The sequence below is a fragment of the Maritimibacter sp. UBA3975 genome, assembly GCF_002384975.1.
Classification (GTDB): Bacteria; Pseudomonadota; Alphaproteobacteria; order Rhodobacterales; family Rhodobacteraceae; genus Maritimibacter.
Window position 1 is genome coordinate 1 of record NZ_DGCP01000005.1, and the last position, 53,662, is coordinate 53,662.

At 64.7% G+C, this 53,662-nt stretch carries 48 protein-coding genes and 1 tRNA gene; 31 read left to right on the top strand and 18 right to left on the bottom strand.

The features are described 5' to 3' along the window. Nucleotides 1–187: 187 nt before the first annotated feature. From B2585_RS04050 to B2585_RS04060, 3 genes are all read left to right on the top strand, one after another. Nucleotides 188–1,183 (top strand): zinc transporter ZntB, encoded by a 996-nt coding sequence (locus B2585_RS04050; RefSeq protein ID WP_292020272.1) that lies wholly within the window; start codon nucleotides 188–190, stop codon nucleotides 1,181–1,183. 115 nt (nucleotides 1,184–1,298) lie between these two features. Then, nucleotides 1,299–1,964 (top strand): CatB-related O-acetyltransferase, encoded by a 666-nt coding sequence (locus tag B2585_RS04055; RefSeq protein WP_292020274.1) that lies wholly within the window; start codon nucleotides 1,299–1,301, stop codon nucleotides 1,962–1,964. A 70-nt stretch (nucleotides 1,965–2,034) separates the two neighbouring features. Continuing rightward, nucleotides 2,035–2,403: an MAPEG family protein gene (locus tag B2585_RS04060; RefSeq protein WP_292020276.1), complete on the top strand. Its 369-nt coding sequence runs from the start codon at nucleotides 2,035–2,037 to the stop codon at nucleotides 2,401–2,403. Between the two features lie 3 nt (nucleotides 2,404–2,406). Here B2585_RS04060 and B2585_RS04065 read toward each other — a convergent pair whose 3' ends face one another. Then, on the bottom strand, nucleotides 2,407–3,243 hold the full coding sequence (locus B2585_RS04065) for a class I SAM-dependent methyltransferase (protein ID WP_292020278.1): 837 nt from the start codon (nucleotides 3,241–3,243) through the stop codon (nucleotides 2,407–2,409). A gap of 95 nt (nucleotides 3,244–3,338) precedes the next feature. Here B2585_RS04065 and B2585_RS04070 point away from each other — a divergent pair. From B2585_RS04070 to B2585_RS04090, 5 genes are all read left to right on the top strand, one after another. Continuing rightward, nucleotides 3,339–3,414: transfer RNA gene (locus tag B2585_RS04070), tRNA-Trp, on the top strand. A gap of 121 nt (nucleotides 3,415–3,535) precedes the next feature. After that, nucleotides 3,536–5,188, top strand: coding sequence for a hypothetical protein (locus tag B2585_RS04075; protein ID WP_292020280.1), 1,653 nt, complete (start codon nucleotides 3,536–3,538; stop codon nucleotides 5,186–5,188). Between the two features lie 93 nt (nucleotides 5,189–5,281). Further along, nucleotides 5,282–5,479, top strand: a complete 198-nt coding sequence (gene secE, locus B2585_RS04080; RefSeq protein WP_292020282.1) for a preprotein translocase subunit SecE — start codon at nucleotides 5,282–5,284, stop codon at nucleotides 5,477–5,479. Between the two features lie 196 nt (nucleotides 5,480–5,675). After that, nucleotides 5,676–6,209 (top strand): transcription termination/antitermination protein NusG, encoded by a 534-nt coding sequence (gene nusG, locus B2585_RS04085; RefSeq protein ID WP_292020284.1) that lies wholly within the window; start codon nucleotides 5,676–5,678, stop codon nucleotides 6,207–6,209. A gap of 89 nt (nucleotides 6,210–6,298) precedes the next feature. Next, the gene (locus B2585_RS04090) at nucleotides 6,299–7,228 is read left to right on the top strand and encodes a serine hydrolase domain-containing protein (protein ID WP_292020285.1); all 930 of its coding nucleotides are present in this window, start codon (nucleotides 6,299–6,301) and stop codon (nucleotides 7,226–7,228) included. Between the two features lies 1 nt (nucleotide 7,229). Here the strand turns inward: B2585_RS04090 and B2585_RS04095 are convergent, their stop codons facing one another. Further along, complete coding sequence (locus tag B2585_RS04095; RefSeq protein ID WP_292020287.1) at nucleotides 7,230–7,853, bottom strand: YdeI/OmpD-associated family protein; 624 nt, start codon at nucleotides 7,851–7,853, stop codon at nucleotides 7,230–7,232. A 227-nt stretch (nucleotides 7,854–8,080) separates the two neighbouring features. Between B2585_RS04095 and rplK the strand changes: the two genes are divergently transcribed. Then, entirely contained in the window at nucleotides 8,081–8,506 is a 426-nt protein-coding gene (rplK, locus tag B2585_RS04100) for a 50S ribosomal protein L11 (protein ID WP_292020289.1), read from the top strand. Nucleotide 8,507: 1 nt separating this feature from the next. After that, nucleotides 8,508–9,206, top strand: coding sequence for a 50S ribosomal protein L1 (gene rplA, locus B2585_RS04105; RefSeq protein WP_292020290.1), 699 nt, complete (start codon nucleotides 8,508–8,510; stop codon nucleotides 9,204–9,206). 62 nt (nucleotides 9,207–9,268) lie between these two features. On the opposite strand, the gene B2585_RS04110 is transcribed toward rplA, so the two are convergent. From B2585_RS04110 to B2585_RS04140, 7 genes are all read right to left on the bottom strand, one after another. Beyond that, on the bottom strand, nucleotides 9,269–11,080 hold the full coding sequence (locus tag B2585_RS04110) for an AMP-binding protein (protein WP_292020293.1): 1,812 nt from the start codon (nucleotides 11,078–11,080) through the stop codon (nucleotides 9,269–9,271). Next, nucleotides 11,077–11,565: a MarR family winged helix-turn-helix transcriptional regulator gene (locus tag B2585_RS04115; RefSeq protein WP_292020295.1), complete on the bottom strand. Its 489-nt coding sequence runs from the start codon at nucleotides 11,563–11,565 to the stop codon at nucleotides 11,077–11,079. The genes B2585_RS04110 and B2585_RS04115 overlap by 4 nt, the downstream gene beginning before the upstream one ends. Next, nucleotides 11,565–12,857: a TRAP transporter large permease gene (locus B2585_RS04120; RefSeq protein ID WP_292020296.1), complete on the bottom strand. Its 1,293-nt coding sequence runs from the start codon at nucleotides 12,855–12,857 to the stop codon at nucleotides 11,565–11,567. The genes B2585_RS04115 and B2585_RS04120 overlap by 1 nt, the downstream gene beginning before the upstream one ends. Further along, nucleotides 12,854–13,396, bottom strand: coding sequence for a TRAP transporter small permease (locus B2585_RS04125; protein WP_292020300.1), 543 nt, complete (start codon nucleotides 13,394–13,396; stop codon nucleotides 12,854–12,856). The genes B2585_RS04120 and B2585_RS04125 overlap by 4 nt, the downstream gene beginning before the upstream one ends. Nucleotides 13,397–13,458: 62 nt before the next feature. Further along, complete coding sequence (locus tag B2585_RS04130; RefSeq protein ID WP_292020302.1) at nucleotides 13,459–14,478, bottom strand: TRAP transporter substrate-binding protein; 1,020 nt, start codon at nucleotides 14,476–14,478, stop codon at nucleotides 13,459–13,461. Nucleotides 14,479–14,582: 104 nt separating this feature from the next. Further along, nucleotides 14,583–14,951, bottom strand: a complete 369-nt coding sequence (locus tag B2585_RS04135) for a hypothetical protein (RefSeq protein WP_292020304.1) — start codon at nucleotides 14,949–14,951, stop codon at nucleotides 14,583–14,585. Nucleotides 14,952–15,027: 76 nt separating this feature from the next. Beyond that, complete coding sequence (locus B2585_RS04140) at nucleotides 15,028–15,525, bottom strand: MarR family winged helix-turn-helix transcriptional regulator (protein ID WP_292020305.1); 498 nt, start codon at nucleotides 15,523–15,525, stop codon at nucleotides 15,028–15,030. A 430-nt stretch (nucleotides 15,526–15,955) separates the two neighbouring features. Between B2585_RS04140 and dctP the strand changes: the two genes are divergently transcribed. The 5 genes from dctP to B2585_RS04165 are packed head-to-tail and all read left to right on the top strand — an operon-like array spanning nucleotide 15,956 to nucleotide 21,185. Next, on the top strand, nucleotides 15,956–16,969 hold the full coding sequence (gene dctP, locus B2585_RS04145) for a TRAP transporter substrate-binding protein DctP (RefSeq protein ID WP_292020307.1): 1,014 nt from the start codon (nucleotides 15,956–15,958) through the stop codon (nucleotides 16,967–16,969). A 54-nt stretch (nucleotides 16,970–17,023) separates the two neighbouring features. Further along, nucleotides 17,024–17,539: a TRAP transporter small permease gene (locus B2585_RS04150; protein WP_292020308.1), complete on the top strand. Its 516-nt coding sequence runs from the start codon at nucleotides 17,024–17,026 to the stop codon at nucleotides 17,537–17,539. Between the two features lie 3 nt (nucleotides 17,540–17,542). Further along, nucleotides 17,543–18,820 (top strand): TRAP transporter large permease, encoded by a 1,278-nt coding sequence (locus B2585_RS04155; protein WP_292020310.1) that lies wholly within the window; start codon nucleotides 17,543–17,545, stop codon nucleotides 18,818–18,820. Further along, nucleotides 18,793–20,010: a cytochrome P450 gene (locus tag B2585_RS04160; RefSeq protein WP_292020312.1), complete on the top strand. Its 1,218-nt coding sequence runs from the start codon at nucleotides 18,793–18,795 to the stop codon at nucleotides 20,008–20,010. Before B2585_RS04155 ends, B2585_RS04160 begins: the two co-directional genes overlap by 28 nt. Then, nucleotides 20,007–21,185, top strand: a complete 1,179-nt coding sequence (locus tag B2585_RS04165) for a cytochrome P450 (RefSeq protein WP_292020315.1) — start codon at nucleotides 20,007–20,009, stop codon at nucleotides 21,183–21,185. The genes B2585_RS04160 and B2585_RS04165 overlap by 4 nt, the downstream gene beginning before the upstream one ends. Nucleotides 21,186–21,202: 17 nt before the next feature. Here B2585_RS04165 and B2585_RS04170 read toward each other — a convergent pair whose 3' ends face one another. Continuing rightward, nucleotides 21,203–22,222 (bottom strand): NADP-dependent oxidoreductase, encoded by a 1,020-nt coding sequence (locus tag B2585_RS04170; protein WP_292020317.1) that lies wholly within the window; start codon nucleotides 22,220–22,222, stop codon nucleotides 21,203–21,205. A 262-nt stretch (nucleotides 22,223–22,484) separates the two neighbouring features. On the opposite strand from B2585_RS04170, the gene B2585_RS04175 reads away from it, so the two are divergent. The 8 genes from B2585_RS04175 (at nucleotide 22,485) to B2585_RS04210 (ending at nucleotide 32,851) form a co-directional block, all read left to right on the top strand. After that, nucleotides 22,485–23,666, top strand: a complete 1,182-nt coding sequence (locus B2585_RS04175) for an efflux RND transporter periplasmic adaptor subunit (protein ID WP_292020319.1) — start codon at nucleotides 22,485–22,487, stop codon at nucleotides 23,664–23,666. 14 nt (nucleotides 23,667–23,680) lie between these two features. Then, nucleotides 23,681–26,815, top strand: a complete 3,135-nt coding sequence (locus B2585_RS04180; protein WP_292020321.1) for an efflux RND transporter permease subunit — start codon at nucleotides 23,681–23,683, stop codon at nucleotides 26,813–26,815. A 65-nt stretch (nucleotides 26,816–26,880) separates the two neighbouring features. Next, nucleotides 26,881–27,759, top strand: coding sequence for an alpha/beta fold hydrolase (locus B2585_RS04185; RefSeq protein WP_292020323.1), 879 nt, complete (start codon nucleotides 26,881–26,883; stop codon nucleotides 27,757–27,759). An 86-nt stretch (nucleotides 27,760–27,845) separates the two neighbouring features. Next, nucleotides 27,846–28,415 (top strand): methylenetetrahydrofolate reductase C-terminal domain-containing protein, encoded by a 570-nt coding sequence (locus tag B2585_RS04190; RefSeq protein WP_292020325.1) that lies wholly within the window; start codon nucleotides 27,846–27,848, stop codon nucleotides 28,413–28,415. Next, entirely contained in the window at nucleotides 28,412–29,395 is a 984-nt protein-coding gene (locus tag B2585_RS04195) for a methylenetetrahydrofolate reductase (protein WP_292020326.1), read from the top strand. The genes B2585_RS04190 and B2585_RS04195 overlap by 4 nt, the downstream gene beginning before the upstream one ends. A 117-nt stretch (nucleotides 29,396–29,512) precedes the next feature. Beyond that, nucleotides 29,513–30,967 carry an aminomethyl transferase family protein gene (locus B2585_RS04200; protein WP_292020328.1) on the top strand — a complete coding sequence of 485 codons (1,455 nt, stop codon included), beginning with the start codon at nucleotides 29,513–29,515 and terminating at the stop codon, nucleotides 30,965–30,967. A gap of 49 nt (nucleotides 30,968–31,016) precedes the next feature. Then, nucleotides 31,017–32,435, top strand: coding sequence for a phenylacetate--CoA ligase family protein (locus B2585_RS04205; RefSeq protein ID WP_292020330.1), 1,419 nt, complete (start codon nucleotides 31,017–31,019; stop codon nucleotides 32,433–32,435). Continuing rightward, nucleotides 32,435–32,851, top strand: coding sequence for an acyl-CoA thioesterase (locus B2585_RS04210; RefSeq protein WP_292020332.1), 417 nt, complete (start codon nucleotides 32,435–32,437; stop codon nucleotides 32,849–32,851). Before B2585_RS04205 ends, B2585_RS04210 begins: the two co-directional genes overlap by 1 nt. Nucleotides 32,852–32,939: 88 nt before the next feature. On the opposite strand, the gene B2585_RS04215 is transcribed toward B2585_RS04210, so the two are convergent. From B2585_RS04215 to B2585_RS04240, 6 genes are all read right to left on the bottom strand, one after another. Further along, entirely contained in the window at nucleotides 32,940–33,446 is a 507-nt protein-coding gene (locus B2585_RS04215) for a MarR family winged helix-turn-helix transcriptional regulator (RefSeq protein ID WP_292020334.1), read from the bottom strand. Nucleotides 33,447–33,524: 78 nt separating this feature from the next. Continuing rightward, entirely contained in the window at nucleotides 33,525–34,238 is a 714-nt protein-coding gene (locus B2585_RS04220) for an ABC transporter ATP-binding protein (RefSeq protein WP_292020336.1), read from the bottom strand. Then, nucleotides 34,231–34,980: an ABC transporter ATP-binding protein gene (locus B2585_RS04225; protein WP_292020338.1), complete on the bottom strand. Its 750-nt coding sequence runs from the start codon at nucleotides 34,978–34,980 to the stop codon at nucleotides 34,231–34,233. Before B2585_RS04225 ends, B2585_RS04220 begins: the two co-directional genes overlap by 8 nt. Continuing rightward, nucleotides 34,977–35,963, bottom strand: a complete 987-nt coding sequence (locus B2585_RS04230; RefSeq protein WP_292020345.1) for a branched-chain amino acid ABC transporter permease — start codon at nucleotides 35,961–35,963, stop codon at nucleotides 34,977–34,979. Before B2585_RS04230 ends, B2585_RS04225 begins: the two co-directional genes overlap by 4 nt. Further along, a complete protein-coding gene (locus B2585_RS04235; protein WP_292020347.1) occupies nucleotides 35,960–36,823 on the bottom strand; it encodes a branched-chain amino acid ABC transporter permease in 864 nt (287 codons plus the stop codon). The genes B2585_RS04230 and B2585_RS04235 overlap by 4 nt, the downstream gene beginning before the upstream one ends. A 58-nt stretch (nucleotides 36,824–36,881) precedes the next feature. After that, the gene (locus B2585_RS04240) at nucleotides 36,882–38,051 is read right to left on the bottom strand and encodes an ABC transporter substrate-binding protein (RefSeq protein ID WP_292020349.1); all 1,170 of its coding nucleotides are present in this window, start codon (nucleotides 38,049–38,051) and stop codon (nucleotides 36,882–36,884) included. 488 nt (nucleotides 38,052–38,539) lie between these two features. Here B2585_RS04240 and rplJ point away from each other — a divergent pair, with 488 nt between their 5' ends. The 4 genes from rplJ to rpoC all read left to right on the top strand — a co-directional run bounded on the left by rplJ (nucleotide 38,540) and on the right by rpoC (nucleotide 48,199). Beyond that, nucleotides 38,540–39,052 (top strand): 50S ribosomal protein L10, encoded by a 513-nt coding sequence (gene rplJ, locus B2585_RS04245; protein ID WP_292020350.1) that lies wholly within the window; start codon nucleotides 38,540–38,542, stop codon nucleotides 39,050–39,052. 72 nt (nucleotides 39,053–39,124) lie between these two features. Next, the gene (rplL, locus tag B2585_RS04250; RefSeq protein ID WP_292020352.1) at nucleotides 39,125–39,502 is read left to right on the top strand and encodes a 50S ribosomal protein L7/L12; all 378 of its coding nucleotides are present in this window, start codon (nucleotides 39,125–39,127) and stop codon (nucleotides 39,500–39,502) included. A gap of 256 nt (nucleotides 39,503–39,758) precedes the next feature. After that, on the top strand, nucleotides 39,759–43,901 hold the full coding sequence (gene rpoB / locus B2585_RS04255) for a DNA-directed RNA polymerase subunit beta (RefSeq protein ID WP_292020354.1): 4,143 nt from the start codon (nucleotides 39,759–39,761) through the stop codon (nucleotides 43,899–43,901). 53 nt (nucleotides 43,902–43,954) lie between these two features. Beyond that, nucleotides 43,955–48,199 carry a DNA-directed RNA polymerase subunit beta' gene (rpoC, locus tag B2585_RS04260; protein ID WP_292020356.1) on the top strand — a complete coding sequence of 1,415 codons (4,245 nt, stop codon included), beginning with the start codon at nucleotides 43,955–43,957 and terminating at the stop codon, nucleotides 48,197–48,199. Nucleotides 48,200–48,369: 170 nt separating this feature from the next. On the opposite strand, the gene B2585_RS04265 is transcribed toward rpoC, so the two are convergent. Together B2585_RS04265 and B2585_RS04270 are read right to left on the bottom strand one after the other, a co-directional pair. Beyond that, on the bottom strand, nucleotides 48,370–49,407 hold the full coding sequence (locus B2585_RS04265) for a glycosyltransferase family 2 protein (RefSeq protein WP_292020358.1): 1,038 nt from the start codon (nucleotides 49,405–49,407) through the stop codon (nucleotides 48,370–48,372). 15 nt (nucleotides 49,408–49,422) lie between these two features. After that, nucleotides 49,423–50,061, bottom strand: a complete 639-nt coding sequence (locus tag B2585_RS04270) for a hypothetical protein (RefSeq protein WP_292020360.1) — start codon at nucleotides 50,059–50,061, stop codon at nucleotides 49,423–49,425. Nucleotides 50,062–50,460: 399 nt separating this feature from the next. Between B2585_RS04270 and rpsL the strand changes: the two genes are divergently transcribed. The 4 genes from rpsL to B2585_RS04290 all read left to right on the top strand — a co-directional run. Continuing rightward, the gene (rpsL, locus tag B2585_RS04275; RefSeq protein ID WP_150446916.1) at nucleotides 50,461–50,832 is read left to right on the top strand and encodes a 30S ribosomal protein S12; all 372 of its coding nucleotides are present in this window, start codon (nucleotides 50,461–50,463) and stop codon (nucleotides 50,830–50,832) included. A 12-nt stretch (nucleotides 50,833–50,844) separates the two neighbouring features. After that, entirely contained in the window at nucleotides 50,845–51,315 is a 471-nt protein-coding gene (gene rpsG, locus B2585_RS04280) for a 30S ribosomal protein S7 (protein WP_292020367.1), read from the top strand. A gap of 27 nt (nucleotides 51,316–51,342) precedes the next feature. Then, the gene (gene fusA / locus B2585_RS04285) at nucleotides 51,343–53,466 is read left to right on the top strand and encodes an elongation factor G (protein ID WP_292020369.1); all 2,124 of its coding nucleotides are present in this window, start codon (nucleotides 51,343–51,345) and stop codon (nucleotides 53,464–53,466) included. 83 nt (nucleotides 53,467–53,549) lie between these two features. Beyond that, the coding region (locus B2585_RS04290; RefSeq protein ID WP_292019843.1) for a GTP-binding protein at nucleotides 53,550–53,662 on the top strand (113 nt) is incomplete at its 3' end.

The window sequence follows — 53,662 nt, forward strand, 5'->3', positions numbered from 1 at the left end:
AAATCGTCGAGTAATTACCGGGTCCGCTAAAGTGGACCAAACCGGTTGAAGACACTCAGAAGGGCCGCGCCAGTCGCGGCCCTTTTCCTTGTCCGCTCCAGTGGTCACGGGCACTCCTCGCCGCACCCGTTGCGGTCCAAGTCCGAGAACCCTTCCCTTTTCCCGGCGGCCCGACCATCCTGCGGCCATGACCGACACCCATATCCAGTATGCCCATGTTCTGAACGGCCCGAACCGCGGCCAGTCCATCGGTGAGGATGAGCTGCGCGCGGTGTTACGGGACGACACGTTGGGCTGGGTGCATATCGACGGCACACACGATGATGCCGAGACATGGATCGCGCAGCACCTCGACTATCTCGACCCGCAGGCGGTGGAGGCGCTGGTCGATCCGGCCTCGCGCCCGCGCCTGTCGCGGCTGGGCGACGGGCTGATGATCATCCTGCGCGCGATCAACTTCAACGAGGGCGAAGATCCCGAGGACATGATCTCGCTGCGCCTGTGGATCGACGCGCACCGGATCGTCACCGTGTCGCTGCGCCGCGTGCGTGCCATCGAGCGGCTGGATGCTGCGCTGTCGCAAGGGCAGGGGCCAGAGACGGCCGGCGCGTTTCTTGTTGCGCTTATCGAGGACATTACCGGCCGGATCGGTGAATTTCAGAGCGATCTCGACACGCAGGCGGAGGCGCTGGAGGAACAGATCGTCGCGGAGGTCGGCGATCACCTGCGCGGCGCGGTCGTGAACATGCGGCTTCAGGTCATTGCGGCCAAACGCTTCATCGCCCCGCAGCGCGACGTGATCCGCGCCGTGGCCGAGGCGGACGTGCCGTTCATCGACACCGAAACCCATCGCGAGATCGAAGAGGAGGCGGTCAAGATGACGCGGATCGTCGAAGACCTTGACGAGTTGCGCGACCAGGCGATGATCCTGCGCGAGGAGCTGTCGGGGCAGCTCTCGGACCGGCTGAACCGCAACATGTTCGTCATGTCGGTCGTCTCGGTCATCTTCCTGCCGCTCGGGTTCCTGACCGGGCTGTTCGGCGTGAACGTGGGCGGGATGCCGGGGGTGAACGATGGCGACGCGTTCTACTGGCTGGTGGGCTGGCTCACGGTCCTGGTCGCGGCGCTCGTGTTCTTTCTCTGGCGGGTGCGCTGGATCCGGATCGGGCGACGCCGCCGCTGACGCCAGGGTTTTCCGCGCGGGCGATACATGTTATTCACTGCCCACCACTGATGGAGGCGCAAATGGACAAGAGCTGATCTCACCCTTTCTTGCAACGCAATGACAGGAGATCAGCATGGCTGTCCCGTTTCTCGACGCGAACGCGCGTCACCCCATCACGCTGCCCGATGGCAGCACCTATGAAAATACCGTCTGGCTCAAATCCGTGATCGACCACCCGAATATCGAGGTGGGCGACTACAGCTATTACAACGATTTCGAGCCGGTCACGGACTACGCGGCCCGGATCGCGCCCTACCTGCATCCGGGCGCGCCCGAGCGGCTGGTGATCGGCAAGTTCTGCCAGTTCGCCAATGGCACCCGGTTCATCACATCCTCGGCGGATCATCCGAAGCGGTGGTTCACGAGCTTTCCCTTCGCGGTCTTCGACCATTCGCTCATGGACCTCTTCGCCGAGGAATTCGCCAAGGGCGGGGATACCGTGATCGGCAATGACGTCTGGATCGGTGACAGCGCCCGGATCATGCCGGGCGTGACGCTGGGCGACGGTGTGATCGTGGGCTCCGGCGCGGTGGTCACGCGGGACGTACCGTCGTGGTCCATCGTGGCGGGCAATCAGGGCCGGGTGATCCGGCGGCGCTTCCCTGACGCGGTCTGCGACCGGCTCGACCGGCTGGCGTGGTGGGACCGCGACCCGGACGACATCCGCACCCTCGTCCCAGTGCTGGCCTCGGCGGATGTCGGCGCACTGGACGACTGCCTTCGCTCACGCGGTCTTTAGAAAACAGCGTTAGGTGATGGGGGGTTACGCGGCTAGGGTCGGGTCAGTTCATTGAGGGAGGAGATACCTGATGCTGACCTGGATTCTGGCCGCGATCGTCCTGCACGTCGTCTATGTTCTGACGCCGACCATGCTTTATTTCCCGACCGAGGGGATCTCGACTCACATGGCCGGGCGCGACGATCTGCCCAAGCCCGGCCCGCTCGCCGGACGGGCCAGGCGGGCGCTGGCCAACTGGCAGGAGAGCCTGCCAGTGTTCATCGTGCTGGCGCTGCTGGCGGTGTTTCTGGAGGCGGATGCGACGACCGGGGCGATGATCTTCGTGCTCGCGCGCGTGGCCTATCTGCCGCTCTACCTCACCGGGATTCCCGGGGTGCGGACGCTGGCCTGGACCGTGGCGGTCATCGGGCTGGTGATGATGGCGCTGGCCGTTTTCTGAGGCTCAGGCGTCCGGCACCATCTTCCACGCCGTGCGGATACCCGGGGAGCGGGCGATCCCGGCGAGCGCCGTGTCCAGATGTTCGGTCAGGGCGAAGTCGTCATAGACGGGTCGGGCCGACTTCAGGATGGCTGTGAGCGCCGAATCCCTGAGGCCGGTCGTCAACCCTTCGCGCACAGCGAAATCGTCCATGGCACGGGTCACGCCATAAACAAGCGTGGTGTCGTGGGCATGAGCGACGGGCGTCACCCAGTCGCGCAGGAGCGTCATCTGCGCGACCACCCACGGTTCGCGCCAGTGGAGCGCCCCGCACTGGACGATGACCGCGCCGGGGCGCAGCGCCGGATAGAAACTCCGCGCAATGGCGTCGAGCGTCTGGGTGGACTTGGATGCGTCGATGACCAGCACTTCGATGGGGCCGCCGTCCCAGCCCTCCTCCCGCAGGTCGCCCTGGTGCAGCGTGACGCGGTCGGCCCAGGGGGCGAGGAACGCGGTCGCAGCGGGCAGGAGGTCTTGGCCCTCGAACGGTGCGACCCCTGCCGGGTAGAGCCAGCGGCGCTTGGTCGCCTCGTCCGCGCCGAACCTGTCCCAGGCGTGGATCGGGGCGGTGTGACCCGCCGTTTTTTGCCCCTCGGCCAGACGGGCGGTCGAGCCGCCCGCAAAACAGCCAAGGTCCACCACGGCACCGTCGCCGCGCGCCCATTCGGCGGTCAGCCAGTGGAGCAAAAGCTCCTCTTCATGGGCCAGCATCGTGGGCACGGCGCGCGCGTGTCCAAGCCGGTCGGGGCCGCCCGGGAACCACGGGCTGTCGTCGAAAATCGAAAAATCGCGCGCTGTCATGGACCGCGATTAGCACGCAGGGCGAAAGCCGCCAAGGACGGGGCATATTGCCCTTGAAACGAACCGGCGCATGGCGTATCTCCCGGGCCGGTCCTAGGGGTATAGCTCAGTTGGTAGAGCGACGGTCTCCAAAACCGTAGGTCGCGGGTTCGAGCCCTGCTGCCCCTGCCAGACCCGCCGGTTAGCCATACCGTGCCGCCCTCGTTCCCCGCATTTTACCCCGACAGCGCCCCAAAGCCGCCCGAATTGTCCTGTGAAATATGACCCTGCGATGTTTGCTCCGGGGTAGGTTGTGCAAAGGCTGATTATCCTCTTCTTCATGTTGCCGTGGTGGGCCTATGTGCCGATCGCGGGCGGCGTCGCGTACCTGGGCCAGGAAGTCTATTCTCACGAGATGGAGGCCGAGGCCGCGCGCGGCGTGGCGCTCGAACTGGGCGCGCCCGATCCGGTGGATCTCGCCCTGTTCGATGAGGAAGTGCATATCGGCCCGGCCCGCGAGGTGAATGTCGTCGGCTGGATCAACACCGACTACAATTACACCCTGACCAAGCGCACGAACGGCGTGAAGACCTCGGAACGCTATCTTTACATGGTGTTCGGTGTGGGCGACGACCCGGCTTCGCGCACCGTACGCGCGGCCATCGTGTTCACCGCGCGTGAGCGGGACCATTTCATCGACAATATCGACGACTTCATCGCCGCCTATCAGGGCGATGTCCCCGTGTTCCGCTTCGGCGGTTTTGCGAGCACCGGCGAGTCGATGTCGGCGATGGTGTCCGACGCCATCGCAGAGCAGGGGCTGCGCAAGGCCGACGATTTCTTCTACCTCGACCCTTTCCTCGAAGGGCGCGAGGTCGCGCTGGCAGCGCAGGGTGCGCCCGAGAGCGCGCGCAAGAATTTCTGGGCGGCGGCGTTGGCCATCGCGCTTCTGGGGCTGGCCAAGCGCATGTTCGGCTGGGGCCGCAAGCCGAGCGCGGCGTCGCGGGCCATCGATCCGCGCAAGGCCGTGCAGGTGCAGGCGCCCGCCGGCGCGAACAAGGCGATGGACTACGACTATACGTTCAAGGCCAGGTCGCGCGACGTGGAGCTGTCCAAGGATATCGCGCCAGACAGCCCGCTGGGCCGGATCGCGCTTCGCAATGCGCCGCCGCCCGTTGCCGCGCCAGAGGCCGCACCCACGCCCAAGGCGCAGCACACGCGTGCGGCCCGGCTCGCAGACGTGGCGCGCAAACGGTTTCGCAAGGCGGTTCGGCGCACGATCTTTGGCGGCGGGGGGCTTATGCTTGGCGCGGTGACGCTGGCGCTCGTGTTGGCGGGGCGCGGCAATTCCGACCTTGCCGCGCTGGTCACCGTTCTGCCGATCGCGGCGCTTTTCGTTGTCTTGCCTTTGTCGGTCCTCATCATCGCCGTGCGTTTCATGAAAATGCAGTCGGCCATCCGGGCAGCCGGCCGCATGGCACCTGATACGGCGCCCGAGGAGATCGAGCCTGTGCGGGCGCCCAAAAAACCTGCGCAGGTCGCCGCGAAGCGGGGGAGGCCTGTGCGCTTCCTGTTCGGTCTTGCCGCGATCCTGGCGGCCTGCGGATACCTCACCGGCCCCGGTGCGCAGATGGTAAGCCTGCCTGTCGAGGGGATCGTGCCCTTCGCCGAACCGATGGTGTTCTACACGCTGGCCGGTATCCTGATGGCGATGACGATCCTGTTGCGGCTGCGGGGCGGACGTCGTGTCGCTGAGGCGCAGGCCCGTCCTCATGGTGCGGAGCCGCCGCTCACCGCCGATCCGGCGGCCCGGATCGGGGCGCGCCTTTCCGGCAGCCGCGCCTGGGTGAAATCGGGAGGCCGGGGCAAGCCTGCAAGCCCGATGGCGGTCAACGTGGACATGTGCGACCGGATGAAAGCCGACCCATTCGACCGCTTCGCAGAACAGGCCCGCGCCCTGCGCTGATCCTGCCCGGCGCGCGCGTTGCGGTGAGACGCGGGTTGAAAACCCCCGCCGCGTGGCGTATCTGCCGCCTTGGTTACGCGAGAAGGGAAACTCATGGCCAGGACCAACCCGTTCCAGTTCATCCAGCAGGTTCGCTCGGAGGTGTCGAAGGTCACATGGCCCACGCGCCGCGAAGTCATGCTGACCTCCGGGATGGTCATCGCGCTTACCGCGCTGGTGGCCGTGTTCTTCTCGCTCGTCGATCTTGCGATCCGCAGCGGTCTGACCGGCATCCTCGGCGTCTTCGGCTGACAACGCCGAAGGCGGGCCGCAGTGCGGCCCCGACCGGGCCCGGTGCGGCGAGGCTTGAAAAACCCCGCGCACGGCGGTAGATGAGCGACCATTCCCCGCAGGCGTGCAATGATTCGAATTGCACGCCCGTTTTTTACCCCCGGGGCAAAAGTTGAAAAGGGCGGCGTCCGTCGCCCGCAGGAACAGGACAAGCACGATGGCGAAACGGTGGTATTCGGTGAGCGTTCTCTCGAACTTCGAGAAGAAGATCGCCGAGCAGATCAGGACTGCCGTGGTCGACGCCGATCTCGGTGAAGAGATCGACGAGGTTCTGGTTCCGACCGAAGAAGTGATCGAAGTGCGCCGGGGCAAGAAAGTCCCGACCGAGCGCCGCTTCATGCCGGGCTATGTGCTCGTCCACATGGAAATGTCCGACGAGGGCTATCACCTCATCAACTCGATCAACCGCGTCACCGGCTTCCTCGGTCCGCAGGGCCGCCCGATGCCGATGCGCGATGCGGAGGTCGAGGCGATCCTTGGCCGTGTCGAGGAAGGCGTGGAAGCGCCGCGCACCCTGATCACCTTCGAGATCGGCGAAAAGGTCAATGTCACCGACGGCCCGTTCGAGGGCTTCGACGGCATGGTCGAGGGCGTGGACGAGGACAACCAGCGCCTAAAGGTCTCGGTCTCCATCTTCGGCCGCGCCACGCCGGTCGAGCTGGAATACACGCAGGTCTCCAAGCAGAACTGAACAAGCTGCTCACGCGTCTTCGCGAAAACATGCTAACCCCTTCGGGACGTGGGTCCGGGAGGGGTTTTCTTTTGCGTGGTGCGTGGCTTTTGGCGTTGCTCCTGCTGCCGCAGGGTCTTTGGGCGCATGAGACGCCCTGGGTGCGGTATGCGCATATCGGCGGGGAGCCTGTGTTGGACGTATCGGGTGACGGAGTAGACGAGCGCACCCCTTTTGCCGTCGCATCGGTCGGGAAGACCATGACGGCGGTAGCGGTGCTGCGGCTGGTCGAACGGGGAGATCTGGATCTCGATGATCCCGTCACCACCATCGACCACGACTGGCCCGATCTCGACGGTCTGGACGGGGTGACGATCCGCCATCTTCTGACCATGACCAGCGGGCTGGGTGAGTATTACTGGCCCGATTACGTCGAGGATGCCCGCGACGATCCGGATCGGGTCCAGAAGCCCGAAGTGGCCCTCACCTATGCCCTGCCGGAAGCAGCGATTTTCGCGCCCGGCACCGATTTCGATTACTCGAACACCAATTACCTGATCCTCGGGATCGTGCTGGAGACCCTGAGCGGTGACAGTTACGCCGAGGTCATGGCGCGCGAGGTCTTTGCACCCGCAGGAATGCTCGACAGTTTCGTGGCCGGGTCACGCGCGCTGCCGGAGGGATTTCCCCGCGGCCATGCGGGACGGAGCCATGTCCGGGACTACTACGCACATCAAGGGTTCGGGGATGGCGGTGTGCTCGCCTCCGCGCGCGATCTCGTGGCCTTCTACGACGCGTTGTTCGGCTCCGAACGCCTCCTGTCGGACGCGATGCGCGCGCAGATGCTGATAGACCCGATCGGCGAAGACTATGGCATGGGTATCGTCGTCTCGGGTGACTGGGTGGGTCATTCCGGTGGCGACCTTGGCTTTTCCTCGGACGTTGTGATGGACCGGACTACGGGCGACATCGCGGTGGTTCTGGCCGGCGAGGAAGACGCGGATACCGACTGGGCCTTCAGCCTGCTGTCCGGACGTTGAGCTAGCGGTCCATCGCGCCCTTGCCTGCGAAGATCTTGTCGCGGAACTTCTCGATCCGCGCGAAGCGGGTCTCCGGCTTCTTGGCTTGGTTAAGGTTGAAGGTATAGCTTTTCTGGCGCCCCGGCGTGAGGGCGGCGAAGGCTTCGGCGAGCTCCGGGTCGGCGTCGAGCGCTTCGGTCAGTTCCTCGGGTATCTCGACCTCGCGCACGACCTTGGGGGGCTTCACGCCGCGTTCGGCGTACTCCATCAGCTCGGCGAGGTAGGCGCGGATGATCGGCTCCATCTGGGCGGGGTCGTCGTTGGAGGTGAAGAAGAGGACGTTCCGGACCTGCGAATTCGGCCCGGCGGGCTTCAGCACGCCCTCGGGGTCTTTGAGCAAAACACCGTTCATGAAGGTGAACCGGAAGTCGCCGCGAAAAGCGCCCATCAGAGCGATGTTGCGGCCAGCGTGCATGTAGACGGGATGCGCCCATTTCACATGCTCGGACAGGCCCATGTCGAGGCAGATCTCGCGCAGCGTGTTCTGGCCCCTCTTCCACTGCTGGATCGAGCAATCCGGCGTGTCGAACCGGTCGCAGCGCCCGCAGCCCCGGGTGAAGTAGTCCTCGATGTCGGTAATCATCATACCGTGGCCTCCGCGTTCGGTCGGCAGGATAGGGCGGCGGGCGCGGGCTGCAAACGAATCCCTTGCCATTGGCGGGACGAGGCGGTATTTCCGCCCCGTTCAGGGCAGCCTCGCGCGTGCCCTGTTCATCTTTTGTGGGAGGCGAGGGCGTCGCGACGTCCGGACCTGACCACGGCAACAAAGGCCTCGCGACGCGTCGGGAGGCTGTTGGAATAAGGAGAGGCCAGATGGCCAAGAAACTTGCTGGCAAGATGAAGCTGCAGATTCCTGCAGGTCAAGCCAACCCCTCGCCGCCGGTGGGTCCCGCCCTCGGTCAGCGTGGCATCAACATCATGGAATTCTGCAAGGCGTTCAACGCCAAGACGCAGGAGATGGAGCAGGGTGCGCCTTGCCCGACCGAGATCACCTACTACCAGGACAAGTCCTTCACGATGGACATCAAGACGCCCCCGGCGTCCTACTTCCTGAAGAAGGCCGCGAAGCTGAAGTCGGGCGCAAGCACGCCGGGCCGTGGCACCGTCGGCACCGTGTCGGTCGCACAGGTCAAGGAAATCGCGGAAGCGAAGATGAAAGACCTGAACGCCAACGACATCGAAGCAGCGATGAAAATCGTCCTGGGCTCCGCCCGCTCCATGGGCATCGAGGTGAAGTAAGATGGCAAAGCTTGGAAAACGCACCCGCGCCGCCCGTGAGCAGTTCGCCGACAAGATGAACGTCACCGTCGAGGACGCGGTCGCTCTGGTGAAGGCCAACGCCTCCGCCAAGTTCGACGAGTCGGTCGAGATCGCGATGAACCTCGGCGTCGATCCGCGCCACGCCGACCAGATGGTCCGTGGCAAGGTGTCGCTGCCGAACGGCACCGGTAAAGAGGTCCGCGTGGCCGTCTTCGCCCGTGGAGACAAGGCCGAGGAAGCCAAGGCAGCCGGCGCCGACATCGTGGGCGCCGAAGACCTGATGGAAACCGTTCAAGGCGGCAAGATCGACTTCGATCGCTGCATCGCCACACCCGACATGATGCCGGTCGTCGGCCGTCTGGGTAAGGTTCTCGGTCCCCGTAACCTGATGCCGAACCCCAAGGTCGGTACCGTGACGATGGACATCAAGGAAGCCGTGGAAGCCGCCAAGGGCGGTGAGGTCCAGTTCAAGGTCGAGAAGGCCGGGATCATCCACGCCGGGATCGGCAAAGCCTCGTTCGACGAAGGCAAGCTGGCCGAGAACGTGCGCGCGTTCGTGGACGCCGTGTCCAAGGCCAAGCCGGCCGGCGCGAAGGGCTCGTACCTGAAGAAGGTCTCGATCTCCTCGACGATGGGCCCGGGCGTGTCGATCGACATCGAGAACGCCACCGGCAACTAAGCCGCACACGATTTGAATTGAGAGGGGCGGGCCTGCGGGTCCGCCCTTTTTCGTCGCACCTGTCAGATCGCGACGACCGTGAGGGTGATCGGCATCCCCGCGAGTGCGTCGCGCATCTCACCAAACCTGTCCGCCGGCACCGCGACGGTCGTGGCGAGCTTGTCATCCACGCGCACGTCGGGGCTCACACCGAGCGTCTCGCCAGCCGCCGCAATGGCCCAGCGGATCGCTTCGGCGCGCAGGGTCGGCTTGAAGATCTTGCCGACTGGCGTGAGCGGCATGGCTTCGACCATCCCGACCCGTTTCGGCAGGGCCACCGGGTCTTCGATCCGGTCGCGCAGGAAGTCGATGAGCGCGGCTTCGGTCACTGTCGCGCCCGCCCGGGTTTCGGCGAAGGCGACGGGGAGTTCGCCGGCATAGGCATCTGGCATACCCACGGCAGCGGCGTTGAGAACGTCCGGGTGCGCCAACAGCGCGTCTTCGATCATTTGTGGGTCGATGTTGTGGGCGCCCCGGATGATCACGTCCTTCTTGCGCCCGACGATGAACAGCCGCCCCGCGTCGTCGACCCTCCCCAGATCGCCGGAGACGAGCCAACCACCATCGAGGAACGTGCCCGCATTGCGTGCGGGGTCGGAGTAGCCCGCAGCGACATTGGGGCCGCGCAAGGCGACGATGCCGGTTTCGCCCGGTGCAAGGGGCTTGGCCGGGTCCGCGTCCCCCTCGGTCTCGCCAAAGATCGCGATCTCGGAGAACGGCATGCGCAAGCCGCAGGACAGGGGCGTGCGCGAGCCCTGCACCGGCTCCACCGCGATGGCCCCCGCGCATTCCGTCATGCCGAGGATGTTGCGCACCGGGACGCCCGTGTGCGCCTCTGCCGCCTCGGCAAGCTCGGTCGGCAGGGGAGAGCCGCCGGTAAGGAGCCATTTCAGCGTCGAGATGTCCGCGTCGACGGGCGTGGCTTTCAACGTCGCGAGGATCGTCGGCACGACACCGAGAACGGTGATCCCAAGGCGCTCCACCTGTTGCCAGATCGACCCCATGAACGCCGCGTTGCGCATCCCGAGCCGACCGGGCACGACGAGCGTGCCGCCGGCGGAGATGGTGGACAGGCCATAAACGAAAGCCCCCGCGACGTGGAACAGCGGAAAGCCGTTCACCACCACGTCCTCGGGACCAAGGTCGTGCATGAGCGCGCAGGAACGGGCGACATGCGCTTCGTTCAGCCGCATGTGCTGCACGAGCTTCGGCGCGCCGGTGGTGCCGCCGGTATGATAGAAGGCGGCGAGCGCGGTCTGGTCGCCTTCCGGCACGATGTCTTCGCCGGGGCGGGCGATCCGCTCCTCGAAGACGCCATCGGCGCCGGGGCTGTCCGCGTCGGCGTCGCAAGCGAAAATCGGCAGGTCGATCCCTTCGGCCCGCAGGGCGGGCACGAGCGCCGACCAATAGTCCAGCTCGCCGTTCACCCCCATGATGACAACCGCTCCGGCATCCGCCGCGCGGATCAGCGATGCGATGTGATCTGGTTTGAGCATCGGGTTGATCGGACAGGCCCGCCCCGCCACCTGCGCGCCCCACAGGGCGGTCTGGGCGGATACGGTGTGCTGGGTGAGGATCGCCACGGATTTCTCCGCCGTCACGCCATTCGCGCGAAACAGCCGTGCGGCCCCCATGACACGGCTGGCGAAATCGGCATAGGTGACGGCTTCGTCACGGCTGGGGTCGGCGGCATCGTGGATATAGCGGATCGCGACCGCGTCGGGCCGGGTCGCGGCCTGATGGCGCAGGATGTCCCACGGGGTTTGATGTGGGAAGACAGTGTCGAAACCCCGCGCTTCGAGCGTGGCGATGTCCGATGCGGTCCTGATGGTCATGCCTGATCCTGGTGCAGTCGTCGCAGGTTCGTATCCAGCCGGTCGAGCAGGACGAGAAGCCGGTCCTTGTCCTCCTGGCTCAGCCCGTCGGTCAGCGCCGTTTCGTGCGCGCGCACTTCGACCTCGAGTGCCGAGAGCTTTTGCGCGCCGTCCGGGGTCAGGTGGACCCGGCGCACGCGCCGGTCCTCGGGGGCCTTGCGCCGCTCGATCCAGCCTTCGCGTGTCAGCGTGTCGAGGATCGGGACAAGCGAGGAACGGTCGAGAAAGATCGCCTCCGCCAGCCGGGTCTGTGTGATGCCGGGGTTGGCCTCGACAAGCTTCAGCATCCCGAAGTAGCGCGGGGCGGAGCCGTGGCCGGTCGCCTTCTGCTCGAACGCCTTGTAGGAGGCGATCTGAAGCAGCCGGATGCGGTAGGAGACCGCGTGTGCCAGCACGTCAGGTTCGGTGAGATCGGCCACGTCGCGGATGATCCCGGTATCGCCCATCAGTTCATGCTCGACGGCAGGAACAGCACGAGCGCGGGGAAGGCGATAAGCAGGATGAGGCGGAAGATGTCGATCACCACGAAGGGCGTGACGCCCTTGAAGATCGTGGTCAGGCTCACCCGGCTGGCAATCGAATTGATGACATAGACGTTCATGCCGACCGGCGGCGTGATGAGGCCGAGTTCGACCGTCATCACGATGATGACGCCGAACCACACCGGATCGAAGCCAAGCGCGGTCACGACCGGGAAGACGATGGGAACCATCAGGATGATCATCGCCATCGCGTCAAGGAAGCAGCCCATCACGAAGAACAACAGCAGGATGAGGGCCAGCGTGCCGTAGCGCCCGCCGCCGATCTCGGTCAGGAAACTGGTGATGTCCTGCGGGACCTGGGTGATGGCGAGGAAGTAGCCGAACAGGGTGGCCCCGATCAGGACAGTGTAGATCGCGACCGAGGTACGCAGCGCCTCGACCAAGCTGTCGAGCAGGCTGGACATGTTCAGCCGACCGCGCGCGATCCCGATGAGTGCGGTGAGGAGCGCGCCGACCGCGGCCGCCTCGGTCGCCGTGACGATGCCGAAATAGATCGACAGGATCACGGCGATGAACAGCAGGCCCACGGCCCAGACGCCGCGCAGCGCCGAGAGCCCTTCGCTCAGCCGAAAGGGCTCGGCGGCGGGGAGCTGACGACCGTACCAAATCCGCACGGTGAGCATGTAGAGAAGCAGCGCGAGGATGCCGGGCACGATGCCCGCGATGAACAGCGTGCCGATGTCGGTTTCGGTGATGAAGCCGTAGATCGCGAGGACGACCGAGGGTGGGATCAGGATGCCCAGCGTGCCGCCTGCCGCGATGATACCGGTGGCCGAGGCGTCGCTGTAGCCTGCCTTTTTCATCTCCGGATAGGCGATCTTGGTCATGGTCGCAGCCGTCGCGACCGAGGAGCCGCAGATTGCCGCGAAGCCGCCGCAGGCCCCGACGGAGGCAAGGCCGAGGCCGCCCTTGAAACCTCCCAGCCAGGCGCGTCCCGCGCGGAACAGCTCCGAGGACATGCCGGAATTGGTGGCCAGCACGCCCATCAGGATGAAGAACGGAATGAGGGTGAGGTTGAAATCGGTGATCGCCGCGATGGGCGAATTGGACAGCAGGTTCAGCGCGGGTTTGAGCCCCACGACGCTGGCGAACCCGCCCACGCCGACGATGCCCATGGCGATCCCGATGGGCACACGCACGGCCATGAGGGCGAAGAGGATGACGAAGCCGCCACCTGCGATAAGCTCGTTGCTCATTTCTTCTGGTCCTTGATGAGCTTTTCGTCGATCCCGTCGAACTCGCCCAGATCGCTGTTCGAGCGGGCGATGAGCCAGATGCGCACAGCGATGGCGAAGAGCGCCGCGATGAGCCCCGCCCATATGGCGAGGAAGAAGGGCCAATGCGGCAGGCGCAGGTCCATCGTGGAGTCGCCGCCGCCCATCGTGGACATGACCCGTCCGAAGATTTTCCACGTCATCACGGCGGTGAAGGCGAAGAGCACCGCCCAGGCGAAGAGGTTGAGCCATTTGCGCGCGGCGGGGCGCAGCGCCTGTGCCAACAGGTCCACCTTGATGTGGCTGCCGTGATAACCGACCGAGGCCATGCCCCAGGCGATGGCGATGCCGAGCATCAGGCGCGAGACGTCGAAAGCGTCCGGGATCGGACGGGCGAAGCCGTAACGCCCGATGGCCGAGGCCACGATGAGGATCGTGACGAGGCCAAGGATCACGCCGGCGATGCGTTCGATGAACCGGATCACCCGGCGCACGGGCCGGGGGGCGGGGCTGCTATCCATGATGTGTTCCCGGACGGAAAAGGTGGCGCGGGGACCACGAGCCCCCGCGCCGGGTTTCAGGCTCAGTAGTCGGCGTTACGCGCCTGAAGCGCTGCCATGTAAGCCTCGAGGATCGCGTCGGCATCGCCGCCCTTGTCGCTCACGGCAGCCTTCCACTCGTCGATCAGCGGGGCCGCGGCGTCACGCCATGCCTGGACCTCTTCTTCGGTGGGCGTGTTGAACGTCTGGCTGTCGTCGGCCATGAGCCGTTCCTTCGCGGCCATGTCGTCCTCGTACCAGCCCTGCGCGACCTTGCCGGTCCATTCGGGCGTGCAGTGATCGTCGATCACGGCCTTGTTCTCGTCCGAAAGGCCCTCGTAGCTGTCCTTGTTCATCACCATGACCTGTGCCGAGAGATAGAACGGCATGTCGAGGTGGACAGGCACTTCCTCGGTCAGTTTGAAGTCGTACATCGACCCCCAGGGGAAGGTGACGGCTTCGGCCGTGCCCTTGGACAGAGCTTCGCGCACTTCCGGGGCGGGCACCTGAACGGGGCCACCGCCGAGAAGCGAGACGAAGCGCGCCATGGTGGCGTGGGCCGGGCGCACGTTCTTGCCGGATATACCCTCGGGGCTCGTCACGGTTTCCTGCGTGTGCAGCGCGCCGGGGGCGTGGGGATGCACGAAGCAGACCTTCACGTCCGACATCTCCTGCTGCGCGCCGTATTCGGCATACCATTCATGGATCGCCATCGCGCCCTGAACGCTGTCGGAGACCATGAAGGGGATCTCAGTCGCGGCATAGATCGGGAAACGGCCTGCGGTATAGCCGGGGTTCACATAGGACAGGTCGACGATTCCGTCCTTGGCCATGTCATAGTGGTCGGGCGCACGGCCAAGCTGCTGGGCCGGGAAAATGTCGATCTGGATGCGGCCGTCCGAGGCCTCCATCACGGCTTCGGCCCAGGGCTGGATGCCCTTCGATGCGGGGGCGATGGTCGGCGGCACCCAATGCGACAGACGCAGGGTGACTTCCTGCGCGGCGAGGGTTGCGGGGACCATTGCGGTCAGGATCGCGCCAAGCGCGACGGTGGTCTTTTTCATGATATCCTCCCTGTGAGTCCGATTTGCCGGATCTCAATAATGATGGATATCAAACAAAATGCGCAAATCAAACGGATTCGTGAGATTTGCACCGGTGAAGCCCGTCAGAAGTGCGCCTTTGGCTCGTCCGGACGCCCGGCGGCGATGGCCAGCAGTCCGCCCACGAGGCAGAAGCCGATGGGGAACATTGTGAAGACCCCGAAGCCGAAGGCGTAATACATCATCGCACCCGCGAGCAGCAGGAGAATACCACCCCAGAGCGCGCGCACCTTGGCCATGGCGCCCCCGGCGATGGCCAGAAGCGGGGCCATGAAGCTCGCCATCCGGATGAATTCCTCGTTCTGGACGAATCCGAACGCCTCGCCGATCTCGACGTTGTTCCGGACGACCTCGGTGTAGCCGTAGTTGAAAAAACCCACGACCATGGCGATCAGTCCGCCGATGATGCCGAGCATGAGGGCCGCGTTGCGCATCTGTCCTGCCTCGATGTTTCGATGTCTGGGGTGTCAGATAGGGGTGCCCCATGTGCCCGATCAAGATGTCGGGGGGTCAGTCCGCCCCGGAAGATGGCTGGATCGACACGCGCGAAGACAGCGAGGCGTGGAGTTTTTCCAGCACGCGGAAGAACACCGCGAGGTCTTCGCGGGAGATTCCTTCGGTGACTTCCTGGTTCAGCGGCACCGACAACTCACGGATCGCGGCGACCAGTTTGTGGCCCTCGGAGGTCAGGGTGATCGCGTTCATGCGCCGGTCGCCCGCGACGCGCTGCCGTTCCAGATAACCCTGCGCTTCCAGGGATTTGACGAGCTTGGCGATGGCCGACTTCTTCATCGCAAGGTTTTCGGCCAGATCGTTCTGCGAGATGCCGGGATTGACCCAGATAAGGCAGAGGATGCCGATGGAGCCCGATTCGAGGTTCAGGGGCGCACGGATCGACACGCCGACCGAGCGCAGCATCGAATGGAGGTTGCGGATCATGAAAGGCAGGTCGGACGAAAGCGGACCGAGTATGATCCGGTTCTTGCCGGTTTGGCTGGTGTCGTTCACGAATGGTCCTCCAACTTCCCCACAGACTCCCCAATTCGGCTTCGTATTGCAAGCCGAGGAGGCGATAATATAGTTCATCGAGTGAACAAGATGGTCAGCGTGGCTCACAGTCTGGCCATGGGCTCGGCGTTGATGCGCCTTAAGGCGCGCTGGCGCCCGGGTTCGCTCAGGCCCCACATGCGCTGCGGCATTCTGTCATTGACAGGCCGAAAATAGTTCACAAAGATACATAAATAGGGAGGAGATGAGATGGCGCATGCGCTTGAAGGCATTTTTGCCGCCGGTTCCGGGCAAACGCCGGACGGGTCTCACGCGCCTCTTGTCCTCATCATACACGCGACAGGCACGGGATCCGTGGCCTGCGAGACGACCGAATAACCCAAGCCGGGATACAACCCCGGCGTTTTTTCAAACCTTCAGGGAGGAGACTATGAAGGACTTCATCAAGACGACGGTGCTTGGCGCCCTCATGGCCACGGCGGGCAGCGCCGTTATGGCCGAAACCGAGCTGCGCCTTTCGGTGGAAACCCCGCCGGGCCATGTGCGCAACCTCGCCGCCGAGCGCTGGGCCGAGGCCATCGAAGAGGCATCGGGCGGCGAAATGACCGTCGAGGTCTTCCCGGCCGCGCAGCTGTACAAGTCGGCTGACGCGATCCGCGCTCTCGCCTCGGGCGCGCTGGATATGTCGATCCAGGCCAACGTGACCATGAGCCAGTTCGAGCCGAACCTGTCGTTCTCGATCCTGCCGGTGTTCTTCGGGCGCACGGCGGAAGAAGCGCAGGCGGTTCTTGAAGGGCCGATCGCGGGTGAGGTCAGCGATATGCTCGCCGAGAAAGGCATCGCCGTGCCGGGCGCCGCCTTTCTCTTCGCGCCGCAGCATACCGCCTTCACCACCGAAACGGTCGTCGAAAGCTATGACGACCTGACCGGGCTCAAGCTCGCCACGCCGCCCTCGCCGGTCGTGGTCGGCGTTCTCAAGGAAATGGGCGGCGCCCCGCAGGCCGCGCGCCGGTCCGAGATCCCGCTTCTGCTCTCGCAAGGCCAGATCGACGGGATGGGCGGCGTGACCGAGCTGACCATCATCGGCGGCAAGCTGTGGGAATCCGGGATCAAGCACATCTTCGCGGACAATGCGGGATGGGGCTTTTACATGCCGGTCGTGTCGCAACGCACGATGGACAAGCTGACGGACGAGCAGCAGGCCATCATCCGTGACACTTGGACAGAGGTCGGCGAATGGGCCGCCGGCTACGCTGCGGACGAAATGGCCAAGGCGCGCGAGACGCTCGCCGCCAACGGTGTGACCGTGCTCGATGCCGATCTCGACATGGTTGCGGCGAAGCGACAGGAGCTTCTCGACCTTCAGGACTCGATCGTCTCTGACGGCGGTATGGATGCCGATTTCATCGCGCGCGTCACCGAAGCGCTCGACGGCAGCATGTAAGAAAAAACGCGTTGCCCTGCAGGGACGCGGGGCAACGCAACCGACAGGTCACCCATGATTACCCGTATTCTCACGATATGGTCTCGCATCGAGACCTTTCTCATCGGCTTGCTGCTGATCATCGCACTGGCGATCTTCCTGGGCGGCGGGCTGCTGCGCGTACTGTCGCCGGGCAACGCGGTCGACTGGGCGACCGAAGTGTCGATCTACTTCATCATCTGGGCGACCGTCCTCGCGGGCGCCGCCATCGTGCAGGAGGATCGCCACCTGCACACCGAGGTCTTCATCGCGGCTCTCAGCCCGCGCGCCCGCCGTGTGCTCGGCTGGGCCATGTCGATCTTCGCCATCGCCTTTATCGCCGTCATGCTGGTCTATGGCTGGCAGGCCTATGAATTCGCGAACCTGCTGGACGAACGCTCCGGCTCATCCCTGCGCACGCCTCAGGGGTTCGCGGTGTTCCTGCCGCTGCCTGTGGGCATGGCCCTGATCCTCGTGCGCTGTGCGCTCATGCTGATGAACGGTCAGCGTCCGTTCGGACATCTGTCCGACGTGCCGGAACGGGGGGAGTAACCGATGGACGCCTTTATCGGTCTCGGAGGAATGCTCCTCCTCATGGCGCTCGGCGCGCCGATCTTCGTGGCGCTGGGCGCAACCGCGATGGTGATGATCGCCATCGAGGGCCGCCCCCTGATGGACGCCGCGGCGCATACCGTGTCGGGCCTCAACTCGCCCACCTTCCTTGCCGTGCCGTTCTTCGTGCTGGCGGCGACCTTCATGCAGAAAGGCGGCATCGCGCGCATCATCATCGACGCGGCGGAAACGTGGGTCGGCCATTTCAAGGGCGGTCTGGGTCTGGTCGCCGTGATCGCGACGACGCTGTTCGCCGCGATTTCCGGGTCGTCCGTCGTGACCGCAATGGCGATGGGGACATTCCTGATCCCGGCGATGGTCGCGCGCAATTATGACCGGCCCTTCGCGCTGGGCCTCGTGGGGGCCTCCGGCACGATGGGCATCCTGATCCCGCCCTCGCTGTCGATGATCCTTTACGGCCTCATCGCCGAGGAAAGCGTGCCGCGCCTGTTCATCGCGGGGGTCATCCCCGGTCTCATTCAGGCGCTGCTCCTGGGCGCATGGGTCATGTTCTACTCCCGTCGCAAGGGCTATGCCTCGGGCGAGCGGGCGACGCGGGAGGAGTTCATCCGCAAAAACCTCAAGGCGCTGCCGGCCGTGGCGATCCCGCTGTTCGTCTTCGTCGGCATCTATTCCGGCTACACGACCGTGACCGAAAGCGCGGGCGTGGCGGCTGTGGCGAGCGTTCTGGTCGCCGTCTTCGTTTATCGCGAGGTCACGCTGCGCGAGATTTTCTCGATGACCGCCGAGGGCATGAAGGCCGCGTCGGGCGTGTCGTTCATCGTCATGTTCGCGCTGCTTTTCGCGCACTGGATCACCGGGTCCGGGGTGCCCACGAAGCTGGTGGAGTTCGCCATCGAGGCGGACCTGAAGCCGTGGCAGTTCCTGCTCGCGCTCAACATCATGATGCTGATCCTGGGCATGTTCCTCGACGCCATCGCGGTGATGCTGATCGTGACGCCGATCATCCTGCCGGTGCTGGCGCCTCTTGGCATCGACCCGGTGCACTTCGGCATCGTGCTGATCGTGAACATGGAGATCGCCTTCCTCACCCCGCCGATCGGCCTGAACCTCTTCGTTCTGTCGTCGATCTCGAAGGCGCCGATGTCGGAGGCCATCCGCGGGATGGTGCCCTTCGTCCTGATCATGGCGTGCTTCCTCATCCTTATCACCTACGTTCCGGAGATCACCCTATGGCTGCCGAACAGATTGATGAACTGAGGCGGGCCCCGGACCCGGTCTGGGACCCGCACGACCCTGAAACCATCGACACCTACCCGGCTGTCTGGCGCGCGCTGCGCGAATCGCACCCGGTCGCGTGGAGCGACAAGTGGGGCGGGTTCTTCACCGTGATGCGCTACGAGGACATTCAGACGGTCGAGAAGGATCACGAGACGTTCACCGCGACCAAGCTGTCCATCGTCCCTGCCTCGCCCAAGCTGGGTCTGCCGCGCCTGCCGCTGCAAAAAGACCCGCCCGAGAGCGAGCGGTATCGCAAGGCGATGAACCCATCGTTCAAGTCGAACAAGATCAAGACGTTCGAGCCGCAGTTGCGCGACCTCGTGGACCGGCTGATCGACGAGGCGAAGGACAAGGACGCCGGAAACGTGGACTTCCCCGTTCAGATCGGCGAGCCGATGAGCCAGGGCTCGCTGGGTCTGATCGTGGGGTTCGACACGGAAGAGTCGCTGGAGATCGGGCGTCTGTCGGCCACCTACGTCCACGCGATCCAGAGCCGCGACATGGGCACGGCGGCGAAGATGTCCAAGGGCGTCGATGCCTTCGCGATCAAGCTGGCGCAGAGCCGTCTGAGCGAGCCGCGGGATCCGGAGAGCGACATGGTGTCCTCCATCCTCGCCCAACCGGTGAAGGGCGAGCCGTTCACCGAGACCGAGCTTGCGGGCATGGTGCGGCTTCTGCTCGTGGGCGGTCACATCGCCTCGCGCTGCCTGATGAATTCGCTGGCGTGGCATCTGGCGACCAACCCGGAGCACGCGCAGCTTCTGCGGGACGATCCGTCGGTGAAGCCCACCTTTCGGGACGAGATCCTGCGGTTCTACCCGGCGAACCAGAGCCTCGCCCGCGTGGCGGCGAAGGATACGGTCCTGAACGGCACCTTCATCCCCAAGGGCACGCCGGTCGCGATGAACTACGGTTCGGCAAACCGCGACCCGCGGGCGTTCGACGACCCCGAGACTTTCGATCCGCGCCGCAGCCCCAACCGACACATCACGTTCGGCTATTCGACGCATATGTGCATGGGGCAGGCGATGGCGAAATTACAGATCGACGTGATGACCGATGCGCTGACCGCGCAGCCGGGACTGAGCGTAGTTGGCACCCCGACATGGGGCCGCTGGACCGAATTCGGCATCAACACCCTGACGCTCGACATGCGAGGTGCGACATGAGCCACAAGCCCGACTTCACGGTCCCCGAGACCGAAGACTTCGACAGCCCGCACGCGCTGTTCGCCGAGTTGCGCAGCCATTGCCCGGTCGCGTGGTCGGACGAAATGGGTGGTTTTTGGGCCGTGACCAAACACGCCGATGCCAAGGCCGTTCTGGAAGACTGGCAGATGTTCACGACCACGGTGCAGAACGTGGTGCCGCGCGTGGCGACCACACAGCGCCGGCCTCCGCTGCACCTCGATCCGCCGGCCAACACGCCCTATCGCAACGCGATCCAGAAGTTCCTGACGCCGAACCGCCTCAAGGAATGGGAGCCGAAGCTCGAAGTCATGGTGGCCCGGTTTCTGGACCCCTGGATCGAGGCGGGCGGGGGCGACATCTGCAAGGAGTTTTCCTTCCTCCTGCCGATCGCGCTGCTGGCCGATTTCTTCAACCTCTCGCCCGACAAGGCCGAGTTGATCCGCGAGGTGGGGGCCGAGTTCAACATGGCGTTGCAACGGCAGGACTTCGACCTGCTGCGCCAGAAGTCCGACGAGCTTTACGACATTGCCGCCGACCTGATCGCGGACCGTCACGCCAACCCGCGCGACCCCGACGCGGACCCGACGGCGAGCCTTCTGGCGGTGCGGGTGGATGGCGAACCGCTGGCCGACGACCTGATCCTCGGCGCGCTGCGCCAGTTTCTGCTGGTGGGGATCATCGCGCCCACGACCTTCATCGGGTCGATGGCGGTCCACCTGTCGCGCCACCCGGAGCATCACGCGGAGCTGTCCGAGAATCCCGATCTCGTGCCCGACGCGTTGGAGGAGCTCTTGCGGCTCTACACCCCGTATCGCGGCTTCGCGCGCACGGCGCGGGAGGATACCGAGATTTCCGGATGCCCGATCTCCAAGGGCGATCCGGTGGCCATCGTGTTCACCTCGGCCAATCGGGACGAGGACGTGTTTCCCGACCCGCATACCTACCGGCTCGACCGCGAGGCGCGCGATCTGCTGACCTTCGGGCGCGGGCCGCATATGTGCCCCGGCGCACCGCTGGCACGCGTGCTGTTGCGCGAGACGCTCAAGCAACTCACCCAGAAAACCGCGCGGCTGGAGCAACGCGGCGACATGGATATGACCAACTGGCCGGAATACGGCCCTCTCAGCGTCTCGTTCGACGTGGTGACGCGTTAGGAAAAACTCGACCCCGATCAGAGGCGGACGAGCTGTTTGCCCTGCTTGGCCCCGGTCATCATCCGAACGAACGCTTCGGGCACCCGTTCGAACCCGTCGAGCACGTCCTCGCGATACTGGATGTGACCGTCGCGATACCATTGGGCGAGCTTGGCGAAAGCCTCGTCGCGCCGGTGCCACCAGTCGAAGACGATGAGCCCCTCGATCCGGGCGCGGGTGACGATGAGGCGTGAGGACGCGCGCAGGCCGATATCCTCGCTTGGTGCCTTGTCCACCACCGCGATGCGGCCGCAGATGATGACGCGGGCGCGGGTGGCGAGCCGCGACAGTACCGCGTCATGGATCGGCCCGCCGGTGTTGTCGAAGAACACGTTCACGCCGTTGGGGGCGAGATCGTCGAGGGCCGCGCCGATGTCCGGGCAGGTCTTGTAGTTGATGCCGGCATCGAAACCGAGCGCGCGGCAATGGTTTAGCTTGTCGTCGCTGCCCGCGATCCCGATGACGGTCGCGCCCATAAGCTTGGCGATCTGGCCCACGAGTTGCCCGACCGCCCCGGAGGCCGCCGAGACGACGAGTACGTCGCCGGGCACGGGTCGCCCGATCTCGGTCAGGCCGACATAGGCGGTCAGGCCGGGCATCCCGAGCCACGACAGCGTCGCCTGTTCCGGAACGCCCTCGGGCACCCGGTTGGTGGCGGCCGAACCGGGCAGGTCGGGCGTCAGCACCGCGTATTCCTGCCAGCCGACGCTCATCGACTCGGCCATGTCGCCCACATTCCAGTCGGGGTGGTTGGACGCGATGACCTCGCCCACACCGCCGCCATGCATGACACCGCCGGGCGCGACACCGGCGGCATAGTTCGCGGCGGGCGAAATGCGGCCGCGCATGTAAGGATCGAGCGAGAGCCATTTCACGCGGATCAGGATCTGTCCCGGGCCCGGTTCTGGCCGCTCGGTTTCGACCATGCGCCACGTTGCCTCGGTCGCCGCGCCGTCTGGATAGGTGTCGAGCACCCATTGCCGGTTCATCATGGTCATGGCCCTCCCAGCCCCGTTTCCTCCCGGATAGCCGCCACGGGCGGGGGCGACAACAGGCGTGGGTTTCGTGGTGCCTTACCGGAATGTGAAAAGACAGCGCGCTGTAAGCGCCCTACGGTGGGTCGGGACAGGATCGCCCGGCGGGACACAGAGGGGCGGCACGCCATGACGGCTGGTGCCGCCTAACGTCTTGCTGATAGGTTCGCGCGAACGCCAAGGACCCGCCCGCGGGCGGACCGGCACAGGTAAGGTTTTGACATAGATGCGGTTTGGCTGGATCAAATCGGCCCTCATCCAGATTGTCGCAGTCACCGCCGTCGTGGCGGCGTTTCTCGCCATCTGGGTGACACAGGTGCCATCGGCGCGGGCGTGGCTCGACGAAGCCGGGATCTCCGACGTGATCGGCCTGCCGCCCGCCGAGGCAGCAGAGGAAGCCAGCGGGCCGCGCCGGTTCGGCGGGTTCGGCCCGGCCAAGGTCATCACCGCACCTGTCGGGACGGGCGCGCTCAATGACCGGATCACCGCCATCGGCGACGGTCGCGCGCTGCGGTCTGTCGCGGTCCGCGCCGAGGCCAGCGGGCGGATCACCGAGATCGGCTTTCGCGCAGGCGACATGGTCGAGGAAGGCACCGTCATCTTCCACCTCGATGACGAGGCAGAAACCATCGCGCTCGACCGCGCCCGACTCCTGCTCGAAGATGCGCAATCGGATGCCGACCGGCTCGACCGGCTGCGGCAGGCCGGTTCGGCGACCGCGGTGGCCCTGAGCGAGGCGGAGCTTGCGTTGCGCACCGCCGAACTGAGCGTGCGGCAGGCGGAATTCGACCTCGATCAGCGCGTGGTGCGTGCGCCGATCGCGGGCTGGGCCGGGCTGCTGGAATACGAGGTCGGCGACCGCGTGAGCGCGACCGAGGAACTCGTCGTCCTGTCGGACCGCAGCGAAATCCAGATCGACTTCCGCGTGCCGGAGCGTGTGCTCGGGTCGCTCGAAACCGGCATGTCGATCACCGCGAGCCCGCTCGCCCTTCCGGGGGTCGAGATTGAGGGCGAGGTGGTGGCCATCGACAACGTGGTCGACCGCAACAGCCGCACCGTGCGGGTGCTGGGCCAGCTTGCCAACGACGGCGACAGGCTGCGGGAAGGGATGTCGGTCGAGGTCGAGCTGGCCTTCGAAGGCGACCCTTATCCGACGGTCGATCCGCTCGCCGTTCAGTGGTCCTCGGACGGCTCCTTCGTCTGGACCGTGCGCGAGGGCAAGGCGGTGCGGGTGCCGGTCGAAATTCGCCAGCGCAATTCCGAAGCGGTGCTGGTGGAGGGCGCGCTCGAACCCGGTGAGCCGGTGGTGATCGAGGGGGTGCAGACGCTGCGCCCGGGCGCCGAGGTGGAGGTCGAGGACGACCGCGCCGCGCTCGCACGTCCCGACTTGCCCCTGCGCAAGTCCTGAGCGGAGGGCAGGCCATGAACGACGAACCCGATCAGACCCCGGACGAAACACCGCACGTCCCACCGCAGGAGACCGGGGGGATCGGCCTGTTTGTGCGCCGCCCCATCCTCGCCTTTGTCCTCTCCGCGCTGATCCTGATCGCGGGTTTCGCCGGTCTGTCGGGCATCGAGATTCGCGAATTGCCGGATGTGGACAGCCCCGTGGTCACGGTCACGACGAACTTCCCCGGCGCATCTCCGGAAACCGTGGATCAGGAGATCACGGCGCGGGTCGAGGGGGCCGTGGGCCGCGTCTCGGGAATCCGGACGATTTCATCCAGCTCGCGCTACGGACGCAGCCGGGTGACGCTGGAATTCGGCGACAGCGTGGATCTCGACGTGGCCGCGACGGACACGCGCGACGCGATGGCGCGGATTTCGAACCAGTTGCCGGAGGGGGCCGATGACCCTCGGATCGTCAAGGCCGATGCCAACGCCCAGCCCGTGCTGCGGGTCTCGGTCACATCGCCCTCCCGCTCACCGCAGGAGCTGACGCAGCTCGTGTCGGACCGGGTCGAGGACAGGCTGTTTTCGGTCACCGGTGTGGCCGATCTTCAGGTCTACGGCGACCGCGCACCGATCTTTCGCGTCGACATAGACCAGCGCAAACTGGCCGCGCGGGGGCTGACGCTGGCCAACCTGCGCAGCGCGCTTGCCACGGTCGCCTTCGACGTGCCGGCGGGCGACCTGTCGGGGGCGCGCCAGACGATCAACGTGCGCACGACCGCGATGATCTCGACCACCGAAGCCTTCGAGGAACTGGAGGTCGCGGAAAACGTGCTCCTGGGCGACGTCGCGCAGGTTTCGCTTGGCCCGGCGCCGAATGAGACCGTGCTGCGCGCCAACGGCCAGACCGGGGTGGGTATCGGCATCATCCGGCAGGCCACGTCGAACACGCTGGAAATCTCCGAGAACGTCCACCGGGTCGTGGATGAGCTGTCGCAGACGCTTCCCGACGATGTGGATATTTTCGTCAGCTCGGACGACGCGATTTTCATCAACGGCTCGATTCAGGAAGTGCTCAAGACCCTCGGGCTGGCCGTCGCCATCGTGATCGCGATCATCTTTCTATTCCTGCGCAACCTGCGCGCGACGCTGATCCCGGCGCTCACCATGCCGGTCGCGCTGATCGGCACGCTCGCCGCGCTTTACCTTGTCGGCTTCTCGGTCAACATCCTGACCCTGCTCGCGCTCGTGCTGGCTACGGGCATGGTCGTGGACGACGCCATCGTGGTGCTGGAGAACATCGTGCGCCACCGGACGCGCGGCACCGGCCCGCGCGCCGCCGCCGTGATCGCGACGAAGGAGGTCTTCTTTGCCGTCGTCACAACCACCGCGACGCTGGCCGCCGTGTTCATACCGCTGTCGTTCCTGCCCGGTCAGGTGGGCGGGCTGTTTCGCGAGTTCGGCTTCACGCTCGCCATAGCGGTCATGCTGTCCTCCGTCGTGGCGCTTACGCTTTGCCCGGTGCTGGCGAGCCGCCTGCTGACCAAGCCGGTCAACCCGAATCCGCGCGGGCCGCTCGTCTGGCTGGGCAACCGGCTCGTCGCGCTCTATCGCGGGGTTCTCACCCTGTCGCTGCGCGCGCCATTTGTCGTGCTGGCCATCGCCGCGCTCTTTGGCGCTACGGCGTGGTTCATGGCGGGGGGCATCCGGAGCGAGCTGACCCCGCGTGAAGACCGGGCGGTCGTGCTCCTTTCGGTCACTGCGCCGCAGGGCGTCGCGCTCAACTACACCACCGGCAAGATGGCCGAGATCGAGCATGGGATCGAACACCTGCGCGAAAGCGGTGAAGTCACCAGCGTTTTCTCCATCACCGGTTTCGGCGGCAACACGTCGCGCGGCTTCATGGTCATGGGCCTTGCCCCGTGGGATCAGCGGGACCGAAGCCAGGACGAAATCGCGGGGGACATCAACGCGGCGCTAGGCGATGTGATCGGCTTGCGCGCCTTCGTGATCCAGCCCAATTCCCTTGGCATCCGGGGGGCGGGCCGGGGCCTGACCTTCGCGATCACGGGCAACAATTACGATCAGCTTGCGGGCGTGGCGGAAGACCTTGTCGCGCGCATGTCCGAGAACCCGGCGTTCGGCAACGTGCGGCTCGGGTTCGAGACGACCATGCCGCAGCTTTTTGTCGAGATCGACCGCCGCCGTGCCGCCGACCTCGGCGTCGACATCACCGGGCTGGGCGAGGCGTTGCGGGCCGTGCTGGATGGTCGCTCGGTGGGCGAGCTGTTCATTGACGACACGTCCTATGACATCCAGATGCTGTCGTCCTCGAACCCGGTGAACGATCCTTCCGACCTTGAAAACGTCTTCGTGCGCGCAGGCGACGGCCAGATGATCCCCATGTCCACTTTCGTGACGCTGACGGAGCGCGCGGTGGCGCCGGAACTGAACCGGGAGGGGCAGAACCGCTCGGTCGAGATCTCCGCCGGCCTGACCCCCGCCATGTCGCTGGGCGCGGCGATGGAGGCGGTGGAGCGTCTGGGCGACGAGTTGCTGGCCGAGGAAAACCGGATCGTGCCGCTGGCCGAAGCCGCGACGCTGGACCAGACCTCCTCGGGCCTGTTCATGACCTTCGGCTTCGCGATCCTCGTCGTCTTCCTCGTGCTGTCGGCGCAATTCGAAAGCTTCGTCTCGGCGGTGGTCGTCATGTCCACCGTGCCCTTCGGACTTGCCTGTGCGGCCATTGCGATGGTGCTGACGGGCCTGTCGCTCAACGTCTATTCGCAGATCGGTCTGGTGATGCTCATAGGCATCATGGCCAAGAACGGGATTCTGATCGTGGAGTTCGCGAACCAGTTACGCGACCGGGGCTATGCCCTGCGCGACGCGATTTTCGAGGCGTCCACCATCCGGCTGCGCCCGGTGATGATGACCATGACCTCGACCGTTCTGGGCGGGGTGCCCCTGATCCTGTCGTCGGGTGCCGGGGCCGAGGCGCGGGAGGCGCTGGGCTGGGTGATCGTGGGCGGGCTTGGCCTCGCCACGTTGTCGACGCTCTTTCTGACCCCGGTGGTCTATCTCCTCCTCGCCCGGTTCACGAAGCCCAAAGTGGAGGCCGAGAAACGGCTGGCGCGGGAAATGGCTGCGGCTGCCGAAGCCTGACTCTGCGGTTTTCCGTGGCGTGCGAAATGCGCTATGCGCGTGGCGAGGCAGCGCAGGACGGACCCATGACACAGACGATCGACCCCCGTGAATGCAGTTGGGACGTGGATGGACTGACCCTCGCCGGGCTGGCCTGGGGGCCTGAGGACGGCACTCCGATTCTCGCCCTGCACGGCTGGATGGATCACGCGGCGAGCTTCGCCGAATTGGCCCCGCGCCTCACCGGCTGCCATGTCGTCGCGCTCGACCTGAGCGGACAGGGCCACAGCGGCCACCGCGCCGCGCATGCGACGTATAACATCTGGGACGACCTTCCGCAGATCGCCGACGTGATCGACCAGCTTGGCTGGGCTGACTGCGTGCTTCTGGGCCACTCGCGCGGCGCGAACATCTCGACCCTGTTCGCAGCCGCCCAGCCTGAGCGGGTGCGCGCCCTGATCGCGCTCGACTCGCTGGTGCCGGAACCCAGCGATCCGGAGGCCACCGTGACGACCTTGCGGGCCTTCATCGAACAGACGCGCAAGATGAAGGCGCGTGCGCCGCGCACCTTCCCGTCGCGCGCGGCCTATGTCGCGCGGCGGCAGGAACAGGGCAATTCCCGTCAGACCTCCGAGGCGCTGGCCGACCGCGCGCTCGAAGCCGTGGCCGAAGGCGTCCGCCTGCGTGGCGACCCGCGCCTGTTCGCGAGTTCTGCGGTCCGGCTCAGCCAGGCGGATGTCGAAACCGTCCTGCGCGGCCTCACCTGCCCGGTGCTCAACATCTGGGGTGACGCGGGCCTTTTGCACAAGCGCGACAAGGCGCAAGGGATGGTGCGCCTCGCCCGCGATGTGATCGCGGACTACACCTGCCTCGAGGTCGCGGGCGACCATCACTTCCACCTCGACCCTGATGCGGCAGAGCGCATCGCCCCGGCGGTTCTGACGTTCCTTGCCCGCGTGACCTGAGGGGTCGGCGGCGCCTCTTCTCCCAACAGTGTTTTGGACAGCGTGCCCTGCCGCGCTAACATGCCGGAACAAAAGGGAGGAACGCCATGTACGCCTTGCGCCGATTCGCCGTGCGCCGGTCACGGCAGTTCGAGTGGATCTACCAGCGGTTCGAAACCGTGCTCGCCGCGCTGGACCCGCTCCTGACCCGGATCGGCTACGGCAGGCTCGAACGTCCCGTCGCCTTTGTCGAAAAGCAGCTCAAGGGTCTCTTGTTCGACTGCCAGATGTGCGGGCAATGCGTCTTGTCCTCCACCGGCATGTCCTGCCCGATGAACTGCCCCAAGCAGCTTCGCAACGGTCCCTGCGGCGGTGTGCGCCCCGGTGGGTTCTGCGAGGTGAAGCCGGACATGCGCTGTGTCTGGGTCGAGGCCTGGGATGGCGCGTCGCGGATGAAGCATGGTGACAAGATCGAGGTCGTCCTGCCCCCCGTGGACCGGCGTCTGCACGGCAGCTCCGCCTGGCTGCGGGCGAGCCGTGAGCGGGTTCAAGCGCTCGCGGAATCGGTCGAGAGCAACCGAACGGCCCTCGCCCGCGCCTATCCCGAGGCCCGCAAGAGCGCCCCGACCTCAGCCCCGCTGACCGAAGAGACCCGCAAGGAGGGGGCCGCACGATGAGCCTGTTCTTTTCCGACCCGAACGCCATCCGCCCCTATGAGCCGATCCCCGAGGGGCACAAATCCGGCAGCGTGCTGGAACGTGTCCTGCGGGCCGGGGAATTCGCCGTCACGTCGGAATTGAACCCGCCCGACAGCGCGGACCCGGAGGACGTGTTCGCGGCGGCCAAGCCGCTGTCCGAAGTCACCGATGCGATCAACGCGACGGATGCGTCGGGGGCCAACTGCCACATGTCCTCGCTCGGGATCTGTTCGCTCCTCACCCGCACCGGCCACGGCTCGGTCTACCAGATTTCCTGCCGTGACCGGAACCGGATCGCCATTCAGGGCGATGTTCTGGGCGCGGCGGCGATGGGGGTGCGCAATGTGCTTTGCCTCACCGGCGACGATGTGGGGGCAGGGGATCAGCCGGGGGCGAAGCCGGTCTTCGACCTCGATTCCGTTTCGCTCATCCGCATGATCCGCACGATGCGCGACGAGGGCCGGTTCCTGTCCGGCCGGGAGATCGTCAAGCCGCCCCGGCTGTTCATCGGCGCGGCCGAGAACCCCTGTGTCGATCCCGTCGATTTCCGGGCCGAGCGGCTGGCCAAAAAGGTGGATGCGGGCGCGGACTTCATCCAGACGAACTACATTTTCGACATTCCCCGCTTTGAACGCTTCATGGAGCGAGTGCGCGACAGGGGGTTGGACAAGCGCGTGTTCCTGCTTGCCGGTGTCGGGCCGCTCGCTTCAGCCAAGGCTGCGCGCTGGATGCGCTCGAACGTGCCCGGTCTGCATATCCCCGACGCCGTGATCGACCGTCTGGAAAAGGCTGACAAGCCGGGGGAGGAGGGGCGCCGGATCTGTGTCGAGCTGATCCAGCAGGTGAAGGAGATCGCGGGCGTCTCGGGCGTTCACATCATGGCCTACCGGCGCGAACACCTCGTCGCGGATATTCTGCGCGAAGCGGGGATCGCACGCCCGCAAAAGGAAATCGCCTGACGCAAGACCGGCAAAAAGTCCGCGCCTCGTGTTGACATCGCAACGCCAACCCGTCATGTCATGTGTTGACACCGCAACGCATATCGTCTGCTGTCACGTCATGAAGGGAGGAAGCCCATGGCCATCAAATCCGACGGTCCCCAGTCGCTCGCCGAGCTGATGGAGACAATTCCGAACGTCACGGATCACCTGTTCCAGAACCCGCCGAAGAACGCGCTCACCATCTATACCCAGATGATGCCCGGCGACGGTGTTCGCCCCGAGTTCACGACGTGGCGCGATGAACAGACCGCCTGGCGCAACACCATCGCGGTGCATGACCAGACCTACCACATGCATTCGCTCCATGTGCGGGGCAAGGATGCGCTGGCCTTCACGCAGTATCTGTCGGTCAACACCTTCAAGAATTTTGAAATCGGCGCGGCCAAGCAGCTCGTCTGCTGTTCGCCCGAGGGCTATCTGATCGGCGACGCGATCCTCTATCACATGGCCGAGAACGACTACATGGTCGTGGGCAACCCGGCGACGACCGACTGGGTGAAATACAATGCCGAGACGCTCGACTACGACGTGACCACCGAAGAAGACCCGATGTGGACGCTGAACAAGAACAAGCGCCGCGAGTTCTACCGGTTTCAGGTCGAAGGCCCGAAGGCGTGGGAGCTTCTGGAGGAATTGAACGGCGGGCCTCTGCCCGAGATCAAGTTCTTCAAATCCGCCGAGATCAAGCTGGGCGGTCACACGGCGCGCGGTATGCGTCACTCGATGGGCGGGATGCCCGGGCTGGAGATTTACGGGCCCTGGGACGAGTATCGCGACGTGAAGCGGCTCATCCAAAAGACCGGCAAGAAATACGGCCTGCGCATGGTCGGCTCCATCGCCTATTTCACCACCGTGATCGAAAGCGGCTGGTGGGCCGTGCCCGTGTCCGGCGTCTATACCGGGCAGGGCACCGAAGACTACCGCCGCTGGATGTCGCCCAAGCACGCCTCGATGCGGATGTCGCTGGGCGGCAGCCTCTATTCCGAGAATATCGAGGATTACTACGTCACGCCTTACGACGTGAACTATGGCCACATCATCAAGTTCGACCATGACTACATCGGGCGCGACGCGCTCGAGGCGATGAAGGACAAGCCGCATCGCCGCAAGGTGACGCTTGTTTGGAACGCCGAGGACGTGATGAAGGTCCAGCAGAGCCAGCTCGAGGATACGGGCGAAGTGCCGCCGCTGCCGATCACCATGCCGCTCGCCGCCATCGCGCGGATGCACTACGACCGGGTCGAGGACACGGACGGCAACATGATCGGGCTCGCGACCTATCCGGGCTACACGGCGAACGAAAAGGCGATGATGTCGCTGGCCTCTGTGGACATGGATTTTGCCGAGCCGGGCACCGAGGTCGTCCTGATCTGGGGCGAAGATGGCGGCGGGAGCCGCAGCGCGGGCAACATCGAACCGCACCGTCAGGTGAAAATCCGCGCCACGGTCGCGCCGAGCCCGATTTCCAAGGCCGCGCAAAGCTATCGCTCGGACATCGGCATCAAGCGCGGCTCGCTCGAGGACGCGTAATGGATGACCCCGGCGGCACGCCGCCGGGGTTTCGTCGAGGGAGGACGACATGACGACAGCGACGACACGGGCGGATGAGACCCGCACGGCGTGGAAAGCGGTTCTGGAGAAATACCACGAAGACCGCGACGCGCCGCTGAACGAGGATTACTGGTCGGACAAGGACACATGGTCGCGCGACCAGATCCGCGCGGTGCAGGATGAAAAGATCGCGGCCGTCGCACCGTTTCTATATGAAAACAGCGACTTCTACCGTCGCCGTTTCGACAAGCTGGGCGTCGCGCCCACGGACCTCAGGGACGTGGACAGCATGATCGCCAACTGGCCGGTCGTGACCAAGCAGGAGATGATGGAGGACGCCGAGGCGCATCCGCCCTATGGCACCTACACCACTTGTGGCGAGGCTGAATGGGCCGACCGGGGCTGGATGCTGTTTTCCTCCTCCGGCTCCACCGGCACGCCGCGCGTGTTTCGCTACACCCATTTCGACCGTCAGTATTGGGAGCAGGCGAACGCCCGCGCGCTTTATTCCGGCGGTCTGCGCAAGGGCGACGTGGGCCTGCCGATGACCGGCTTCGGCCCCCATGTCTTTGCTTGGGGCGTGCAATACACGCTGGCCAAGATGGGTCTGCCTGTCGTGCCGGGCGGCGGGATGGACGGCCATGCCCGCGCGTCGCTCATCGAACGGTTCAACCCGACCACGCTGATCTGCACGCCGTCCTACCTGCTCTACCTCGGCCGGGTGATGCAGGACATGGGCAAGGACCCCGCCAAGACCTCGGTCAAATGGCTGGTCACGGGGGGCGAGCCGTTTTCGGGTGTCGCGGGCACGCTGGAGCGGATTCAGGACCTTTGGGGCGCCAAGTCGCTCGAATTCTATGGCTGCACCGAGGCTTCGCCCCATTGCGGCGGCTATTCCTGCCCGGAATACCAGGAGGGGGATGAGCCGTTCATTCACCTGATGGAGGACATTCAGGTCTGGGAAACGGTCGATCCGAACGGCCTCACCCCGGTGGCCGAGGGCGAGCGCGGGCTGACGGTCTGCACGAACCTGAACTCGGAAAGCTCGGCCCAGCTTCGGTTCCTCGTCGGTGATTACACCCGCCTCAGCCATGAGCCCTGCGCCTGCGGGCGCAACCATGTGCGCGGCATGGGATGCATGACGGGCCGCTCGGATGACCTCATCAACCTGCGCGGTATCAAGTTCTTCCCGGTTCAGATCGAGGAAGCCGTGCGCGCCTATCCCGGAACGGGCGACGAATTCCAGATCCGACTGACCACTCAGGAGGATGGGCTGGACGTGATGACCGTGGTGGTCGAACACCCTGACGGCAACGTGGCCGGCGACGTGGCGAAAGCGATCCGCACCCGTTGCGAAATACGCTGCGCGGTCGAGGTGGCGGCACCGGACAGCCTTCCGAAGTCGGAAATGAAGGCCAAGCGGGTCTATGACGAGAGGAACAAGTGATGTTGTCGAGCACCCTGACACGCCGCGTCGAATGGGGCGATTGCGACCCTGCCGGGATCGTCTTCAACCCGCAGTTCTTTCGCTGGTTCGATCACGGCACCACGATGCTGTATGAGGCCGCGGGCTGGCCCAAGCAGGAGATGCTCGCGCGGTTCGACGCCGCGGGCTGCCCGCTGGTCGATACCCGCGCAACGTTCAAGGCGCCCTGCCGCTATGGTGACGACGTCGAGATCACGACCGAAATCGCCGAAGTGAAAGAGCGCAGTTTCGACATCCGCCACACGCTCACCAAGGACGGCAAGGTCTGTGTCGAAGGCACGGAAACGCGTGTCTGGACAATGAAAGACCCGGAACGCGGTATCAAGTCCGCCCCGATCCCCGCCGAACTCGTGGCCCGCTTCAAGGGCGAAACCTGAGCCTCTTTCCGGTCTTGAAATATCCCGGGGGGTCCGGGGGGCTGGCCCCCCGGCGGGTCGCCGCGGGCCCCGGTCCGTGGCGAAAGCGCTAGAGCCGGTCCACGTTCTTTCGCATCAGGCGGATCACCCGCAGGAACGCCTCCAGATCATCCGGGTCGGCCCCTTCGATCAGCTTTTTCTCGCGTTCCAGCGCAGCGGCGAGGATTCGGTCGTGCAACTCGTATCCGGCGGCGTTCAGCTCCCAGGTCCGTCGCCGGGGATCGCTTTCCATCGCTTCGAAGTCCACGAGCCCCAACTCGGCCAGCTTGTTGAGCGACCGGCTCGTCGCGCCCTTGTCGATCGAGATGACCTCGACGATCCGCGCGGCGGGAATGCGCGGCTCGATCGCCAGCATGGAAATCACGCGCCAGTCGGCAATGCCGATCCCGAAGGTTTTCAGATATTCCGATGACGCGCCCAGCGAGAGCGCGTTGTTCACGGACGACAAAAAATAGGGGATATAGGTGGTGATATCGACGATATCCCGCCCGTCCTTGTTGCGGCGGGTCGGGCTTGAAATCCGGCCCTCGGGACACACTGTCCGGTCACCTCTCACTGCGGCACGTCCTGTCTTGTTCGTCCGTTAACGACATCCACCTGTCCGCTCCGCCACGCCAAGTCAAGGTTGCGGGCCTCATGCGCCGGCCAGTCCGACGCCGACGTGGCGTTCGATGATCGACGGATCGGCCCGCAGAGCCTCGGCGCTCGCGTCCTGCACGATCTCGCCGGCGTCGAGGATGATGACACGGTCGGCGAAGTCGAGCGCGAGTTCGGTGTGCTGTTCGACGAGGAGGAGCGTGTGGCGCCCGTCGGCGGACAGCGTCTCGAACGTCTCCATCAGCATGTCGCAGATCACCGGGGCCAGCCCTTCGAGCGGTTCGTCCAGCATCAGCACCTCGGGTCGCCCCATGAGCGTGCGCGCGATGGCAAGCATTTGCTGCTCGCCACCCGACAACTGCCCGCCGCCGTTGCGCCGCCGCTCCTTGAGCCGAGGGAAGAGCGCAAAGGCCTCCTCCAGCGTGGCATCGCCGCGCAGGCCGGAGAGCAGGTTCTCCTCGACCGAGAGGGACGGGAAGATGTCGCGCGTCTGCGGCACGAGCCCAAGCCCGGTGCCCGCCCGCCGGTGCGGCGCCACCCGGTCGATGACCCGCCCGCCCATCGCGACGTGGCCGGAATGAAGCTGCGTGAGCCCCATGATCGTGCCCAGAAGCGTGGTCTTGCCCACCCCGTTGCGCCCGATGATGGCAAGCCGCTGGCCCTTGGGCACGTCGAAGCTCACGCCATGCAGAACGGTCGTGTCGCCATAGCCCGCCACAACGTTGTCCAGCGACAGGATCGGATCAGCCATGATTGCGCCCTCCGAGATACAGGTCCCGCACCTGCTGGTTCGCCGCGATCTCCTCCGGCGTGCCCTGGGTCAGGATCGCGCCGTTCACCAGCACGATGATCGACCGCGCAACGCGAAAGACGAGCTTCATGTCATGCTCGATGATGAGCACGGCAAGGTCGTCGGGCAATGCCTCGATCGCATCGGTGATGAGGTGGCTGTCCGAAGACGGCACCCCCGCCGCCGGTTCGTCGAGGATCAGAACACGGGGCTTCAGCATCAGCGTCATCGCCATCTCGACCAGTCGCTGCTGTCCATAGGCAAGGTCATCGACCCGCTTGTCGCCCATATCCATCAGGCGGAATGCGCCGAGTTGCGCGTCGATCTCGTCCTCGGCCTCGCCCCAGCTATCGGCCCGCCGGAACCAGGCGCGTCCCCGTTCGTCGCGCTCTTGTTGGGCCAGGCGAAGGTTCTGGCGCACCGTGAGATCGCGAAACAGGGTGGTGATCTGGAATGTCTTGGCGACGCCTGCCTTGACCCGCTGCGCCTCGTTCAACGCCCGCAGGTCCTGTCCGTCCAACGTGATCTCGCCCGCGCTTGGGGTGAGAATGCCGGTGATGAGGTTCGAGAACGTCGTCTTGCCTGCCCCGTTCGGCCCGATCAGCGCGGTGCGCGATCCGGGCGGCAGGTCGAGGTGGATGTCCTGCGCGACCGTCAGCCCGCCGAAACTCTTGTTGAGGCCGCGTACCTGAAGCCCGCTCATGTCCGCCCCCGCATCAGACGCGCGAGGGCCGTGGGCAGGTGGGACAGCCCCCTTGGCAGGAAGAACACGACGCCCAGAACCATCAGACCGATCAGGAACAGCCAGTTGAACGGATCGGCCGCGGCGGCGACGTGATGCACCGTCATGAAGATGACCGTCCCGATCACCGCACCGTAAAGCCGCCCGGTGCCGCCGAGGATAAGCATGATGAGCGCCTCGGCCGACAGGTTGAAGCTGTAGACCTCAAGGCTCACGAGCTGCGTCACCTGTGCGGCGAGCGCCCCCGCGACCCCGGCGATACCCCCGCCCAGCGTATAGGCCAGCACGAGCCGCCGGTAGACAGGCGCGCCGATGGCCGCCATGCGCTCGGGGCTTTCGTGGATGCCCTTGAGGCTCAGCCCCAGCGGCGCATTGGCCAGCCGCTTGAGCAACAGGAACACCGCAAAGACCACGACGAAGACGTACCAATAGGCCGTCTTGCCGATGAAATCGAACTCGAAGAGCCCCACCACGGGCTCCATCCGGATACCGCGCAACCCGTCTGCGCCGCCGGTCACATCACGCGCCTTGTTCGCGATCTCGTGACAGATGGAGGCGACGGCGATGGTCAGCATGATGAGCGTGAGGCCCCGCGCGCGCATCAGAACGAGGCCGGAGACGAAGGCGAGCACGGCCCCCGCCAGCGCACCCACGACCAGACCAGGCAGGGGCGCGGCGGTCACATGAACCGCGAACAGCCCCGCGGCATAGGCCCCGGTGCCATACATCGCAGCCTGTCCCAGCGTGGCGATGCCCGCGAACCCCAGAACGAGGTCGAGCGACAGGACCAGCAGCACCATGATGAGGATGCGGGTCAGGAAGGCGAGGTTGTAGGGAAACAGGAAATAGGCCGCGATGACGACAGCGATCAGGATCGCTTCGCCGAGGAACGGAACACCCGCGATCCGGCCCGTACGTTTGGGGGTGATGGTCGTGTCGCTCATGCCGTGCGCCCCCACAATCCGTTGGGTCTGAGTGCCAGGAACAGGATGATGCAGCCGTAGAAGAAGATCGTCCCGAAGTCGGGCACGAGGTAGCGCGTCGCGGTGTCGAGGATGCCAAGTCCCAGCGCAGCCGCGAACGAGCCCGAGATCGACCCCATGCCGCCCACCGCGACGACGATCAGGAACAGCACCATGTAGCGCAACGGGTAATAGGCCTCGATCGGCATCATCTCGGCCCCCAGGATACCGCCGAGCGCGGCGAGGCCCGCGCCCAGGCAGAAGGTGACGGAATAGATTAGCCCGGTGTTGATCCCGATGGCGGACGCGGTCGCGCGGTTGTCGACGGCGGCGCGCAGGCGGATGCCGAACCGGGTGCGGTCGATCAGGAGCCAGAGCCCCGCGATCACCGCGATCCCGACGCCGATGACGATCAGCCGGTGCAGGGGCAGGGTCCGGAAGCCGAGGTCGACGCTCTGGGCCAGCACCTCGGGCAGCGGCAGGGCGAGCAGCGATGAGCCGAGCAGACGGTTCACGGTCGCGATCATCAGGAAGGTCAGGCCGATGGTGGCCAGCACCTGTTGCAGATCCCCGAAGCCGTAGATCCGGCGATAGATCAGCCGTTCCAGCGGCCAGGCGAGCGCGACGGCACCTGCGATGCCCAGCGGCGCGGCGAGCCAGAAGCTCATCCCCTGATCGGCGATAAGCCAGTGCCCCACGGCCCCGCCCACCAATGCGAACCCGCCATGCGCAAGGTTGATGACCCGCATCAGGCCCATCGTCACCGACAGGCCGACCGAGATCATGAACAGGATCATGCCATAGGCGACCCCGTCGATCAGGATGTTGAGGATAAGCGACATGTGTGCCTGCGTCGTGTTCAGGGACGCGGGCGACCCGAAGGGCCGCCCGCCGTCAGTCTTACTCGGGCCAGCCGAGGTCGCCCACGGTGGCGATCACGCCCTTTTCGCGGTTGACCAGCATCCCGCTCTCATCATCCCGCTCAACTTCGCGGATATAGACGTTCTGGATCACGGTCCGGGTCTCGGGGTCCATGGTCAGCGGGCCGCGCGGGCTTTCCCATTCCATGCCAAGCACGCTTTCCACGGCCGCCGGGCCGTCCGAGCCTGCATTCTTGACCATCTCGTAGATGACATGGGTGCCGTCATAGGCGCCGATGGTCGCCCAGTTCGTCACCGCGTCCGGATGCATCTCGGTATTCTTGGCGATGAATTCGCGGTTCAGGTCCGAGTCGTGGTCGGCGGAATAGTGATAGGCGGTGGTCAGCCCGATGGCCGCATCCCCGAACGCCTGAAGGTTCGACTCCTCCGTTTCGGCGGTGCCAAGGAACATGATCCCTTCGTCGCGCAGGCCGTTCTCGTTATAGGTCTTGGTGAAGCCGAAAGTCGGGGGGCCGCCCGGCAGGAAAGTGAACAGCGCGTCCGGCGACTGCTCGCGGATCGACTGGATGAAGGGTGTGAAGTCGGTGGTCGACAGCGGCATCCGGATCGAATCCAGGATCGTGCCCCCCGCCTCTTCAAAGGCCGCGACAAAGGCGTTCTCGGCATCGATGCCGGGACCGTAATCGGTGACGGTGGTCACGACCTCGCGGATGCCCTGCTCATAGGCCCATTCGGCCATCGGCGCGGAGACCTGCCACAGGGTATAGGACGTGCGCAGATAGAAATCCGACTGGGCGTTGATAGCGCTGGTGGCGGCGTTGAAGATGACGAGCGGCGTCTCGGACTGGTCGAGCAGCGGCGCGACGGCCAACGCGTTCGGCGTGAAGACGTAGCCCGCAAGGTAGTCGACCTGGTCCTTGATGAGCAGCTCCTGCGTCAGCGCGCGGGCCTGATCCGGGTTCGGGCCGCCGGAATCCTTGTAGACGAATTCGATGTCATGCTCGCCCGCGGTGGTGCCGTTCTGAGCCTGATAGACTTCGATCGCTTCCTGGAACTGTTTGCCGTAGAGAGCGAAGGGGCCGGAAAACGGCGCGACCACGCCCACTTTTATCGTATCGGCTTGTGCGCCGAGGCTCGTTCCAAGCAACAGGACAGCCGCGGCCGAAAGGCCGGTGAGATTGAGTTTCATAGTATCCTCCCTTGGCCGGTTTCGAGTGCCGGCGTTCTTTCAGGTTCCCCATGATGGGTTGCGATGTCAACAAAGAATTGCAATCGCAACACGCGGGCTTGATGCCACGGGTGCAGTGCGCCGCGCAGAATGTTCAGCGTGGGGCAGTGCCACCCCCGGTGCAGGCCAGAATGCGCTGTATGCGCCAAAGCTTGCCTGCGGGCGCGAAAAATGTCATATTCCGTCTTGGAATTCCCGACCCGACCGGCTAGTTAAGCCAAACGTAACCAGCGTGCGATTCGTCGTGCGCTGTTTTGCGTTTCGTCCGAGACGGCGGGTGGAGCAATCCATAAATCCTGCCTGAGACGGGAAAAGACCAGATTTCTTCGGGCCACCGACAGGTGCCTCGGGTGATCTTGGACGGACCCGTAAGGACCCGACCATCGGGTGCCTGCACCCGGTGAAATAAGAGCCGGAGGGGTCACACCCTCCATACTTGGAGTGAAACTGTGGATAGAGCCCAGAAAGAGAAAGTGGTCGAGGAACTCGGCCAGATCTTCGAAAGCTCTGGCGTCGTTGTGGTTGCCCACTACGAAGGCCTCACGGTTGCTGAGATGCAGGACCTCCGCGCCCAAATGCGGGAAGCGGGTGGTTCGGTGCGTGTTGCCAAGAACAGGCTCGCCAAGATCGCCCTTGAAGGCAAACAGGCGGCTTCGATCGCCGAATACCTGACGGGCATGACCGTACTCGCCTATTCCGAAGACCCCGTGGCTGCGGCCAAGGTCATGGATAAGTACGCCAAGGATAATGAAAAGCTTCAGATCCTTGGTGGTGCTATGGGCGAGGAGGCACTCGACACCGCTGGTGTCGGCCGTGTCGCCAAGATGCCGTCGCGCGAAGAGCTTCTCGCTCAGATCGCCTCGTGCATTGGCGCGCCCGCGTCGAACATCGCCGGTGCCATTGGCGCCCCTGCTTCGAACATCGCATCCATCCTTTCCACCATCGAGGAAAAGGCTGCGTAAGCAATCTAGAGGCCGACGTAGCGTTGCAATCGCTCACGTTGGAACACACCTTAAAGAAACGGAAACAGTACTATGGCTGATCTGAAGAAACTTGCTGAAGAGATCGTGGGTCTGACCCTTCTCGAAGCTCAGGAACTCAAAGAGATCCTCAAAGACGAATACGGCATCGAGCCCGCTGCTGGCGGCGCTGTCATGATGGCCGGCCCGGCTGGCGACGCCGGTGGCGCTGCCGAAGAAGAGAAGACGGAATTCGACGTTGTTCTCAAGTCGGCTGGTGGCAACAAGATTGCCGTCATCAAGGAAGTCCGCGGCATCACCGGTCTTGGCCTGAAAGAAGCCAAGGACCTGGTCGAAGCCGGCGGCAAGATCAAGGAAGGCGTCGACAAAGCCGAAGCCGAAGACATCAAAGGCAAGCTGGAAGCAGCTGGCGCCGAGGTGGAACTGGCCTGAGGCCTGCGGAGCGCAAGCTCCGGCGCGAAAATCGAGGCTGGGTCCGGAGAAATCCGGGTCCAGCCGAACCTGTCTTGGCGAGGGCCATATCGAAGCAGCGGCTTCGGTGACCTTCCCCAAGGCGCGGTTCAAGGATCGGGCGGAGACCTGTGGGAAGGTTTCCAGGTATGGATCCGAACCCCCGTTTCGAGCGGCCAGCAGACCGGTGCCCCGGCGGTCTTGCGGTCAGTGAGAAAACAATAAAGGTGCACACCTTATGGCGCAGTCCTACCTTGGCCAGAAACGTCTTCGTAAATACTACGGCAAAATCCGCGAAGTGCTGGAGATGCCGAACCTGATCGAAGTGCAGAAGGCCTCTTACGACCTCTTCCTCAACTCCGGTGACGAGCCCGAGCCGATGGACGGCGAAGGCATCAAGGGTGTCTTCCAGTCGGTCTTCCCGATCTCGGACTTCAACGAGACCGCGACGCTGGAATTCGTCCGCTACGAGCTCGAGCATCCGAAATACGACGTGGAAGAGTGCCAGCAGCGCGACATGACCTATTCCGCGCCGCTCAAGGTCACCCTGCGTCTGATCGTGTTCGATGTGGACGAGGATACCGGCGCCAAGTCGGTCAAGGACATCAAGGAACAGGACGTCTTCATGGGCGACATGCCCTTGATGACCCCGAACGGCACCTTCGTGGTGAACGGGACCGAGCGCGTCATCGTGTCCCAGATGCACCGCTCGCCGGGCGTCTTCTTCGACCATGACAAAGGCAAGACTCACAGCTCGGGCAAGCTGCTCTTCGCCTGCCGCATCATTCCCTATCGCGGCTCCTGGCTCGACTTCGAATTCGACGCGAAGGACATCGTCTTCGCGCGCATCGACCGCCGCCGGAAACTCCCGGTCACGACCCTGCTCTATGCGCTGGGCCTCGACCAGGAGGGCATCATGGATGCCTATTACCAGACGGTCGAATACAAGCTCGAAAAGAACAAGGGCTGGGTGACCAAGTTCTTCCCCGAGCGGATTCGCGGCACGCGCCCGACGACGGACGTTGTCGATGCCGACAGCGGCGAAGTCCTGTTCGAAGCCGGCAAGAAGGTCACGCCGCGCGCGGTCAAGAAGCTGATCGACGCGGGCAATGTGCAGAACATCCTCGTGCCGTTCGAGGCCATCACCGGCCGCTACGTCTCCAAGGACATCATCAACGAAGAAACCGGCGCGATCTATGTCGAGGCCGGTGATGAGCTGACGATGGAATACGACAAGGGCGGCGATTTCATCGGCGGGACGGTCAAGGACCTCGTCGATGCGGGCGTCACGACGATTCCGGTGCTCGACATCGACAACGTCACGGTCGGCCCGTACATGCGCAACACGATGGCGGCGGACAAGAACGTGAACCGCGACACCGCGCTCATGGACATCTACCGCGTCATGCGCCCGGGCGAGCCGCCCACCGTCGAAGCCGCGTCGAACCTGTTCGACCAGCTCTTCTTCGACAGCGAGCGTTACGACCTCTCCGCCGTGGGCCGCGTGAAGATGAACATGCGCCTGAACCTCGACGCCGAGGACACGCAGCGCACCCTGCGCCGTGAGGACATCATCTCCTGCATCAAGGCGCTGGTGGAGCTTCGCGACGGGCGCGGCGACATCGACGACATCGACCACCTCGGCAACCGCCGGGTGCGTTCGGTCGGCGAGCTGATGGAGAACCAGTACCGCGTCGGGCTGCTCCGCATGGAGCGCGCGATCAAGGAGCGCATGTCGTCGGTCGAGATCGACACGGTCATGCCGCAGGACCTCATCAACGCCAAACCGGCCGCCGCCGCGGTGCGCGAATTCTTCGGCTCCTCGCAGCTGTCGCAGTTCATGGACCAGACCAACCCGCTCTCCGAGGTTACGCACAAGCGGCGTCTCTCGGCGCTCGGGCCGGGCGGCCTGACCCGCGAACGTGCGGGCTTTGAGGTGCGCGACGTTCACCCGACCCACTACGGCCGGATGTGCCCGATCGAAACGCCGGAAGGCCCGAACATCGGTCTTATCAACTCGCTGGCCACCTTCGCCCGCGTGAACAAGTACGGCTTCATCGAAACCCCCTACCGCGTCGTGAAGGACGCTCAGGTGACGGATGAAGTCCACTACATGTCCGCGACCGAGGAAATGCGTCACACCGTGGCGCAGGCGAACGCGACCCTCGACGAGGGCGGCAAGTTCGTGAACGAGATGGTCAACACCCGCCAGTCGGGCGAATACACGCTCGCCCCGGTCGACAGCGTCGACCTGATCGACGTGTCGCCGAAACAGCTGGTGTCGGTCGCGGCCTCGCTCATCCCGTTCCTCGAAAACGACGACGCCAACCGCGCCCTCATGGGTTCGAACATGCAGCGTCAGGCGGTTCCGCTTCTGCGGGCCGAGGCGCCGCTGGTCGGCACCGGCATCGAGGGCAAGGTCGCCGTCGACTCCGGCGCGGCCATTCAGGCCAAGCGGGCCGGCGTGATCGACCAGGTGGACGCCACGCGTATCGTTATTCGCGCCACTGCGGATCTCGAGCCGGGCGATCCGGGCGTCGACATCTATCGTCTGCGCAAGTTCCAGCGGTCGAACCAGAACACCGCCATCAACCAGCGCCCGCTGGTGAAGGTCGGTGACACGGTCGGCAAGGGCGAAGTGATCGCCGACGGCCCGTCCACCGACCTCGGTGAACTGGCGCTCGGCAAGAACGTCGTCGTCGCCTTCATGCCGTGGAACGGCTACAACTACGAGGACTCGATCCTGATCTCCGAGCGCATCGCGCAGGACGACGTGTTCACCTCGATCCACATCGAGGAATTCGAAGTCGCGGCCCGTGACACCAAACTCGGGCCGGAAGAGATCACGCGCGATATCCCCAACGTCGGCGAGGAAGCCCTGCGCAACCTCGACGAAGCGGGCATCGTCTACATCGGTGCCGACGTGGAGCCGGGCGACATTCTCGTGGGCAAGATCACACCGAAGGGCGAAAGCCCGATGACGCCGGAGGAGAAACTGCTCCGCGCCATCTTCGGTGAGAAAGCCTCGGACGTGCGCGACACCTCGCTGCGGGTGAAACCGGGCGACTACGGCACCGTCGTGGAAGTGCGGGTGTTCAACCGTCACGGCGTCGAAAAGGACGAACGTGCGCTTCAGATCGAGCGTGAAGAGGTCGAGCGCCTCGCCCGTGACCGGGACGACGAACTCGCGATCCTCGACCGCAACATCTATGCCCGTCTGCGGGACATGATCGAAGGCAAGACCGCCGTGAAAGGCCCCAAGGGCGTCAAGTCCGGGTCCAAGATCGACGAGGAGCTTCTCGGCAGCCTGAGCCGTGGCCAGTGGTGGCAGCTCGCCCTCGAAAACGAGGCCGACGCCCAACAGGTCGAAGCTCTGAACGCGCAGTACGAGGTGCAGAAGCGTGCCCTCGAGCACCGCTTTGAGGACAAGGTCGAGAAGGTGCGTCGTGGCGACGACCTTCCGCCGGGTGTGATGAAGATGGTCAAGGTCTTCATCGCCGTGAAGCGCAAGCTTCAGCCGGGCGACAAGATGGCTGGTCGTCACGGGAACAAGGGTGTCATCTCGCGGGTCGTCCCGATGGAAGACATGCCGTTCCTCGGCGATGGCACTCCGGTCGATTTCTGCCTCAACCCGCTCGGCGTGCCGTCGCGGATGAACGTGGGTCAGATTCTCGAAACGCACATGGGCTGGGCCGCACGCGGTCTGGGTCTGAACATCGACGAGGCGCTGGGCGAGTACAAACGCTCCGGCGATCTGACCCCGGTGCGTGACGCGATGAAGCTCGCCTATGGCGACGACGTCTATGCGGAAGGCATCGAGGGCATGGACGAGGATCGTCTCGTCGAGGCAGCCTCGAACGTGACGCGCGGTGTTCCGATCGCAACGCCGGTCTTCGACGGCGCGAAGGAGCCCGAGGTCAACGACGCGCTCACGCGTGCCGGCTTCGATACCTCGGGTCAGTCGGTGCTCTTCGACGGCCGCACGGGCGAGCAGTTCGCGCGCCCCGTGACCGTCGGCGTCAAGTACCTGCTCAAGCTGCACCACCTGGTCGACGACAAGATCCACGCGCGTTCGACCGGCCCGTACTCGCTCGTCACCCAGCAGCCGCTCGGTGGTAAGGCGCAGTTCGGTGGTCAGCGCTTCGGCGAGATGGAAGTCTGGGCGCTCGAAGCCTACGGCGCCGCCTACACGCTGCAGGAGATGCTCACCGTCAAGTCGGACGACGTGGCAGGCCGCACCAAGGTCTACGAGTCGATCGTCAAGGGCGAGGACAACTTCGAGGCCGGCGTGCCGGAGAGCTTCAACGTGCTCGTGAAAGAAGTCCGGGGTCTCGGCCTCAACATGGAACTCCTGGATTCGGAAGGGGAGCCGGATGAGTGAGGCGCTGAGCCTCACCCCATCCCCCCAACCGGAACAGATTTGAGGAAATCCAAATGAACCAGGAACTTACAACCAACCCGTTCAACCCGCTTGCGACGCAAAAGATCTTTGACGAGATCAAGGTGTCGCTCGCGTCGCCCGAACGGATCCTTAGCTGGTCGTATGGCGAGATCAAGAAGCCTGAGACGATCAACTACCGGACCTTCAAGCCCGAGCGCGACGGCCTGTTCTGCGCCCGTATCTTTGGCCCGATCAAGGATTACGAGTGCCTCTGCGGCAAGTACAAGCGCATGAAGTATCGCGGCGTCGTCTGCGAGAAATGCGGTGTCGAAGTGACGCTCCAGAAGGTGCGGCGCGAGCGTATGGGCCACATCGAACTGGCCGCGCCCGTCGCGCACATCTGGTTCCTGAAGTCGCTTCCGTCCCGGATCGGCCTCATGCTCGACATGACGCTGCGCGATCTGGAGCGGATTCTCTACTTCGAGAACTACGTCGTGATCGAGCCGGGTCTCACCGACCTGCAATACGGTCAGCTCATGAGCGAGGAAGAGTTCAACGACGCTCAGGACACCTACGGCATGGACGCCTTTCAGGCGAACATCGGCGCCGAGGCGATCCGCGAAATGCTGGCGGCCATCGACCTTGAAAGCGAGGCCGAAACGCTGCGCGCCGATCTGGCCGAAGCGACGGGTGAGCTGAAGCCCAAGAAGATCATCAAGCGGCTCAAGGTCGTGGAAAGCTTCATCGAATCCGGCAACCGCCCGGAATGGATGATCCTGACCGTGATCCCGGTCATTCCGCCCGAACTGCGCCCGCTGGTCCCGCTCGACGGTGGCCGGTTCGCGACCTCGGACCTCAACGACCTGTATCGCCGCGTCATCAACCGCAACAACCGCCTCAAGCGGCTGATCGAACTGCGCGCGCCGGACATCATCGTGCGTAACGAGAAGCGGATGCTTCAGGAATCCGTCGATGCGCTGTTCGACAACGGCCGTCGCGGCCGCGTCATCACGGGGGCCAACAAGCGCCCGCTGAAGTCGCTGTCGGACATGCTCAAGGGCAAGCAGGGCCGCTTCCGCCAGAACCTTCTGGGCAAGCGCGTCGACTTCTCGGGCCGGTCGGTCATTGTGACCGGGCCGGAGCTCAAGCTGCACCAGTGCGGCCTGCCCAAGAAGATGGCGCTCGAACTGTTCAAGCCCTTCATCTACTCGCGGCTGGAGGCCAAGGGCCTCTCGTCCACGGTGAAGCAGGCCAAGAAACTGGTCGAGAAAGAGCGCCCCGAAGTCTGGGACATTCTGGATGAGGTCATCCGTGAGCACCCGGTTCTGCTGAACCGCGCGCCCACGCTGCACCGTCTCGGCATCCAGGCGTTCGAGCCGATGCTCATCGAAGGCAAGGCGATCCAGCTTCACCCGCTCGTCTGTTCGGCGTTCAACGCCGACTTCGACGGTGACCAGATGGCTGTCCACGTCCCGCTCTCGCTGGAAGCCCAGCTGGAAGCGCGCGTGCTGATGATGTCGACCAACAACGTGCTGTCGCCCGCCAACGGCGCGCCGATCATCGTGCCGTCGCAGGATATGATCCTCGGCCTCTATTACATCACGATGGAGCGTAAGGGCATGAAGGGCGAAGGCATGGTCTTTGCCGACGTCGACGAGGTTCAGCATGCGCTGGACGCCGGCGAAGTGCACCTGCACACCAAGATCCAGGCCCGTATCAAGCAGATCGACGAAACGGGTCAGGAAATCTTCAAGCGGTTCGAGACGACTCCGGGCCGGATGCTTCTGGGCGCGCTCCTGCCGCTCAACGCCAAGGCGCCGTTCGATCTCGTCAACCGGCTCCTGCGCAAGAAGGAAGTGCAGCAGGTCATCGACACCGTCTACCGCTACTGCGGCCAGAAAGAGTCGGTCATCTTCTGTGACCAGATCATGTCGATGGGCTTCAAGGAAGCCTTCCGGGCCGGCATCTCGTTCGGCAAGGACGACATGGTGATCCCGGACTCCAAGTGGACCATCGTCGACTCCGTGCGCGAGCAGGTGAAGGAGTTCGAACAGCAGTACATGGACGGCCTCATCACTCTTGGCGAGAAGTACAACAAGGTGGTCGACGCCTGGTCGAAGTGTTCCGATCAGGTCGCCGACGCGATGATGGCGGACATCTCGGCCGTGCGCGTGGACGATGCGGGCGCCGAAATGGAGCCCAACTCGGTCTACATGATGTCGCACTCCGGTGCCCGGGGGTCCCCGGCCCAGATGAAGCAGCTCGGCGGGATGCGCGGCCTGATGGCCAAGCCGTCGGGTGAGATCATCGAAACGCCGATCATCTCGAACTTCAAGGAAGGCCTCACCGTGCTCGAGTACTTCAACTCGACCCACGGCGCCCGTAAGGGTCTGGCCGATACCGCGCTCAAGACCGCGAACTCCGGGTATCTTACCCGCCGTCTCGTGGACGTGGCGCAGGACTGCATCGTGCGCGACCGCGACTGCGGCACCGAGAATGCGATCACCGCGTCTGCGGCGATCAACGACGGTGAAGTGGTGGCGACTCTGGCCGAGCGTATCCTGGGCCGCGTGTCGGCGGACGACGTGCTCCACCCGGCCACCGAAGAGGTGCTGGTGGCGCGCGGCGAGCTGATCGACGAGCGCAAGGCAGACCTCATCGACGATTCCGGTGTGCTCTCCATGCGCATCCGCTCGCCGCTGACCTGCGAGTCCGAAGAAGGCGTCTGCGCGGCCTGCTACGGCCGTGACCTCGCCCGTGGTACCAAGGTGAACGTCGGCGAAGCCGTCGGCATCATCGCGGCACAGTCCATCGGCGAACCCGGCACCCAGCTGACGATGCGGACCTTCCACATCGGCGGCATCGCGCAGGGTGGTCAGCAGTCCTTCCAGGAAGCGGGGCAGGGCGGCAAGATCGAGTTCCGCAACGCCAATACGCTTGAGAACGCTTCGGGCGAGATGATCATCATGGGCCGCAACATGCAGGTCGCTATCGTCGACGACAACGGCGTCGAACGGGCGAGCTACAAGCCGGGCTACGGTTCCAAGCTGCTCGTCAAGGATGCGCAGACCATCGAGCGGGGCGACAAGCTCTTCGAATGGGACCCGTATACCCTGCCGATCATCGCGGAAGCGGGCGGCACGGTGAAATTCGTCGACCTCGTCTCGGGCATCTCCGTGCGTGACGAAACCGACGATGCCACCGGCATGACCCAGAAGATCGTGACCGACTGGCGCTCTGCGCCCAAGGGCTCGGACCTCAAGCCGGAACTCATCCTCGCGGATGCGGATGGCGAGCCGGTGCGCAACGATCAGGGCAACCCGATCACCTACACGATGTCCGTGGACGCCATCCTCTCGATCGAGGACGGGGCCGACGTGCAGGCCGGCGACGTGATTGCCCGGATCCCGCGCGAAGGTGCCAAGACCAAAGACATCACCGGTGGTCTGCCGCGGGTCGCGGAACTGTTCGAAGCCCGTCGCCCGAAAGATCACGCGATCATCGCCGAAATCGACGGCTACGTCCGCTTCGGCCGCGACTACAAGAACAAGCGCCGCATCTCGATCGAACCTTCGGACGAGAGCATGGAGCCGGTGGAATACATGGTGCCCAAGGGCAAGCACATTCCAGTGGCCGAAGGCGACTTCATCCAGAAGGGCGAGTACATCATGGACGGCAATCCCGCGCCGCATGACATTCTCGCCATCATGGGGGTCGAGGCGCTTGCAGACTACATGATCGACGAGGTGCAGGACGTCTATCGCCTCCAGGGCGTGAAGATCAACGACAAGCACATCGAGGTCATCGTGCGCCAGATGCTCCAGAAGTGGGAGATCATGGACTCGGGCGAAACCACGCTGCTCAAGGGCGAGCATGTGGACAAGGCCGAGTTCGACGCGGCGAACGAAAAGGCGGTGTCCAAGGGCGGTCGCCCGGCGGAGGGTCAGCCGATCCTTCTCGGGATCACCAAGGCCTCGCTCCAGACCCGGTCGTTCATCTCGGCGGCGTCGTTCCAGGAGACCACGCGGGTCCTCACCGAAGCCTCGGTGCAGGGCAAGCGCGACAAGCTCGTCGGTCTCAAGGAAAACGTCATCGTGGGTCGCCTGATCCCGGCCGGCACCGGCGGGGCCACCATGAAGGTGCGCTCCATCGCGCAGGAACGGGACCGCAAGGTCATCGACGAAGCGCGGGCCGAGGCGGAAGCTGCGGCGGCACTGGCCGCTCCGGCGGAAGAGGTCGATCCGTTCGGCGACAGCGGGCTTGTCGAAACGCCTGAGAGCGGCGACGAACAGCCTTGATCTGCTGACACAAGACACAGGAAAAGCCCCGCCCCACCGGCGGGGCTTTTTCGTTGGGCTTTCCGGTCGGAAAATATCCCGGGAGGTCCGGAGGGCAGCGCCCTCCGGGGCCTTCGCGGCCCGAGCGCAGTTCGACATGTGCGGGCGTCAGCCCGCGCCGTCTGGAAACGTCAGGTCGCTGGGCCCTTGGCCGGGCGGCTGTGAGCGGGGAGTGCCTGGGCGGTCTCCCGATGGGCCGCAATGGCCGGATAGGCCTCATGCGGCCTGCCGAGCTTGTCCGCGATGGCCATGAGGTAGTCGGCGCAGCACAGGTGGTGGAGCCTCAGCACACCGGGTATCGCCGTCAGCCGCGCGTATTCCGCATCGAACCGCTCGGCGTATTTCAGGGCCGCGCCGTCCTCGTCCTCGTTATGATCGAAGCGCAGGAAAAAATCGTCCGTGTAGCGGTCCAGAAGCGCCGCCGCGCCAAGCGTGCCCTTCTTCAACAGGAACCGCTCGCGCGACTGGAGCGCGTAATGGTTCACCTGAGCCAGCTCGTGCGTGATCCGGTCGCGGGGCGTGCCGTTGGCGGGCGACTGTTCCGGCGAGTAGCCTTCGAGGGGGGAACCATCGGCCAGCACGATCCGGTTCGCGGCGTCCTCCCACGCGCCCGGCCCCTGCCACTCCTTCGGCCCGTGGGACCGCAGCCAGCCCCAGTGCGCGGGCGTCCGGGTGAGGCATTTGAACTGCGTGTTCTGCTGGGCGTCCGGCGCGGCACAGCGCAGGGTCGAGCGGTGGACAAGCTGATCGACCCAGGCTTCCGCCCCGTCGGTCCCGTAGATCTTCCAATGCACCGCCATCGCCTCGGCGCCCTCCGGCCAGGCGGCGACAAGGTCGGACAGCAGCCCCTCGCCGGGATGGATCACGAGGAACTCGTCCGTGTCGCAGACCCAGGCCCATTGTGCTTCACGCAGGATGTCCTGCTTCGCGGCCAGACGGTGTGCCTGCGGCTGCGGCGGGCGCGCAGGGTCCGGCTGGTGCTTTTTCTGGGTCAGGACCCCTTCGCGCTCCAAAAGCCGCAGGAGCTGCGGCGAGTGGTCCGTGCAGTCGTTATGCATGACGAGGATCCGGTCGAATCCGAGCATCCGGTACCAAGCGACCCATTCCAACAGGAACGGGCCCTCATTGCGCACAGACAGAAGCGCGAGGCTGCCGGGAACCGTGGCCATGCCGCGGCCCGCCGGTCAGTCCTGCCCGACGAGGAAGAACTTCCCGTCGCTCAGGGCGAAGTCGAACCCGCCGGTCCCGCTCCCCGTTGCCGTGCCGGTGGCCGCGCTGGCCCGGCCCTGACGGGTCACGTCCCGGAACGCGCCGTTGAGGGTCAGCGTGGCGTCGCTTTCCTGCCCGGTGGAGTTGTCGCGGATGTTGTCCGTGCCCGCAGCGGTGATGGCAGTGCCCGTCACCCCGCCGTTCAGAAAGACCTCGCCCGAGAAGTCACGGTTGAGCGACCCGTCGCCATTGTAGAGCGCGAACTCGTCCGCCGTGCCCGTGACCGTGCCGTTGTTGAGGTTGTTCACCGTCATGCTCAGCGCCCCGGTCATGAAACCGTTGACGTCCCCCGTGGCATCCGCCCCGAAGCCGCCAAGGTAGGTCGCGCTCCCGCTGTTGGGCATGTTCGTGGTCGCGTCCTGCCCCTGGATGAACTGGTAGGCGGCCTGGAAATCGGCCTCGCCCGCGGGATCGTCCAGACGCGAAACGTCGACACCGGGCGAACTGTCGAGAAGCTCGGCCCCTTGCCCGGAGATGGCCTGACCCCCGAAGATCGCGCACCCGCTCATGGCGGTACAGGCGGCCAGAGCCGCGGTAATCTGAAGAATATTCATTGTCTGCTCGCCTCGATTGCTCAAAAATGGTGGGCGGTTGTTCCGCCCTACCGAATGTCCTTGATTATCCGCCTGAAACGGCTTTTTTGCAAGGACGATAGGCTTTTCGGGCGCGCGCCGCGGATTCTGGCCCATCGCCGTTGACAAGGCATACGACTCCCCATATACGGCGCGCACCCGGACAACAGGGGAAGTGTCTCCGCCCGTCCGTCTGCAGAACTGAAGTGGCCATGATCCGGGCCTTGTGCCCCGATCCTCTGATGAACCCACCGCGTCGCCCCGGCTGACTGGGGCGGGTGCGGTATCTTGCGTTTTTCGGACGCGAAAGGCGCTGAAATCTGAATGAACCGGGGCGCGCGCCCCACGAACATAGTGTTGCAACACGGGGAAACGAGCCCAATGCCAACGATCCAACAGCTGATCCGCAAGCCGCGGCAGCCGAAACGCCGGACCAACAAGTCCATGCACCTCGAGGGGAACCCGCAGAAGCGCGGCGTCTGCACCCGGGTGTACACAACGACCCCGAAGAAGCCGAACTCCGCCATGCGGAAAGTCGCCAAGGTCCGTCTGACCAATGGCTACGAAGTCATCAGCTACATCCCCGGTGAGAGCCACAACCTGCAAGAGCACTCCGTCGTGCTCATCCGTGGCGGCCGTGTGAAAGACCTTCCGGGTGTCCGTTACCACATCCTTCGCGGTGTGCTGGATACCCAGGGCGTCAAAGACCGTAAGCAGCGTCGTTCGAAATACGGCGCGAAGCGTCCGAAGTAAGGAGAGAGCGGAATGTCCCGTCGTCACGCCGCTGAAAAGCGCGAAATTCTGCCTGACGCCAAGTATGGCGATAAGGTTCTGACCAAGTTCATGAACAATCTCATGATCGATGGTAAAAAGTCCGTCGCCGAGAAAATCGTCTACAACGCGCTGGGTCGCGTCGAGGACAAGGTGAAGCGCGCGCCGGTGGAAATCTTCCACGAAGCGCTCGACAACATCAAACCCTCGGTCGAGGTCCGCTCGCGCCGCGTCGGTGGTGCCACCTACCAGGTGCCGGTCGAGGTTCGCCCGGAGCGCCGTGAAGCCCTCGCGATCCGCTGGCTCATCACCGCCTGCCGTGCGCGCAACGAAAACACGATGGAAGAGCGCCTCGCCGGCGAACTGCTCGACGCGGTCAACGGCCGCGGCACCGCCGTGAAGAAGCGCGAAGACACCCACAAGATGGCCGACGCGAACCGCGCGTTCAGCCACTACCGCTGGTAACCGAACACTCCCGAGAGGCCCATTCCAATGGCACGCGTATATCCCCTCGAACGCTACCGTAACTTCGGCATCATGGCGCACATTGATGCCGGCAAGACCACGACCACGGAGCGCATCCTTTACTACACCGGCCGGTCCCACAAGATCGGCGAAGTGCACGACGGCGCCGCGACCATGGACTGGATGGAGCAGGAGCAGGAACGGGGGATCACCATCACCTCGGCTGCGACCACGACCTTCTGGCAGTGGCAGGAAGACCCGACCGACGAGGGCACCGATGACGTGAAGGTTCGCTTCAACATCATCGACACCCCCGGCCACGTCGACTTCACCATCGAAGTCGAGCGTTCGCTCGCCGTTCTCGACGGCGCCGTTGCGCTGCTCGATGGCAACGCCGGCGTCGAGCCGCAGACCGAAACGGTGTGGCGTCAGGCCGATCGCTACAAGGTTCCGCGTCTCGTCTTCGTCAACAAGATGGACAAGATCGGCGCCGACTACTTCAACTGCGTGCAGATGATCAAGGACCGCACCGGTGCGACCCCGGTTCCGGTGAACTTCCCGATCGGTGCCGAAGACAAGCTCGAAGGCATCGTCGACCTCGTCACGATGGAAGAGTGGGTCTGGCTCGGCGAAGACCTTGGTGCTTCGTGGGAGCGTCGTCCGATCCGTGACGACCTCAAGGCGACCGCCGACGAGTGGCGCTCGCACCTCATCGAGAACGCCGTCGAAATGGACGACGACGCGATGATGGCCTACCTCGAAGGCGAAGAGCCCGACATCCCGACGCTGCGCTCGCTGATCCGCAAGGGCTGCCTCGACCTGAAATTCGTGCCCGTCCTCGGCGGCTCGGCGTTCAAGAACAAGGGTGTTCAGCCGCTGCTCAACGCTGTCGTCGACTTCCTGCCGAGCCCGCTCGACGTGGTCGACTACATGGGCTTTGCGCCGGACGACGAGACCGAGACCCGCAACATCCCGCGTCGCGCGGATGACAGCATGGCGTTCTCGGCGCTGGCGTTCAAAATCATGAACGACCCCTTCGTCGGCTCGTTGACCTTCACCCGGATCTACTCGGGCGTCCTGAACAAGGGCGACAACATCATCAACTCGACCAAGGGCAAGAAAGAGCGCATTGGCCGGATGATGATGATGCACTCGAACGATCGTGAAGAGATCGAAGAGGCGTTCGCGGGTGACATCATCGCGCTGGCCGGTCTGAAAGAGACCACCACCGGTGACACGCTCTGCGCCACCAACGCGCAGGTCGTTCTCGAAACGATGACCTTCCCCGATCCGGTGATCGAAATCGCCGTCGAGCCCAAGACGAAGGCCGACCAGGAGAAGATGTCCCAGGGCCTCCAGCGTCTCGCTGCCGAGGATCCGTCCTTCCGAGTCGAAACCGACCTCGAGTCCGGTCAGACAATCATGAAGGGCATGGGCGAACTTCACCTCGACATCCTCGTCGACCGCCTCAAGCGCGAGTTCAAGGTGGAAGCCAACATCGGCGCGCCGCAGGTGGCTTACCGCGAGACCATCGGTCACGAGATCGAGCACACCTACACCCACAAGAAACAGTCGGGTGGGTCCGGTCAGTTCGCCGAGGTCAAGATGGTCATCTCGCCGACCGAGCCGGGCGAAGGCTACTCGTTCGAGTCGAAGATCGTCGGTGGTTCGGTGCCCAAGGAATACATCCCGGGCGTCGAGAAGGGCATCAACTCGGTCATGGACTCCGGTCCGCTCGCCGGCTTCCCGGTCATCGACTTCAAGGTCGCGCTGATCGACGGCAAGTACCACGACGTTGACTCGAGCGTTCTCGCCTTCGAAATCGCCTCGCGCATGTGTATGCGTGAAGGTCTTCGCAAGGCGGGCGCCAAGCTGCTCGAGCCGATGATGAAGGTCGAGGTCGTGTCGCCGGAAGAGTATACCGGCAACATCATCGGTGACCTCACCTCGCGTCGTGGCCAGGTGACCGGCCAGGAACCGCGCGGCAACGCGGTGGCGATCAACGCCTTCGTGCCGCTCGCCAACATGTTCGGCTACATCAACAACCTGCGCTCCATGTCCTCGGGTCGCGCGAACTTCACCATGCAGTTCGCCCACTACGAGCCGGTGCCGGCGAACATCTCGGAAGAGATCCAGTCGAAATACGCATAAGCAGCGGTGCGGGGACGTCCCCGCACCCTACCACACCGTAGGGTGGGCCCGAGAGGCGCACCGCCAAGATAAAGGAGGCCATCATGGCTAAGGAAAAGTTTGAACGTAACAAACCGCACTGCAACATCGGCACCATTGGTCACGTTGACCACGGCAAGACGACGTTGACGGCAGCGATCACGAAGTACTTCGGTGA

Excerpts from the sequence above, each read along its gene's own strand:
- B2585_RS04195 (WP_292020326.1), top strand. The coding sequence starts at position 28,412 with ATGAGCCTGTTCTTTTCCGACCCGAACGCCATCCGCCCCTATGAGCCG.
- B2585_RS04135 (WP_292020304.1), bottom strand. The coding sequence starts at position 14,951 with ATGCGCAACGCGGCCCTCATGCTCGGCATCATCGGCGGACTGATCGCC.
- rplK (WP_292020289.1), top strand. The coding sequence starts at position 8,081 with ATGGCCAAGAAACTTGCTGGCAAGATGAAGCTGCAGATTCCTGCAGGT.
- B2585_RS04065 (WP_292020278.1), bottom strand. The coding sequence starts at position 3,243 with ATGACAGCGCGCGATTTTTCGATTTTCGACGACAGCCCGTGGTTCCCG.
- B2585_RS04210 (WP_292020332.1), top strand. The coding sequence starts at position 32,435 with ATGTTGTCGAGCACCCTGACACGCCGCGTCGAATGGGGCGATTGCGAC.
- B2585_RS04240 (WP_292020349.1), bottom strand. The coding sequence starts at position 38,051 with ATGAAACTCAATCTCACCGGCCTTTCGGCCGCGGCTGTCCTGTTGCTT.
- B2585_RS04060 (WP_292020276.1), top strand. The coding sequence starts at position 2,035 with ATGCTGACCTGGATTCTGGCCGCGATCGTCCTGCACGTCGTCTATGTT.
- B2585_RS04170 (WP_292020317.1), bottom strand. The coding sequence starts at position 22,222 with ATGACCATGATGAACCGGCAATGGGTGCTCGACACCTATCCAGACGGC.
- B2585_RS04110 (WP_292020293.1), bottom strand. The coding sequence starts at position 11,080 with ATGACCATCAGGACCGCATCGGACATCGCCACGCTCGAAGCGCGGGGT.
- rpsG (WP_292020367.1), top strand. The coding sequence starts at position 50,845 with ATGTCCCGTCGTCACGCCGCTGAAAAGCGCGAAATTCTGCCTGACGCC.
- rpoC (WP_292020356.1), top strand. The coding sequence starts at position 43,955 with ATGAACCAGGAACTTACAACCAACCCGTTCAACCCGCTTGCGACGCAA.
- B2585_RS04115 (WP_292020295.1), bottom strand. The coding sequence starts at position 11,565 with ATGGGCGATACCGGGATCATCCGCGACGTGGCCGATCTCACCGAACCT.
- rplL (WP_292020352.1), top strand. The coding sequence starts at position 39,125 with ATGGCTGATCTGAAGAAACTTGCTGAAGAGATCGTGGGTCTGACCCTT.
- B2585_RS04270 (WP_292020360.1), bottom strand. The coding sequence starts at position 50,061 with ATGAATATTCTTCAGATTACCGCGGCTCTGGCCGCCTGTACCGCCATG.
- rplA (WP_292020290.1), top strand. The coding sequence starts at position 8,508 with ATGGCAAAGCTTGGAAAACGCACCCGCGCCGCCCGTGAGCAGTTCGCC.
- B2585_RS04235 (WP_292020347.1), bottom strand. The coding sequence starts at position 36,823 with ATGTCGCTTATCCTCAACATCCTGATCGACGGGGTCGCCTATGGCATG.
- B2585_RS04050 (WP_292020272.1), top strand. The coding sequence starts at position 188 with ATGACCGACACCCATATCCAGTATGCCCATGTTCTGAACGGCCCGAAC.
- B2585_RS04185 (WP_292020323.1), top strand. The coding sequence starts at position 26,881 with ATGACACAGACGATCGACCCCCGTGAATGCAGTTGGGACGTGGATGGA.
- B2585_RS04055 (WP_292020274.1), top strand. The coding sequence starts at position 1,299 with ATGGCTGTCCCGTTTCTCGACGCGAACGCGCGTCACCCCATCACGCTG.
- B2585_RS04165 (WP_292020315.1), top strand. The coding sequence starts at position 20,007 with ATGAGCCACAAGCCCGACTTCACGGTCCCCGAGACCGAAGACTTCGAC.
- rpsL (WP_150446916.1), top strand. The coding sequence starts at position 50,461 with ATGCCAACGATCCAACAGCTGATCCGCAAGCCGCGGCAGCCGAAACGC.
- B2585_RS04095 (WP_292020287.1), bottom strand. The coding sequence starts at position 7,853 with ATGATGATTACCGACATCGAGGACTACTTCACCCGGGGCTGCGGGCGC.
- B2585_RS04130 (WP_292020302.1), bottom strand. The coding sequence starts at position 14,478 with ATGAAAAAGACCACCGTCGCGCTTGGCGCGATCCTGACCGCAATGGTC.
- B2585_RS04190 (WP_292020325.1), top strand. The coding sequence starts at position 27,846 with ATGTACGCCTTGCGCCGATTCGCCGTGCGCCGGTCACGGCAGTTCGAG.
- B2585_RS04150 (WP_292020308.1), top strand. The coding sequence starts at position 17,024 with ATGATTACCCGTATTCTCACGATATGGTCTCGCATCGAGACCTTTCTC.
- fusA (WP_292020369.1), top strand. The coding sequence starts at position 51,343 with ATGGCACGCGTATATCCCCTCGAACGCTACCGTAACTTCGGCATCATG.
- rpoB (WP_292020354.1), top strand. The coding sequence starts at position 39,759 with ATGGCGCAGTCCTACCTTGGCCAGAAACGTCTTCGTAAATACTACGGC.
- B2585_RS04120 (WP_292020296.1), bottom strand. The coding sequence starts at position 12,857 with ATGAGCAACGAGCTTATCGCAGGTGGCGGCTTCGTCATCCTCTTCGCC.
- B2585_RS04205 (WP_292020330.1), top strand. The coding sequence starts at position 31,017 with ATGACGACAGCGACGACACGGGCGGATGAGACCCGCACGGCGTGGAAA.
- nusG (WP_292020284.1), top strand. The coding sequence starts at position 5,676 with ATGGCGAAACGGTGGTATTCGGTGAGCGTTCTCTCGAACTTCGAGAAG.
- secE (WP_292020282.1), top strand. The coding sequence starts at position 5,282 with ATGGCCAGGACCAACCCGTTCCAGTTCATCCAGCAGGTTCGCTCGGAG.
- B2585_RS04155 (WP_292020310.1), top strand. The coding sequence starts at position 17,543 with ATGGACGCCTTTATCGGTCTCGGAGGAATGCTCCTCCTCATGGCGCTC.
- B2585_RS04125 (WP_292020300.1), bottom strand. The coding sequence starts at position 13,396 with ATGGATAGCAGCCCCGCCCCCCGGCCCGTGCGCCGGGTGATCCGGTTC.
- B2585_RS04200 (WP_292020328.1), top strand. The coding sequence starts at position 29,513 with ATGGCCATCAAATCCGACGGTCCCCAGTCGCTCGCCGAGCTGATGGAG.
- B2585_RS04230 (WP_292020345.1), bottom strand. The coding sequence starts at position 35,963 with ATGAGCGACACGACCATCACCCCCAAACGTACGGGCCGGATCGCGGGT.
- B2585_RS04180 (WP_292020321.1), top strand. The coding sequence starts at position 23,681 with ATGAACGACGAACCCGATCAGACCCCGGACGAAACACCGCACGTCCCA.
- B2585_RS04225 (WP_292020338.1), bottom strand. The coding sequence starts at position 34,980 with ATGAGCGGGCTTCAGGTACGCGGCCTCAACAAGAGTTTCGGCGGGCTG.
- B2585_RS04175 (WP_292020319.1), top strand. The coding sequence starts at position 22,485 with ATGCGGTTTGGCTGGATCAAATCGGCCCTCATCCAGATTGTCGCAGTC.
- dctP (WP_292020307.1), top strand. The coding sequence starts at position 15,956 with ATGAAGGACTTCATCAAGACGACGGTGCTTGGCGCCCTCATGGCCACG.
- B2585_RS04265 (WP_292020358.1), bottom strand. The coding sequence starts at position 49,407 with ATGGCCACGGTTCCCGGCAGCCTCGCGCTTCTGTCTGTGCGCAATGAG.
- B2585_RS04220 (WP_292020336.1), bottom strand. The coding sequence starts at position 34,238 with ATGGCTGATCCGATCCTGTCGCTGGACAACGTTGTGGCGGGCTATGGC.
- B2585_RS04160 (WP_292020312.1), top strand. The coding sequence starts at position 18,793 with ATGGCTGCCGAACAGATTGATGAACTGAGGCGGGCCCCGGACCCGGTC.